Below are 57325 nucleotides of genomic sequence, written 5' to 3'. Positions count from 1 at the left end.
GCGGCCACCGTCGAACGGGCCGTCGTCGACCAGGTCCGGCCGGGCTCGATCGTGCTGCTGCACGCCATGTACGCCTCGCGCGAGCAGACGCGCCGGGCGATCGGGCCGATCCTCGACCAGCTGAAGCAGCGGGGCTACCGGTTCGTGACGGTGTCCCAGCTCATCGGTTCGGCAGGACGAGCCTGACCACCCACTCACCGTTCTGCGGGCCGTGCGTCACCGCTCCCCCGGCCGCCGCGGCCTGCTCCGCGAGCCCGGCCAGCCCGTGACCCGACCCCGGTTCAGCCGTCCCCCTCAGCGGGTTCCGCGCCGTGATCGTCACCCCCTCACCGGCGTCGACGCCGAGCCGAAGCCGGACGCCGGAACCGTTGTGCCGCAACGCGTTCACCGCCGTCTCGGCGACGAACCGCTCGGCCAGCTCCCGCACCGGACGCGGCAGGGCGGGCAGCACCGGGTCGCGGTCGAGGACCAGGCCCGCGGTGCGGAGCCGGGCCAGCACCTCGGCCAGGTCCGGGGCCCGTTCGGCGTCCTCGTGCAGGTCGTCCAGCGTGCGGCGGACGAGCGTCAGCGCTCCGCGCCCGGCGGCCAGCAGCGTGTCGAGGCGTTCGCGGTCGGCGTCGGTCAGGTCGCCGACCGCGCGCAGCGTCTCGGCCTGCACGAGCATCACGGCCGTGGTCTGGGCGAGCGTGTCGTGCAGCCGCCGGGCCGCGCGCTCGGCCCGGTCGGCCAGCGCGCGCCGGCGTTCGGCGCCGAGCAGCCACGCGACCGCGCAGATCGTGAGGGCGAGGACCGTGCCGTCGAGCGGGCCCTTCGCCGGGAACACGGCCGCGCCGACGGCCAGCGCCGCGGCGGCCGCGAGCCACCGCTGGGGTGTGCTGTACAGGGCGAGCAGCACCGGCACGTACATGGTGTTGCGCGGCTGGTCGAGCAGCAGGTGCCCGGCCGTCGCGAGGGTCACCAGGACCAGCACGGCGACCGGGGCGCGGCGGGACCACAGCAGCGGGACGAGCTGCACCGCGCTGAGCCCGGCCGCGAACCAGCCCTGGTGCGGCGTCCACGCCCCGCTCGCGAAGAACACCACGGCCACCGCCGCCGTCGTGACGAGGGACTGGCGCATGGGCCGACAGTAGAGTGCGGACATGATCCGGGTTCAGGTCGTCGACGACCACGCCCTGGTGCGCGAGGGCATCGCGCTGATCCTGGGCGCGCAGCCGGACCTCGACGTCGTCGCGCAGTACGCGAGCGGGCCGGAGCTGCTCGGCTCGTCCGTCGAGGCCGACGTCGTCCTGCTCGACCTCTACCTGCCGGACATGGACGGCCTCGAAGTCCTGCGCCGGCTGGGGCCCGGGGCGCCGCGGGTGCTGATCCTGACCACGGTCGGCCGGCCTCGGGAGATCCGCGAAGCCCTCAACGCGGGCGCGGCGGGGTTCGTCCTGAAGGACTCCTCCGGCGACGAGCTGGCGGCCGCCATCCGCGCCGCCCACCAGGGCGTGGCGGCGTTGAGCCCGGCGGCGGCGACCGCGTTGAGCGGCGGCGGGACGTTGACACCGCGGGAGCGGGACGTGCTGGAGCTGCTGGGCGAAGGACTGTCCAATCGCGACATCGCGGCCCGGCTGCGGCTGGCCGAGCGGACGGTGAAGGTGCACGTCGGCAACGTGCTGGCCAAGCTCGGGGTGACCAGCCGCACCCAGGCGGCGCTGGTGGCCAGGGACCGCTGAGCCGCCGAACGGCGCCACCGGCCGGCGTCTTGATCGGCTAACCTCGGGACAGGGGGGGGATCCGATATGACCTTTTTCGTCATCCGCGACGGCTCGGCCGTCCCGGCCGCGGTGGTCGAGGTGGACCACGACCGGGCCAGAGGGTTCACCCACGATCTGGTGTGGGTGCCGTTCGACCTGCCGGACGAAGCCGCCGAAGAGTGCAGCCACGACGAGTCCCGGCAGCACGTCCACACGATCGTCCGGCACGTCCGCGCGGAGCGGCAACGCACGCAGTGGCAAGGCGAGTACGAGTACTTCGTGCACCTCGCGTACCCCGACTTCGCCGACGAGCTGAAGGGCGCCAAAGCCCTCGTGCGCGGGCGTGACGGCGTCCGTGAGCGGCTCGGCGAAGACGGGACGTGGCGAGCGACGGGTGAAGACCCCGAGGGAACCGTTTCCCTGGCGATCACCGAGGCGGAACACGATCGGCTCCGCTGGGAGATCGCGCAGGCGCACTGGTTCGTCGCCCGGGACGAGCTGCCCTACCCCGTCGCCGTGGTGCGGCGCATCCCGGCCGTCGCCGAGGCCTATACGCGGAACCTCCGGTGGGAACCCGTTCCGCCGGGGCTGGAGCTCGAAGCGGTCGGCAGTGAGTACCAGGCGGAGGACCTTCGAGCCAAACTGGAGACCGGCGTGCGACTGGCCGCCCGCGCCGAGGGCACGGAGTACTTCGGTGTGAAGGAACGGGCGTCCGGAACCGTCCTCTCGGTGATCCGGCGGGTGAACGGCGTCGAAGAGGTGTTCGTGCGCGAGGGGTGGTGGGCCCGGTCCGATCGGCTCCTCCGCGACTTCGACCGCTGCCTGCCGCTCCTCGGCGCCGAGGAGGCCGAGCAGGTCATCGCGCGGCTCCCCCGCTCACGCTGCTTCCTCGTCGACGACGGGCGCACCGCCCCGCGCGCGGTGGTGCACCTCGACGGCGACACCGAACGGATCTTCGGGCGCGACCTCGAGTGGCGGACGGGCAGCCTGCGTGACGAGCTGGCCGGCCATCCGCACCGGACCGTCGAGGAGACCGGCCCGGACCAGGTGCTCATCCAGGCCTACCACCTGGCTCGGCAGGTCCGCCGGGTCAAGCAGCGCCACGAATGGGACGGCGATGCCTGGTACTTCGGCATCTACGGCACCTACCGGGAGACGTTCGACATCGCCGCCACGCGCCTGCTCGTCAGGACCGGGGTGGGTGACACCTGGTTCGGCGAGCGCTACGCCGGGCAGGGCCGGTGGGAGGAAACCCGCGAGCTGGACGACATCTGGCGCGGCCGCAGCTACGACAACGAACTCGCCCTCAGCCCGGCCGAAGCGGAAGCGATCGTGAAACGGCTCGGCTGACCCTCACCCCTTGACGTACCGGGTCAGCATCGCGACCATCTCGTCCTCCAGTTTCCCGGCGTCGATCGGGTCGGGCTCGGCCAGCAGGTCGTGCACGGCCAGCTCGACGGTCGCGATGACCAGGCGGGCCGCCGTCGCGGTGTCGGCGACGCGGACCTCCGGGTGCCCCTCCAGCAGGACGCGGGTGTGGCCGACCATGTCCCGCTTCACCCGGCCGATCCGCTCCAGCAGCTCGTCGGACCGCGGGGCCTGCTCCAGCAGCATGCGCAGCAGGTGCGGGTCGTCGAGGTGGGCTTCGACGGCGAGCCGGACGAAGACGCGGAAGATCTCCTCGATCGACTCGGGCAGCGGGCCGGTCAGCACCTTCGCCGCGGCCGCCGTGCCGTCGTCGAGGTGGCGGGTCAGCAGTTCGGCGAGGATCGCGTCCTTGTTCGGGAAGTACTGGTACAGCGACCCGATGGAGATCCCGGCGCGCTCGGCGATGCGGTTGGTGGTGCCCGCGGCGTAGCCGTGGTCAGCGAAAACGTGAGCAGCCGCGGTCAGGATCCGCTGCCGGGTCAGCTCGGCGCGGACCTGCCGCGGCTGTTTACGTGGCTGGATGCGGCGCTGGCCCGACGACACGGGAACCCTCCGGGAAAGCGAGTAGTCAAGATCTGAGTATTTGCTCATAATTGTGGCATGACCAGCACAAACACGCTGCACCGCGTCTCCGCGGCCGAGGTGCGGGCGCGGGTCGGCGAGCCCGAGGCGATGATCGAGGCCAAGATCGGCGACCGCATCGACACCCACGCCCGCCGCTTCATCGCGCACTCGCCGTTCCTCACCCTCGCGACGGCGGACGCGGCCGGCCGCGCCGACTGCTCGCCCCGCGGCGACTACCCCGGCTTCGTCAAGGTCCTCGACGAGCGCACCCTGGCCCTGCCCGACCGGCCCGGCAACAAGATCGCCGACTCCTTCCGCAACATCGGCGAGAACGACGGCGTCGGCCTGCTGTTCTTCGTCCCCGGCATGCGGGAGACGTTGCGCGTCAACGGAAGCGCGTACGTCACCGACGCCCCGGACGTGCTCGCCCGGATGCGCACCGAGGCGAAGGCGCCGATGCTGGCCATCGTCGTCGGCGTCGAGCAGGTGTACTTCCACTGCGGCCGGGCGCTGATCCGGTCGCGCTTGTGGGACCCGGCGAGCCAGGCGCTGGCGGCGGAGCTGCCCTCGGCCGGGGAAATCGCCGGCGAGAAGATGAACGTCGACCCGGCGCTGCTCGACCAGCTCCTCGAAGCCGGCTACCGGAAGCTGTACTGACGTGCAGAAAACCACCCTGGAGCGCATCGAGCGGGTGACCGACGACGTCGTCTCGCTGGTCCTGCGCGGCGACGAAGGCCCCCTGGCCCCGTGGGAACCGGGCGCGCACATCGACCTGGAGCTGCCGAACTGGCTGACCCGGCAGTATTCGCTGTGCGGGGACCCCGGCGACCTCTCGGCGTACCGGATCGCGGTCCGCTTCGACCCGCTGAGCCGCGGCGGCTCCGAGTACGTCCACCTGTTCCTGCAACCGGGCCGGACGCTGCCGGTTTCGGTGCCCCGCAACCACTTCCCGCTGCTCCCGGCGGAGGCGTACCTGTTCGTGGCGGGCGGGATCGGGATCACGCCGATCATGCCGATGCTGCGGGCCGCGGTCGCCTCCGGTGCCGCGGTGACGCTGGCGTACGCGGGCCGTGCGTTCGCCGCGGAACTCGCCGCGGAGTACGGAGAACGCGTGCGGCTCGGGCGCCCGGACCTCGCGGCGCTGGCGAAGGAGTTCCCGGCCGCGGAGGTCTACTGCTGCGGCCCGGCGTCCATGGTGGACGCGGCCGAGGCGGCGTTCCCCGCAGTGCACACCGAACGCTTCGAACCGACCCGGCGGACGTTCGGGCCCGGCACGGCGTTCGAGGTGGCCTGCGCCCGCTCCGGCGGCACGGTCGAGGTCCCGGCGGACGAGACGCTGCTGGACGCGCTGAACCACGCCGGGCGCCCGGTGCCCTCCGCGTGCCGGGAGGGTGTGTGCGGCAGCTGCGAGGTCGTGGTGCTGGCGGGCGAACCGGAACACCGCGACGACATCGGCGCCGCGCCCGGCCGGATGTACCCGTGCGTGTCGCGCTCGTCGTCACCCCGGCTCGTGCTGGACGTCTGACGGTCCCTCGGCGGCTCCGGCGTCCGTGCGCCGAAAACCCAGCTCAGAGCGGGTACCATCGCCGTCGAGGAGGCACGGTGGGCGAACTCGGGCTGGCCGACACCAATGGCATCCTCGCGCTGCCCTGGGTCCGCCCGGACCGGACCAGCGCCGGGCTCGGCTGGGACCGCGTCTACGTCTCCCGCCAGCGGGAACGCCCCTACCGCGCCGAGTTCGGCGCCGCCCGCAGCCACCAGCTGATCCTGCACCTCGACGGCCCGGTCACCGTCCGGCGCGCGGTCGGGACCCCGCGCGAGCAGAGCCGGCGGATGCCCGTCGGCGGGCTCTTCCTGCAGCCCTCGCACGCCGAGCTGTCCGTCGAGCTGGGCGGGGAGCTCGACTCCGTGCACGTCTACCTCGCCGACGACGCCGTGCAGGACGCCGCCGGGACGCACGCGCCGGTGCGGCTCGCCGAGGAGCTCGGCAGCCGCGATCCGCTGCTCGAACAGCTCGTGCTCGGCCTCGACGGCGTCGTCCGCGACTGGGAACCGGCCGCCCGCACCTACGCCGACCAGCTCGGCGCGCTGGTCGCTGCCCAGCTGGTCCGCCACCACCGCGCCGGGCGGGTCCCCGGGCCCGAGCCGGCCCGCGGCCTCTCCGACCGCCAGTTCGCGTCGGTCCGCGACCTGATGGCCGAACGGCTGGCCGAGCCGGTGCCGCTGGCCGACCTGGCGGCGCTGGCCGGGCTGAGCGTCAGCCAGTTCTCCCGCCGGTTCAAGGCCCGCACGGGCCTGCCGCCGCACCGGTACCTGCTGCGGCTGCGCGTCGAACAGGCCGGGCTGCTGCTGCGCACGGGCGACGACCCGATCGCGGAAATCGCCGTCCGCTGCGGGTTCTCCCACCAGGAGCACCTGACGCGGGTCCTGCGCGCCCAGCTCGGCACCACCCCGGCCGCCCTGCGCCGCGCGGGCTGACACACGCGCGTTTCGTGCCGTCGGGCAGCACGAACGTGCAGGACCGGGTCTCTTCGCGGCCGGATACTGCGTCGCATGACCTCGTTCAGCTACGCCGCGAACCCCGTCCGGGTGGTTTTCGGCTCGCTCGGCACCCTCGGCGCGGAGGTCGATCGCCTCGGGCTCGGCCGTGTGCTGCTGGTCGGCCGCCCACGCCACGGCGACCGGGCCGCCGAGGCGCTCGGCCCCCGGCTGGCCGCGCGGTTCGAAGACGCCACCGTGCACACGCCCGTCGACGTCACCGAACGCGCGCTCAAGGTCGTCGCCGAACACGACGTCGACGGCCTAGTCGCGATCGGCGGCGGCTCGGCGACCGGCCTGGCCAAGGCCCTCGCGCTGCGGACCGGCCTGCCGCAGCTGATCGTCCCGACGACGTACGCGGGTTCCGAGCTGACGTCGGTCCTCGGCGAAACGGCCGACGGCCGCAAGACCACCCGCCGCACCCCGGCGGTGCGGCCGTCGACCGTTCTCTACGACGTCTCGCTGACCCTTTCGCTACCGGTGCCCGTGTCGGCGGCGAGCGGGCTGAACGCGCTCGCCCACGCCGTCGAAGCGCGGCACGCCCCGGACGCCAACCCGATGACCGACCTGCTCGCCGCGGAAGCGATCGAGCTGCTCACCGGTGCCCTGCCGCGGATCGCGGCCGATCCGTCCGATGTGGACGCCCGCACCGACGCGCTGCGTGGCGCGTGGCTCGCGGGGACGTGCCTCGACGCCGTGCAGATGGGCCTGCACCACCGGCTCTGCCACCACCTCGGCGGCAAGTTCGGGCTGCCACACGCCGAAACTCACGCCGTCCTGCTCCCGTACGTCATGGCGCACCAGGGACTTGACGACGCGGCGGACGTGTTCGAGCTGGCCGCGTCGCTGCCGATCCCGCATTCGCTGGCCGAGCTGGGCCTCACCGAGGCGGACCTCGACGGCGAACCGGACTTCCTGCGCGCCGCGTGGCACGGCACCCGCCCGGCCGCGCGCCCGAGCCTGAAAGCGCTCACGAAACAGGTCGTCGACAGCTTCGCCGGGGCGCCGGACCGGGTGCGGTTCCTGCTGACCGACCTGGTCGAGACGCTGCACGGCTACGCGATCCGCACCGACCTCACCCAGGCCGAATGGGAGTACGCGATCGGCTTCCTGACCCGGGCCGGGCACATCACCACCGACACGCGCCAGGAGTTCATCCTGCTGTCGGACACCCTCGGCGTGTCGAGCGTCGTCGACGTCCTGACCAACTCGCGGACGCCGGACACGACGCCGTCGGCCGTCCTCGGTCCGTTCTATGTGGACGGACCACCGGAAACTCCCCAGGGGACGGACCTCGCCGCCGGGCTGCCGGGAACCCCGCTGCCGGTGGACGTCCGGGTGGTCGACACGGACGACCACCCGGTGGCGGACGCGGTCGTCGACGTCTGGCAATCCAATGAGGACGGCTTTTACGACGTCCAGCTGCCCGAAGTGGACGGACCGGTGCTGCGCGCCCGGTTCCGCACCGACGCCGGCGGACGGCTGCGGTTCCGGACGATCGTGCCGAGCGCGTACCCGATCCCGGCCGACGGACCGGTCGGGCAGCTGCTGGACGCCGTCGGGCGGCACCCCTACCGGGCGCCGCACCTGCACTTCATGATCGCCAAGCCCGGCTACCGGACGCTGATCACGCAGCTGTTCGTGGCCGGCGGGGAGTACCTCGGCTCGGACACCGTGTTCGGTGTCAAGGACGGCCTGATCGTCGACTTCACCGACGGGCTCGACTTCACCTTCCGGATCTCAGGGAGCAGTGCATGAGCTACGACACCGACGTCATCGTGGTCGGCAGCGGCCCGGCCGGCGGCTCCGCGGCCCTGCTGCTGGCCACCTACGGCGTACCCACCGTGCTGGCCACCAAGTACGGCTGGACGGCCAACACCCCGCGCGCCCACATCACCAACCAGCGGACCATGGAGGTGCTGCGCGACCTCGGCGTCGAGGACCGGGCCCTGGCCGCCGGGACGCCGCCGGAGCTGATGGGCGACACCGTGCTCTGCACGTCGCTGACCGGGCCGGAGATCGGCCGGATCGCCAGCTGGGGCACCGGCGACCGGTCGGCGTCCGAATACACGGCCGCGAGCCCGTGCCACATGATCGACCTGCCGCAGACCTACCTCGAGCCGATCCTGGTCAGCGAGGCCGCCGCGCGCGGCGCGAAACTGCGGCTGGACACGGAGTTCCTGTCCTTCACCCAGGACGAGTCCGGCGTCGACGTGCGGTTCCGCGACCGGGTGCGCGGCGACGAGTTCACGTTGCGCGCCAAGTACCTCGTCGGCGCGGACGGCGCCCGCAGCCGCGTCGCCGAGCAGGCCGGGCTGCCGATCGCCGGGCAGACCGGCAAGGCGGGCAGCATGAACATCACGTTCACCGCCGATCTCGCGCGGTACGTGGCGCACCGGCCGAGCGTGCTGTACTGGGTGATGCGGCCGGGCGCGCACCTCGGCGGGATCGGGATGGGCCTGGTGCGGATGGTGCGGCCGTGGAACGAATGGCTGCTGACCTGGGGGTACGACATCGCCCAGCCGCCGCCTTCGGTGGACGCCGAGGAGGCGACGCGGCTGGTGCGCGACCTGGTCGGCGACCCGGCGCTGGACGTCGAGATCACCTCGACGTCACTGTGGACGGTCAACCACAACTACGCGACCGAGTACCGCAGCGGCCGCGTGTTCTGCGCCGGGGACGCCGTGCACCGCCACCCGCCGTCGAACGGGCTGGGGTCCAACACGTCCGTTCAGGACGCCTACAACCTGGCGTGGAAGCTCGCGATGGTGCTGCGCGGCGAGGCGGGCGAAGGGCTGCTGGACAGCTACACGGCCGAGCGGGCGCCGGTGGGCAAGCAGATCGTCGACCGGGCGAACCTGAGCCGCGACCAGTTCGGGCCGATCTTCGCCGCGCTCGGCATCTCGGGCGACACCGACGCCGACGGCATCACCGCCGGCCTCGAGACGTGCCTCGCGCCGACGGCCGAGGGGGCCCGCAAACGGCGTGAGCTGGAGCGGGCGATCGAGCTGAAGCACTACGAGTTCAACGCGCACGGCGTGGAGCTGGACCAGCGGTACGTGTCGGGGGCGGTGCTGCCCGACGGCGTCCCGGCTCCTCCCGACCGCGATCCGGAACTGTTCCACCGGCCGAGCACCGAGCCGGGCGCGAAGCTGCCGCACGCGTGGCTGGTCGGGCCGCACGGACACCGGGTGTCCACTTTGGACCTCGTGGGCGGCGGCCGCTGGACGCTCCTGACCGGCCTCACCGGCAAGCCGTGGCTCGACGCGGCGGCCAAGGCCGGCGCCGAGCTGGGCCTGGACCTGCGCACGGTCCGCGTCGGCGACCCCGGCGCCCGCGACGCCTACGGCGACTGGTCCCGTCTCAGCGCCATCGCCGAAGACGGCTGCCTCCTCATCCGCCCCGACGCCTACATCGCCTTCCGCCACCCCACCCTCTCCCCCACCCCCGCACCAACCCTCCTCACCACCCTCCGCCACGTCCTGGACCGTGCTTGAAGAGGCATCACGCGTGTCCGGAGAGGCATCACGCGTGATTGGCGGGGCATCACGTCCGATGCCCCGCCAATCACGAGTGATGCCCCTTCAAGCACGCGTGATGCCTCTTGCCGCACGGTCAAGAAGTGACGTGGGTGAGGGTCACGGGGGTTTTCGGGGGGCCGCTGCCGTCGCCGATGCCCGGTTTGGCCGGGTCGATTCCGCGGCGGGCGATCGCGTCGAGGGTTTCGAGGCCGGTGTCGTCGATGCTGCCGAAGACCGTGTAGTCCGGCGGGATGTTCGTGTCGCCGAACACCAGGAAGAACTGGGAGCCGCCGGAGTCGGGGGAGGTCGTCTTCGCCATCGCGAGGACGCCGCGGCCGTACGTCAGCTCGGGGAACACCTCGTCGCGGATCGTGTAGCCCGGGCCGCCGGTGCCGTCGCCGGCCGGGTCGCCGCACTGGAGCATCTGCAGCCCGGTGATCACCGACAGCCGGTGGCACGACGTGCCGTCGTAGAACCCCTGCCGGGCCAGGCTCAGGAAGTTGACCACCGTGCACGGCGCCAGCGCGCGGTCCAGGGTCAGGCCGATGTCACCCGCGGTCGTCGCCAGCTGCACCCCGGCCGTCCCGGTCGACGGCGCCGGGCCGTCCGGTGGCAGCGCGGCCTTCTTCGGGGCCGGTGAGCTCGGGTCGGGGGTGAACGCGCACGTCACCGGGTCGGCCAGCGGCCTCGTCCGCTTCGGCGTCGGAGCTCGCCCGCCCGGGATCGCCGACAGGGTGCCGGGCGCGACCGGCGCCGAGCTCGACGACGGCGGCGCCGACCAGAACGCGCCGTCGGCCTGGGCGTCCGGCTTGCGCAGGAATCCCGGCGAGCCCCAGGCCAGGAAGGCCAGCACCATCACCACGACGACCGCGATCGACCCGGTGACCAGCACGATCGCCGTCGTCGAGGACGGCTTCGGCGGCGGCCACGGCGAATACTGGCCGGGTCTGCCGTCCGGCTCGCTCATCAACGCTCCCCTCGTCGGAGAGCACCATACTGCCGTGCGAACCGGCTTCCCGGGCGCGAACCCGGGAAGCCGGCTCAGCTCACGGCAGGCCCCACGGCGCGCTCGGACCGCCCGGCGCCACCGGCCGGACGCCGAAGTCGGGCCGATCCCCCTTCCGGTACACGAAGGCGTCCTCACCGCAGCCGAGTTCCACCTGGACGTCCCCCGTGGCCAGCCGCCGCCAGCGACGCGCCCGGCCGCGCGCGTCGGTCACCGCGAGCTCGCCGTCGATGCCCGGCCGCAGCACGCACGGCGCCCCGGCCTCGCTGTGCACCTTCAGCCAGCGCGTCTTCCCGCCGGTGCGGGACGCGCTGAGCAGGAACGCGCCCTCGGTGCGGAAGTCCCGCAGCGCGACGTCACCCCAGGCCGCCGGCACCGCCGGGAACAGCCGGACGACGCCGCCCCAGCTCTGCACCAGCATGTCCTGCAGGGACTTCGCCGCCGACAACGGCGTCTCGATGACCGGCCCGGACTCCTTGTACATCGTGTTCGGCTGGATGTACCGCCGCTGCAGCTCGCCGAGGTAGAACGCGGCCTGGTCGCCGCGCAGCATCTGCGCCGAGATCGACGCGGCCCCGGTGAACGTGTAGCCCTGCAGGGCGCCCTCGAAGCCGACCCAGTGGTTCAGCGACGTCTCGATGATCGCCCGGTGCTCCGGCTGCTCCCAGGTGACGTCGTAGAGCGGGTAGATCTGCAGGAGGTGCGAATAGTGCCGGTGCGACTTCGCGAACGGCACGCCGGCCCCGATCATGTACCCGTTGACGTCAGCCGGGTAGTCGACGAGGTTCGCGAGGACGTTCTGCCACTTCGACGCAAGGGGGTCGCCGGGCGCGGTCTGCAGCAGCGTCCGGCAGCCCCAGCGGATCAGCGACAGGTCGTAGTTGCAGTCCGGCGCGTTGACGCCGTACTCGGGCGAGAACGTCGGCGGCAGGTGCAGCCGGCCGTCCGGCCCGGGCGCGAGGAAGTGCAGGTAGTAGTTGATCGCTTTGCGCAGCAACGGGAACAACGTGTTCCGGAGCAACGCTCGGTCCATTGTGTGCCGATAGGACAGCCAGACGTTGTGCAGCGCCCAGGTCAGGTTGCCAACCTCCGGTGTCGGCGTGTCCTGCCCCGGGATCCCGACGGGGAACCCGCTGGTGGCGTTCGAGACGCCGTTGAGCAGCGTCATGTCGGTCGTCCGCGGGATGCCCGCCGAGTCGGCCTGGTAGGGCGAAGCGACCTGGCTGGACAGGTTAGCGCGGTACTTGTCCAGGGCACGGCTGACGGCGTCGAGCTCCAGGTGGTTCGAGCCGTGGATCAGCCAGTATTCGAGCTGGACGTTGAGGTTCCACCAGGTCGCCGGCCACGGCGTGTTCTCCAGCCACGGCCCGGACGTCGCCATCACCGGTGCCTCGCGCCGGGCCGCCGAAGCGACCTTGTACAGCTGGATCCAGTAGAAGCTCTGCAGCCGGGTGTCCGGAATGGACAGGAAGCTCTGCCGGTAGTAGTCGTGCCACCAGCGCCGGTGGTCCTGGGTCAGCGCGCCGAACTCCCCCGCCCGCCGGACCGTGCCCAGCGCCCGCGCCACCGACGTCTTTTCGGGGTGCGACCAGGCCACCGACGTGTACAGCGTGCGCGCGCCGCCGCGCGCGGCCTCACGCCACGCCGTCACGTGCTCACCACCGGCCAGCAGGGGCTGGACGGCCAGGTGCGCGTCACCACTGGTGGACAGCTGCACCGGCGGGTTCGCGGTGTACCCGGCGGGCGGCGGCTTGTTCCACACCGGATCGGCGCGCGGGCTGACCGCGACCGCCGGGTGGAACACCCACCTGAACCCGCGTTCCCCCTCGGACGGCCGGATTTCGACGGCCAGCAGCGACTGTCCGGTGTGGACTATCGCGCGCAGGCTCAGGCTGCCCGACGCGGTCGTGATCGTGCCGGTCAGCTCGGCGTTCCACAGGTCCATCCGCCAGTCGATCGCGGTGATCGCGCCGACCGGTTCGAGCGTGAAGTACCCGATCGGCAGCCGGGCCAGGCCGAAGAGGGAGCCGTACTCCGGGCGGTGGTCCTGGACCTGGCTGTGCTGGACGTTGAACCGGATCGCGTTCTGCCCCGGCTCGGCGTAGATGCCGGAGCCGAGGAACCCGTTGCCCAGGAACGGGCCTTCGTACCAGGTCTTCGGCAGCCGCCGCCAGTACAGGTCCGCGGTGCCCAGGAACCCGGCCCAGCCGAAGTCGTCGCCGCCGGGTGCCGCCGCAGCGAACCCCGGGGTCAAGCCGGTGGCAGCGATCCCGGCGAGCGCGCCGCCGAGCACGGTTCTGCGGGTGATGTCCATTCGACCTCCTCGTCGAAAACGCCAGTTCAGCTCGGCAGGCCCCACGCCGGCGCGGGGCCGAGCGCGGGGACGTCCCGAGGCGCGAAGCCGGGTCGCCCGCCCCGCGGGGTGACGACGGCGGTGCCGCCGCGGGGCAGCCCGATCGCGATCCGCCAGGGCCCGGCCGGGCGCCACGGCAGCCGCCGGCCGTGCTCGTCGCGGACGTCGACGTCCCCGGCGATGCCGTGCTGGAGCACCAGGGGCTCACCGGCTTCGCTGTGCACGCGGACGAATTCGGTCCGGCCGTCGCGGCGGGAGGCGTCCACGAGGAACGCGCCTTCCGCGCGCAGCCCGGCGATCGAGGCGTCCGGCCAGGTCGCCGAGACCGCCGGAAAGACCTTGAGCACCCCACCGGATCCCTGCATCAGCATGTCCACAACGGACTGCGCGGCGGTGATCGGGCTCTCGATGGCGAAGTTCGATCCCTCCCGGTACATCGTGTTGGCGGTGAGCTCGGTGTCGGCCACGATGTTCCGGTCGAGGAAGAACTTCAGGTACCGCAACGCTTCTTCGGGCGCGTCCATCACCGACTTCATCGACGACGCGGCCGCGTAGCTGTAGCCGTGCCAGGCGGATTGGTCGGCGGCCCAGTGGTCGAAGGTGCGCGTCATGAGGTCGCGGTCGCCCGGGGTGTCCCAGACCTTCTCCCGCAACGGGTACAGCCACAGCAGGTGCGAGAAGTGCCGGTGCGACGCGGCCAGCGGAACGCCGTCGCCGATCAGCACCCCGGCCGCAGGGTCCTCGTGGTACGGCACTAGTTTCGCACTGATCTCCCGCCAGATCGGCACGCGCGGCTCGTCCAGGCAAAGGATCCGGGCCGCCTCGACGAGCGTGCGGGCCGCCCACCGGATGAGCGAAAGGTCGTAGGTGCAGTCGGGCGCGTCGGCGTACTCCGGCGACCGGGTCAGCGGCAGGTGCAGCGCCCCGTCCGGGCCGGTGACCAGGAAGTGGCGGTAGAAGTTGAGCGCCTTCGCCAGCGTCGGGTACAGGACGTCACGCAGCACGCGCCGGTCCAGGTGGTGCCGGTAGGCGAGCCAGACGTTGTGCAGGCCCCACAACAGGTTCCCGGTCTGGTCGGTCTTGGACGTCGTCCCGGGGACGCCCACCGAGCGCGTGCCGCCGGGCCGCAGCCGCCAGTCGCCGGGGTGCGAGAGGGCGTAGGTGTCGCCGTCGCGGTACGCGGGCGGGACGGACACCTCGAGGTTCGCGTGGTCGCGCCGGAACGTCTCGGTCACGGCGTCGAGTTCGGGGTGGTTGGTGCTGTTGACGATCGGGTAGGTGACCTGGACGTTGAGGTTCCACCAGACGGCGGTCCAGCTGTTGCCCACCTCGGGGAACCACGGCCCCCATTCGGACACGACCGGCCCTTCGGCGCGGGTGGCGGCGGCGATCTTGTACAGCTGGATCCAGTAGAACCGCTGCACCTGCTTGTCGGGCACCGAAACGAAACTGCGCCGGTGGAAGTCGTTCCACCAGCGGCGGTGGCGGGCGAGCAGGACGTCCGGCCGCGCGGCAAGCGCTTTCCGGACGGCGTCGCGCGCGTCCGCGGTGTGCGTGGTGCCCGGGAAGCTGTAGGCGACCGCGGCGGCGAACAGCCGCCGTGTGCCGGTGGTGCGTTCCTGCCACGCCGTCGTGTACCCGCCGCCGGCGAGCATCGGCTGGGCGCAGTAGCCCTCGGCCTGCTCCGGCGCCGGGTTGGCGACGTACTCGGGCGGCTTGCGGACGGTCCGGGTGGTCGCGGATTCGAGGGGCCGGAACGCCCAGGCGGCGTTCGCTTCCCCCGCGCTCGGGGTCAGCGAGACGAGCAGCACGCTCGAGTCGTTGTGCACGACGGCGGAGAAGGCGACCGAGCCCTGCGTGGTGGTGATGGTGCCGCCGAGTTCGGCGTTGTAGAGGTCGAGCGTCCAGTCGACGGCGGTGATCGCGCCGGCCAGGGTGAGCGTGAGGTAGCCGATGGGCAGCCGCGACAGCCCGATGCCGGCTTCCCACTGGATGCGCTGGTCCTGCACCTGGGTGTGGCTGAGCATGATCTTGAGGACCTGCGGCGTCGCGCCGGCGTAGACCTGGGCACCGAGGTAGCCGTTGGCCAGGAACGGGCCTTCCTGCCAGTTCTTCGGCAGCCGCCGCCAAAGCATCCGCGCATCGGCGGCGACCCGCGCGTGCGGATTCCCGCCACCGGCGGCGAGCGCGGGCGGGGCCGCACGGGCCCAGAGACCCCCGAAGGCCGCCGCCCCGGCGAGGACCGAAGCCGAGCGGAGCACCGTCCGCCGGGACACTGCGTCCATGAAGCATCCTCCGAATTCATACAACGTTTCGGCAAGATCCAGCGGCGGCGTGCGGTCATACTTGCAGAGAGACGGCCAAAAGGCCAGAGGAGTTCACCCGGAAAGCGGCAGAGACATCCGATGAATCAGGGAAGCGGCGGCAGGGCCGGCGTCCACAGCCAGCGGGTGAAGAACGCGCTCAGCGACCGTCCCGCATGCCTCTCCGCGGCGGCCACGAACGCCTCCGTCGTCACCAGGCCGTGCCGGTGCTCCTCGGCCCACGACTTCAGCAGCGCGAAGAACGCCGGGTCGCCGATCTCCGCGCGCAGGGCGTGCAGCGTCAGCCCGCCGCGCTTGTACACCCGCTCGTCGAACATCCGGGCCACGCCCGGGTCGGCGATCCGGACGTCCGCCGGCTTGGCCTTGATGCGCGTGTACCACTCGCGGGCCAGGGCCGCGGCCGCCGGGCCGCCGGACTCCTCCGACCACAACCACTCGGCGTACGTCGCGAAGCCCTCGTTCAGCCAGATGTGGCGCCAGTCCGCCACCGTCAGGCTGTTGCCGAACCACTGGTGGGCCAGCTCGTGCAGCACCAGCCGCTCGTGGGTGCGGCGGCCGTCGACGTGGTTGGCGCCGAAGATCGCCATGCCCTGGGCCTCGATCGGGTCGTCGAGGTCGTCGTCGGTGACGACGATGACGTACTCGGCGAACGGGTACGCGCCGAACAACCGCTGCAGGAACTCCATCATCCGGCCCTGGCGCCCGAAATCGCGGTCGAACGCGCGGCGCAGGCGCGGGGGCACGGCCGCCCGCTGCGACACCGTCTCGAAGATCGACTCCACCTGGCCGGTCGCGCGCCCGATGCCGAGGCTCAGCCGGCGCAGCCCGACGCCGGTGTGCGGGAACCAGCCGCGGCCGGTCAGCTCGACCTCGTCGTAGCGGCCGATCTGCACGCTCATCAGGTACGTCGCCGTCGGCTCGCGCCGCTCGTGGACCCACTTCGTCGTGCTCGCCGACGTCGTCCGCTCGACCAGGGTGCCGGTGACCGCGACCAGGTACGGCGACGCCGTCGTCACGCTCACCCGGTAGGCCGCCTTGTCCGACGGGTGGTCGTTGCACGGGAACCACGACGGCGCCCCGACCGGCTGGCTCGCCACCAGCGCGCCGTCGGTCAGCTCGTCCCAGCCGACGTCACCCCAGCGGCTGCGCACCGGCCGCGGATTGCCGACGTAGTGCACCTCGACGGTGAACGCGGCACCCGCCGGGATCGACCTCGCCGGCTTGACGTGCAGCTTCGCGCCCCGCTTGAGGTACTTCGCGGCCTTCCCGTCGACGAGCACGCGATTGATCCGGAACTCGCCGAAGTCGAAGCTGACGCGCGACAGCGCCTGCGTCGCCTCCGCGGTGATCACCGCGGAGGCCGACAGCCGGTTGGGCGCGACCTTGTAGTCGAGGTTCAGGTCGTAGTGCCGGGTCCGGTAGCCGCCGTTGCCGTGGGCCGGGAGGTAGGGATCACCCGAGGTGTCCGCGCCGGGGGCCGGTGCCGGAGCCTTCGAAATCACCCGTCGCGAACCTTTCCTCGTGCGTGCTGGAACCAGGCTCGCACGGACGGGTGAGTCCGGCGCGCCCGGTCCTGCTTTCGTTACCTACCGGCTTACTTACCCGGCCACGCCGAGATCGGGTTGCCCAGCCAGCGGGTGTCGGCCGGCACCTCGTCGCCGCGGGTCACCAGCGAGCCTGGGCCGACCGTCGTCCGCGCGCCGATGCCCGCGCCCGGCAGCACGATGCCGTGCGGGCCGAGGGTGGCACCCTCGCCGAGCGTCACGCTCGACATGCTCATGATCCGGTCGTGGAACAGGTGCGTCTGCACGACGCAGCCGCGGTTGATCGTCGCGCCGTCGCCGAGTTCGACCAGGTCGGCCTCGGGCAGCCAGTACGTCTCCAGCCAGACGCCGCGGCCGATCTTGACGCCCATCGTGCGCAGCCACGCGGTCAGCAGCGGAGTGCCGCCGACCGAGCCGATCAGCCACGGCACCGCGAGGGCCTCGACGAAGGTGTCGGCCAGCTCGTTGCGCCAGACGAAGGAGCTCCACAGCGGGTGGTCGACCTCGCGGAACTTGCCGACCAGCAGCCACTTCATGACCGTGGCGGTCAGCGCCGCGACGATCCCGGCGGCCAGCAGGGCGGGCCCGGCCAGCAGCAGGGCGATGCCGAATCCGTACGCGGAAGCCACCCACAGCAGCGCGAAGGCGACCGTGACGGTCAGCGCGACCCCGCACATGACCGGGACGATCCGGCACAGCTCGACCAGCGCCCGCGCCGCCTTGAGGTGCAGCGCCGGGGTGTAGGTGCGGCTCGTGTCGGCCTCGCCGACCGCGCGGCGCACCGGCAGCGGCGGCATGCCGAGGTACGACGAGCCCTTCTTCGCCTTCAGCGGCGTCGAGGACAGCACGCCGACCAGGCCGCGCTTCGGCACCGAACGGCCCGGCGCGGTCATCCCCGAGTTGCCGAGGAACGCCTGCTTGCCGATCCGCGCCGGGGCGACGTGCAGCCAGCCGTGGCCGAGCTCGTAGGTGGCGACCATGGTGTCGTCGGCCAGGAACGCACCACTGTCGACCTTGGTCATCTTCGGCAGGGCGAGCACGGTCGACGCTTCGACGTTGCGGCCGACCTTCGCGCCGAGCAGCCGCAGCCAGACCGGCGTGAACAGGCTGGCGTACAGCGGGAACAGACCTTCGCGGGCCATGCTCATCAGCCGTTCGGTGGCCCAGACCTGCCAGGCGACACGGCCGTGCACCGGGTGGTACCCCTCGACCATGCCGATGCTCAGCGCCCGGACACCGACCAGCACCAGCAGCATGTACGCCAGGAAGTACGCGGCGGTCGCGGCCGGCACGAAGACCAGCGCGCGGGTGAACGCGTCGAGCAGCGTCGGCGCACCGGCGATGCCGTAGCCGAGGACGACGACCCCGGCCAGCGCGGCCACGCCGGGCAGGAAGCCCAGCGCCACCGACGTCACGCCGTAGAGGGCGGCCCAGAGGTGCGACCGCGGCGGACGGCTCGACGGCCACTTCAGCGCGTCCCGCTCGTCCTTGGCGACGCGCGCGGCGGGCGAACCGGCCCAGCGCTGCCCGGCCGGGACGGCGCCGCGGACGGTGGAGCCGGCCGCGATCTCCGCGCCCTTGCCGATGCGGGCGCCCGGGAACAGCGTGCTGCGGGCACCGACGCGGGCCTCCGCGCCCACGCGGACCTTGCCGATGTGCACGACGTCGCCGTCGACCCAGTGCCCGGTCAGGTCGACCTCGGGCTCGATCGCGGCGCCGCGGCCCAGCTTGAGGAAGCCGGTGACCGGCGGCGGCGAGTGCAGGTCGACGCCCTTGCCGATCCGCGCGCCGAGCGCCTTCGCGTACGTGGTCATCCAGGACGCCGCGGCGACGCTGTCCGCGCCGCTGAACTCGGCCAGCTTTTCGGCCGTCCACAGTCGCAAGTGGACGCTCCCACCGCGCGGGTAGGTGCCGGGGCGGACGCCGGAGAGGAGCACGCGCGCACCGCCGGCGGCGATCGCGATCCGGCCGAACGGGCTGAACAGCACCACCCAGGCCAGGCCGATCCAGGCCCAGCTCAGAGTCGGCGCCCAGGCGAACCCGAGCAGGGACAGGACGTTCGACAGCGCGGCGGCGAGCGTCGCCCAGCGCAGCCCGACCAGGCCCATCAGCGGGACCATCAGCACTGTCTGGATGACACCGGCACGGCGCTTGGTCGGCGCGATGTCGCGGCGTTCGGTGGCCTGGCCGCTCAGCGCGTCCAGCATCGCGGCCAGCGCGCCCAGCTTGGGGTGGGCGTAGATGTCGGCCACCGACACCTGCGGGTGCCGGGTGCGGATGCGGGCGACCACCTGGGCGGCGGTCAGGCTGCCGCCGCCGTGGGTGAAGAAGTCGGCCTTCGGGCTGTCGACCGACACGCCGAGGATTTCGGCCCAGCCTTCGGCGAGCCACGTCTCGGTCGGGGTCAGCCCGGAAGCCTCCACTGTGGACAGCGGCCACGGGAGGGCGTTGCGGTCGACCTTGCCGGAGGTGCGGGTCGGCAGGTCGTCGACGACGGCGAGCAGCGGGACCAGCGCGGCGGGCAGGTGCTCGCGCAGGCGGGTCGCCGCCTGGTCGAGGTCGAAGTCTTCGGCCGTGGGGACGACGTACCCGACGAGGACCTGGTTGCCGGCCTTGGTGCGGCGGATCGCGGCGGCCGCGCCCTGCACGCCCGGCAGGGCCTGCAGCGCGGCGTCGACCTCGCCCAGCTCGATGCGGCGGCCGCCGAGCTTGACCTGCTCGTCGAGCCGGCCGAGGAACAGCAGGCCCTCTTCTTCGGCGCGGACCATGTCGCCCGAGCGGTAGGCGCGCTGCCAGCCCAGCGACGGCAGCGGCGCGAACTTCCCGGCGTCCTTGGCCGCGTCGAGGTAGCGGGCCAGGCCGACGCCGCCGATGACGAGCTCACCGGTCTCGCCCATGGCGACCGGCTCACCTTCTTCGTTGACGACGGCGAGCTGCCAGCCGACGAGCGGCAGGCCGATGCGGACCGGGCCCTCGCCGGTCAGCTGCGCGGCGCAGGCGACGACGGTGGCCTCGGTCGGGCCGTAGGTGTTCCAGACTTCGCGGCCTTCGACGGCGACGCGCTCGGCCAGCTCGGGCGGGCACGCTTCGCCGCCGAAGATGAGCAGGCGGACGTCCTCGAGCGCGTCGGCGGGCCACAGGGCGGCCAGTGTCGGCACGGTCGAGACGACGGTGATGCGCTGCGCGACCAGCCACGGGCCGAGGTCGACGCCGGTGCGGACCAGCGCGCGCGGCGCCGGGACCAGGCAGGCGCCGTGGCGCCAGGCCAGCCACATCTCTTCGCAGGAGGCGTCGAAGGCGACGCTCAGGCCGGCCAGGACGCGGTCGCCGGGGCCGATCGGCTCGTCGGTGAGGAAGAGCTCGGCCTCGGCGTCGACGAACGCGGCCGCGCTCGCGTGGCTGACCGCGACGCCCTTGGGCTTGCCGGTGGAACCGGAGGTGAAGATGATCCAGGCGTCGTCGGCCGGACCCGGGACGCCTTCGCGGCCGCCCGGGGTGCTGTGGACCTCGATCCTGCCGTCGGTGGCGACGGCCGCGACCTGGGCTTCCTCGAAGACCAGCTCGGCTCGCTCGTCCGGGTCGTCCGCGTCGACCGGCACGTAGGCGGCGCCGACGGAGAGGGTGGCGAGGATGGCGGTGTACAGCTCCGCGGTGCCGGAGGAGATCCGGATGCCGACGCGGTCGCCGAGGCCGACGCCGTAGCCCTTGAGGCGGCGGCCGTAGGCGTCGATCTCGTCGAGCAGCCGCCGGTAGGTCAGCGTGGTGGTGCCGTCGTCGATCGCGGCGGCGTTCGGGTGCCGCTCGGCAGTCGCGGCGAGGACGTCGAGGAGCGTGCGCTCGCCGGCGCCGAGGCCGGACCAGAAGAGCGCCCGATCGGCGAGGATGACCTCGGGGGTGGTTCCGGTGGGCTCGATCGTGACGGTCATCGGGCGTTCACCTCGACCGTGCGGAAAACGTGCAGGGACAAACCATGGGCGCGCAAGCCCACCACTCACCTTTCGGGAGCCTCAATCGGGCTCGCTCTCCTGGTTGAGGCGCCCGCAACGACCATCCACTCTAACGCAAGATGAACGAAAGATATCTCCAGGATCACGCTTGCGTGTCGGACCTCACGATCAACGGGGCATCACGCGTGATCAGAGGGGCATCACGCGTGATGGGGCGGGCATCGAGAGTGATGCCCCGCCAATCACGAATGATGCCCGCTCAATCACATGTGATGCCCCTAACGTCACCGGGTTCGGGCGGCTTTTCCGCCGACCTTCGGCTTCGCCTTCTTTTCCCGGACGCGAACATTCACCCGAACGGGGCTGCCGGTGAAGCCGAACTGCTCGCGGAACTTGCGCTCGATGAACCGGCGGTAGCCCGCCTCGAGGAAGCCGGTGGTGAACAGCACCAGCGTCGGCGGGCGGATGCCGGCCTGGGTCGCGAACAGGACCTTCGGCTGCTTGCCCGAGCGGACCGGCGGCGGGGTGGCCGCGATTAGGTCGGACAGCCACGCGTTGAGCTGGCCGGTCGGCACCCGCTGGTCCCACGACTTCAGCGCGGTCCGCAGCGCCGGCGCCAGCTTGCGCACCGAACGGCCGGTCAGCGCCGAGATGTTGACCTTCTCCGCCCACGGCACGCGGACCAGGCCGCGGTCGAGCTCGCGGACCATCGCGTGGCGGCGGTCCTCGTCGACCAGGTCCCACTTGTTGAACGCCAGCACGCACGCCCGGCCGGCCTCGACGACCATGGTCAGCACGCGCAGGTCCTGCTCCGACAGCGGCTCGGCCGCGTCCAGCAGCACGATCGCGACCTCGGCCGCGTCGATCGCGGTCTTCGTGCGCAGCGACGCGTAGTACTCGGCGCCGGCGGCGAAGTTGACGCGCTTGCGCAGGCCCGCCGTGTCCACGAACCGCCAGGTCTCGCCGTCCAGCTCGACCAGCGAGTCGACCGGGTCGACCGTGGTGCCCGCGACCGAGTCGACGACCGAGCGCTCCTCGCCCGACAGCTTGTTGAGCAGGCTCGACTTGCCGACGTTCGGCTTCCCGACCAGCGCGACGCGCCGCGGCCCCGACGTCACGGCGCCGCCTTCGCGCGGCGACTCGGGCAGGGCCTCGAGGATGGCGTCGAGCAGGTCGCCGGAGCTGCGGCCGTGCAGCGCGCTGACCGGGTGCGGCTCGCCGAGGCCGAGCGACCACAGTGACGCGGTGTCCGCGAGCAGCCGGTCGTCGTCGACCTTGTTCGCGGCCAGCAGCACCGGCTTCTTCGAGCGGCGCAGCACCCTGGAGACGGCTTCGTCGGTCGCGGTCGCGCCGACGGTGGCGTCGATCACCAGCAGCACCGCGTCCGCGGTCTGCATGGCCAGCTCGGCCTGGGCGGCGACGGAGGCCTGCAGCCCGGTCGCGTCCGGCTCCCAGCCACCCGTGTCGACCAGGGTGAACCGGCGGCCACCCCAGTAGGCGTCGTAGGCGACGCGGTCGCGGGTCACGCCCGGCACGTCCTGCACGACGGCTTCACGCCGGCCGAGGATGCGGTTGACCAGCGTCGACTTGCCCACGTTGGGCCGGCCGACGACGGCGAGCACCGGCTGCCCGAGAGCGGCCTCCTCGGCCGCTTCCGCCGCCTCGATCTGCGCGTCGAGCGCGGCGAATTCGGTCTCGTCGGACCAGGTGCCGTCGATCTCGCCGACGCTGTCAAACTCTTCCATCGGAACCCAATTTCCCTTATACCGCGCCGAATCCGTGTTCGGCACGCCAGTCGTCCAAAGTCTTCACGAGCGCCGCGAGCTCACCGCGCAGCTCTTCGGTGCCCTGGTCGAGCCCGGTTTTCCCGGGACCGACCTTCGGCGTGAACGGCTCGCCCACGAGGATGTCCACCCGCGGCCGGAACCGTCGTTTGCCGTCGGCCGGCTTGAGCGTGCCCCGCGTCGCGACCGGGAGCACGGTCGCGCCGGAGGCCCGGACCAGCCAGGCCGCGCCGCGTTCGGCCGCGCCGACGTCCCCGGCACCGCGGGTGCCTTCGGGGAAGATCCCGACGACGCCGCCGCCCTTGAGCACGCCGACCGCGGTCAGCAGCGGTTTGCGGTCGATCTCGCCGCGCTTGAGCGGGATCTGCCCGATCGCCAGCAGGAACTTCCCGGCGATCCCGCCGAACATCTCGGCCTTGACCAGGAACGCCGAACGCCGCGGCAGCATTCCGAAGATCAGCTGCGGCTCGATCATGGAGCTGTGGTTGGCGATCACGAGCAGCGGCCCGGTGGCGGGGACGCGCTCGCGGCCGTGCACCCGGATGCGGAAGGCCGAGCGCAGATAGTACCGGGCGAAGAGCCGCCCGGCGTCGTGGAGTGCGCCGACGGATCCCTCGGGGAGTCCGTCAGCGCTCATCGAACGACTTCTTCTTTGCACGCCGCGAGCAGGCCGCGGTGGCTGGCCAGCTCGCTGAGGGCGACGATCACCTGGTCGATCGACAGCTCGGAGGTGTCGACGGGCACGGCGTCCTCGGCCGCGCGCAGCGGCGAGGCGGCGCGAGTCGAGTCGAGGTGGTCGCGGCGCTCGACGCTGGCCAGCGCGTCGGCCACGGACGACTGCCGCCCGGCCGCGGTGTCCTGGGTGCTGCGGCGCGACGCGCGGACGTCGGCCGAGGCGGTCAGGTAGACCTTGAGCGGCGAGTCCGGCGCGACGACCGTGCCGATGTCCCGGCCCTCGACGACGATCCCGCCGCGGTGGGAGACGACGTCCTCGATGATCCGCCGCTGCCGCGCGACCAGCAGCTCACGCACGTGCGGCACGGCCGAGACCGGCGAGACGGCCTTGGTGACCTCCGGCCCGCGGATGTCGGCGGCGACGTCCGCGCCGGCCAGGCGGATCTCCGGCCGGTCGGGGCTGGTGCCGATGGTGAACTCGGCGCGGTCGGCGACCCCGGCGACCGCGTCCGGGTCGGCCGGGTCGACGCCGGCGCGCAGCACGGCGAGGGTGACCATCCGGTACATCGCCCCGGTGTCGAGGTAACCGGCGCCGAGGCGCTGGGCGAGCTTGCGGGCGACGGTGGTTTTCCCGGTCCCCGACGGGCCGTCCAGCGCGACCACACCACGTAGGGCTCCCGTCACCGGCACTCTCCTCGCGTTCTCGTCTCGATAGCCGCCGGTGTCCATTCTGCCGGTCGGGGTGCGGAGGAGATCAGTCGCCCCGCGTGCCGAAGCGCGCCACCACGAGCGCGAGGCGCTCGTCACGGTGGGCCGGGGACAGCCGGTGGCCGCGATCCAGCGTCACCAGGCCGTGCAGCGTGCTCCAGAACACCTCGGTCAGCGGCCCGGCGTTCTGCGTCCCGGCCACCGGCTCGATGACCGCCAGGAGCTCGGCGAAGTTCGCCTTCATCACTTCGGGGGTGTCGTCTTCGGCGAACCGCAGCTCGGACGCCAGCGTGAACATCGCGTCGTAGAGCGCGGGTTTCGCATCGGCGAACTCGACGTACGCCGCCGCGACCCCCGCCAGGCCGTCCCGGCGGGCCGTTCCCAGCACCGAGACCAGCTCGGCGAACCCCTCCAGCGCGGCCGCCGCCATGATCGCGTCCTTGCCGCCCGGGAAGTGGCTGTAGAGCACCGGCTGGCTGTACTCGATCAGCGCCGCCAGCTTCCTGGTGGTGACCGCGTCCCAGCCCTCCGCTTCGGCGAGCTCCCTGGCCGCGCTGACGATCCGCTGCGCTCGCTCGGTCCGGTCGCGCACTCGCCGTTGTCGCTGGGTCATACGTCACATGCTAGCACCGCTAGACAAACTAGCGCCGCTAGGTTAGCGTTGCTAGCAATCCTAGCGATGCTAGAAAACACTGGAGGGAACACCATGGTCGTCACCGGTTACGTCCTCGCCGCGATCGTCGCGCTCGGCATCATCTTCATCGGCCTCAACTACGTCTTCGCACCGAACAAGATCGCCGCGGGCTTCGGCTTCGACGAGGTTCCCGAGCACGCGGAGACGTTCCTCAACGTCAAGGGCGGCCGCGACATCGGGGCCGGCCTGATCCCGCTGGCGCTGATGATCTACGGCGACGCGCACGCGCTCGGCTGGGTCATGCTCACCGCGGCGCTCTGGCCGGTCTTCGACATGCTGCTCATCCTGCGCCACCGGGGGAAGAAGGCCATCGCGTTCGGGGTGCACGGCGTGACCGCCGCCGTGATGGTCGTCGCCGCGCTGCTCCTGCTGCTCGGCTGAACACCGCGAATCGGACACGTGGGTTACGGTGGTTGGGTGAACGTCGAAGTAACTCCCCTGCCCGGCATCGGGGTCCGCAAGGACTTCGCCACCCGTACCGGCCGCCGCATCGGCGTCGTCACCCAGCGGGACGGCCACATCGAGCTGATCGTGTCCAAATCGGACGATCCCGATGCCTGCGCCGCCTCGATCCCGCTCACCGCGGACGAGGCCGGCGCGCTGGCCAACCTGCTCGGCGCCCCGCAGCTGGTCGCGCAGCTGACGGAGGAGCACCGGGACCTGCCGGGGATCAGCACGCGGCAGCTGCCGATCAAGCCGTCCGGCCCGTTCGACGGCCGGACGCTCGGCGACACCGCGATGCGCACCCGCACCGGCGTCTCGGTGGTCGCGGTGGCGCGGGCGGGGCAGGTGCACCCGTCGCCGACGCCGGACTTCACGTTCACCGGGGGCGACCTGCTGGTCGCGGTCGGCACGGGCGAAGGGCTCGAAGCCGCCGCCAAGATCCTCAAGTACGGCTGAGCGGCCGATGGACCACACCGCGCTGTCCCTGATCGAACTGGGGGCGGTCTTCTTCGGGCTGGGCGCGCTCGGGCGCCTGGCCGGCAAGATCGGCCTCTCCCCCATCCCGCTCTACCTGCTCGGCGGCCTCTGCTTCGGCCAGGGCGGCCTGATCCCGCTGGGCGACATCGGCGGCTTCACGCACCTGGCCGGCGAGATCGGCGTCGTGCTGCTGCTCCTGCTGCTCGGCCTCGAGTATTCGGCGGCCGAGCTGTTCACCGGGCTGCGCCGATCGTGGACGGCCGGCCTGCTCGACATCGTCCTCAACGCCGCCCCGGGCGCGGCGGTCGCGCTGCTGCTGGGCTGGGGCCCGGTCGGCGCGATGGTGATGGCGGGTGTCACCTACATCTCGTCGTCCGGCATCGTCGCGAAGGTCCTCGGCGACCTGGGCCGCCTCGGCAACCGCGAGACGCCGGTGGTGCTGTCGATCCTCGTGTTCGAGGACCTGGTGATGGCGCTCTACCTGCCGATCCTCACCGCGGTCCTGGGCGGGGTGTCGTTCCTCGGCGGTCTGGAGGCCGTCGGGATCTCGCTGCTGGTGATCACCGTGGTGCTGGTGATCGCGCTGAAGTTCGGCCGGTACGTCTCGGCGGCGGTGGACAGCCCCGACCGCGAGGTGTTCCTGCTCAAGGTCCTCGGCGCGGCCCTGCTGGTGGCCGGCCTGGCCTCGGCGATGCAGGTGTCGGCCGCGGTCGGCGCGTTCCTGCTGGGCATCGCGATCTCGGGTTCGACGGCGGAGAACGCGACGCACCTGCTGGAGCCGTTGCGCGACCTGTTCGCCGCGGTGTTCTTCGTGGTCTTCGGCCTCAACACGAACCCGGCGTCGATCCCGCCGGTGCTCGGCTGGGCGGTGGTGCTGGCGGTGGTGACGACCCTGACGAAGGTCGGCACGGGCTGGTGGGCGGCCCGCCGCCAGAGGATCGGCCGCCTGGGCCGCGCCCGCGCCGGGGCGGCCCTGGTGGCGCGCGGCGAGTTCTCGATCGTGATCGCCGGGCTGGCGGTGACGGCGGGCGCGGTCACCGGCGAGCTGGCGGCCCTGGCCACGGCGTACGTGCTGCTGATGGCCATCCTCGGCCCGACGGCGGCCCGGGTGGTGGAGCCGATCGCCCGCGCGCTGCAACGGAAGTCGGCGACGAAGACGGCCCCGGCCGAGGCGAACTGACGGCTACCGGGCGGCGCCGGATCCGAAGGTGAAGGTACAGCCGGTCGCGACCAGGTCCGTCCCGCCGGCGGAGTACGCGGTACACGTCGCCGTGACGTTGTGGAAGTACGTGTTGTACGGCTGCTGGTTCGAGATGGCGTTGAAGATGGCGATCTTGAAGACGTACGGCGAACCCGCGTCGGAGAACCCCGTGCACGACGTCCCCAGGTGGATCGTGGGCGCCGGGAGGTGCAGGACGCCGATCGAGTACCCCGACGCGCAGGAGGTCGTGGTCGCCGCCGAAGCGGCCGGCGCGGAAGCCAGCGACAGCACCCCGGCCGCCGTCACGACGACGGCGGCCGCCCACGCGGCGCTCGGCTTCATCCGGTCCGGCATGGCGTCTCCTCGTTACGGGGCAACGGAAAATCGAGCCTAACACCGGATTTCCCGGCCGGGATCGGCCTTCCGGGGCAACCGGTCAGCGCAGATCCGCCCGCCCCGCCGACGGCACGTGCGCGCCGCCGGGCGGGGCCGGGTGGGTCGTTGCCGCGGGCGGGATGCCCAGCAGGGGCACCGACAGCGAGGTGCGGGCCAGGTCCAGCGTCACGCGGCCCGGCTGGGCCGGTCCGCGGACGAAGCTGCCGTCCGTGCCGCCGATGATCAGCGCCAGTGCGTGGCCGCGCGGCACGATGTGGTCCGTGGACGCCAGGCGGAACGTCATCGTGTACGCCGTTCCCGGGGTCAACGGGCGTTCCTGCGAGAGGGACGCGTAGTTCGCCAGGTCCGCCCAGCCGCGGCTGATGATCGTGTAGTTCACCTTCTTCACGTCGGCGGAAGCGATCCGGTAGCAGGCGTCGTCACCGGCGGAGGACGAACCCCAGCAGTTCTCCGTGGTGCCCGTCTTGATCCCCTCGCCGCTGCCGGCGAAGTTGCGGATCGTCGCCGCGCCCAGGTCGACCAGCAGGGCCGACACGCGGGCCGACGACGTGCCCGGCGTCGCCGTCACGGTGACCGACGATGTCCCCGACACCTGCAGGTCGGAGGTCAGGGCCCCGGTCGAGTAGGTCAGCGCGGCGCCGCCCGGGCTGGTCACCCAGGTGTCCTCACCCAGGCTCGGGTTGTCGGTGAACGACGCCGTCCCGGACGCCGCCGTGGTGCCGAGCCTGCCGGACGCCCCCGGCCGCAGCGTCGTCGCCGCCACCCCGGCCACCGGGTAGCGGGTCTGGTCCACCCACTGGTCCGGCTGACGCTCGACGCTGGCCTGCGGGCCGTTCTGGACGCCGTTGTCGATGCCGAGCAGGTAGTGGTCGAACCACCGGTGCAGCAGGTCGACCCAGTCCGCGCGCCGGTAGTCGAACGGGTCGACGTGCCCGGTCTGCGACAGCCAGATCTTCTTCTCGACGTTCAGCGCGTCCCACCACTGTCCGAAGTGGATGGTCTTGACGTTGAGGTCGTTGACGCCGTGGGAAAGCAGCACGCTGGCGCGCACGTTCCGCGCGTCGACGACGTAGTCCCGCGCCGCCCACAGCGGCCCGTAGTCGCCGTTCGCGGTGGCTCCGGAAGCCAGGGCCTGGTTCTGCGCCGAGCAGTTCTGCCCGCTGTTGCGCGCTTCGACCGTGCGCGCGAGCCCGTCCGGGTTGAAGCCGAAGGTCGCGCCGTCGGAGCGGTAGTAGTCGTACCAGGAGCTGATCGCCGAGATCGGCACGATCGTCTTGAGCCCGGCGACCCCGGTCGCCGCGACGCCGTTGGCGATCGTGCCGTCGTAGGACTTGCCGATCATCCCGACGTTGCCGCTGGTCCAGCCCGCGGTCACCGCGCTGCCGCCGGTCTTCGCGCTGTAGCCGGTCGCGCGGCCGTTCAGCCAGTCGACGACCTTGCGCGCGGAGCCGACGTCCGACGGGCCGCCGACGTCCGCGCAGCCGGCCGAGCGGTTCGTCCCGGCCAGGTCGACTTGCACCACGGCGTAGCCGCGCGGCACGAAGTAGTTGTCGTAGAACAGCGGGAACTTCACCGGTTTCCCGGCGCTGTCGTAGGTCTTGAGCTCGCTCTCGTTGCCGCGCCCGCAGCACGAGTAGTACGGGCTCGCGTCCATGATCACCGGCACGCCCGCGGCGAGTTCGGCCGGCCGCACGATGTCGGCGGCGACGCGGTCGGAGCGGCCGTCGCCGTCCCCGTCGCGGCCGATGTCGACCCAGACGGTCTCCCGGATCGCCGACGCGTAGTCGTAGCCGGGTTCACTGCCCCGGGGCGCCGCGTGCGCCACCCCGGGGAGGAACGTCGTCAGGAGGATGAGCGCGAGCAGTGCCAGACCGGATCGCATGGCTCCACGCTGGCAGCGACGGCACGCTCCCGCCACGGCGGAAAGTCGGGACTGTGCCGACCGGGCCCCGGCAAGCAGGGGGTCAGAGTTCGACGTTCCGGTAGAGCGCGCCGACCTCGGTCTTCGTCAGGCGCCGGATCGAGCCGACGCGCTGGTTGCCGAGCTGGACGTCACCGACCGCGGTGCGGACCAGCTTCAGCACCGGGTGGCCGGTGTCCTTGAGCAGGCGGCGCACGATGTGCTTCTTGCCCTCGTGGATCACCAGCTCCACCAGCGACTTGCCGGAGTGCATGTCCTTGACGCGGAACTGGTCGACCTTGACGATCCCGTCCGGCAGCTCCCAGCCCTGGCGCAGCTCCTTGCCGAGCCCGCGCGGCACCAGGCCGTCGACCTCGGCGAGGTAGGTCTTGAGCACCCGGTAGGACGGGTGCATCAGCCGGTGCCCGAGGTCGCCGTCGTTGGTCAGCAGCAGCAGGCCCTCGGTGTTCTCGTCGAGCCGGCCGACGTGCACGACCCCGGGCGTCTCCTCGTAGCGGCCGCGCAGGTAGTCGCCGACGCAGGGACGGCCGCGGTCGTCCGACATCGTCGAGTGCACGCCCTTGGGCTTGTTGAGGGCGAGGTAGATGAGGTCGTCGCGCAGGTTCACGCGGGTGCCGTCGACGTGGATGATCGCCGCGTCGGGGTCGACGCGGCGGCCCAGCTCGGTGACGACCTCGCCGTCCACCTCGACCCGGCCGGCGACGATCAGGTCCTCCGCCGCGCGCCGGGAGGCGACCCCGGCCTGCGACAGCACCTTCTGCAGCCGGACGCCGTCGGGGTGTTCACTGGATGTCATCGATGGTGTCCACTTCGGGTAGCAACGGAGCGATCGGGGGCAGGTCGTTCAGTGACGAAAGCCCCAGTCGCTCCAGGAACAGCTCGGTCGTCACGTACAGCGTGCCGGTCGTCTCGGGATCGGTCCCCATCTCCTCGATGAGGCCGCGCGCGAGCAGCGTCCGGATCACGCCGTCCACGTTCACGCCGCGCACCGCGGCGACCCGTGCACGGGTCACCGGCTGCCGGTACGCGATCACGGCGAGGCTCTCCAGCGCGGCCCGGGTCAGCTTCGACCGCTGGCCGTCCAGCAGGAGCTTCTCCACGAACGGGGCATAGACGTCCCTAGTGTAGAACCGCCACCCTTCGCCGACGCGCCGCAGGTCGATCCCGGACGAGCGATCGGTGAACTTCTGCGCCATGGTCCGCAGGGCGACGACGATCCGCGCCTTCGGCTGGCCGAGGGTGTCGGCCAGGAGCTCTTCGCCGGCCGGCGAGTCGACGATGAGCAGCAGCGCCTCGAGGGCGGCTTCGAGGGCCTCGTCGGAGGTGACGTCCGGCATGGCGTCGGCGTCACCGGCGGCGACCAGGCCGGACTCGGGATCGGCGGGCTCGGGCTCGGGTTCGGGCTCGGCAGCAGCTGCCTCGGCGATCGGTTCGACCGGCTCGCCCTCCTCGGTCACGGGCTCGCCCGACAGTGCCTCGTCGAGCGCCATTTCGACCGCGGCCGGTTCCGGCTCGCCCGCCGGCGGCACCGGGGCCTCGGCGACTTCGTTGTTCTCCGGGCTCACCCGTACTCCTCTTCGTCTCCGAACGCGCGGTCGAGCTCGGCCGCCGCGGAGGCTTCTTCCTTCGAGCCGCCCGTCCAGCGGACGTGCAGCTCGGCCAGTGCCTCGCTCTGCTCGAACTGGACCGTCGCCTCGCGGTAGAGCTCCAGCAGCGCCAGGAAGCGCGCCACGATCTCCACCGTGTGCTCGCAGTCGTCGACCAGCTCGCCGAAGGTCGCCTGGCCGCGTTCGGCCAGCATCACCCGCAGCACCGCCGCGTGCTCGCGCACCGAAATGCGGCCCATGTGGATGTGCGCGATCGACACCGTCGGCGGCGGCTTCGGGCGGAACACCGCCACCGCGATGTCCGCGAACTTCTGCGGCGTCACGCCCAGCATCACCTCGGGCAGCAGCCCGACGAACCGCTCCTCCAGCGCCACCGAGCGCGGGTACCGCCGCAGCGCGTTCTGCTCCAGCTCGCCGAACAACGCCGCCACCTGCTTGTACGCGCGGTACTGCAGGATCCGGGCGAACAGCAGGTCGCGGGCTTCGAGCAGCGCGAGGTCGTCCTCGCTCTCCACCTCGGCCGACGGCAGCAGCCGCGCCGCCTTCAGGTCCAGCAGCGTGGCCGCGATGACCAGGAACTCCGTCGTCTCGTCGAGGTTCCAGTCGGTGCCCAGCGCGCGCGTGTACGCGATGAAGTCGTCGGTGACCCGGTGCAACGCCACCTCGGTGACGTCGAGCTGGTGCTGCGAGATCAGCTGCAGCAGCAGGTCGAACGGCCCCTCGAAGTTGGCCAGCCGCACCTTGAACTTCGACGTGCTCAGCTCTTCGGTGTTCGCGCCTTCGGGGATCATCCCGCCGTGCACGGTCTGGTGCTCTTCGGGGACCTCCGGAGCCGGTTCCGGCTCGTCCATCAGCCCTCGGTTTCGCCGCCGTCTGAGCCGACCACCCGCAGCCGCTGGACCAGCACCGATTCCTCGCCGTGCTGGTCGAAGTCGGCCAGCAGCACCGCCACGGCCTCGCGGACCAGCCGGCCGCGGTCGACGACCAGGTCGTGCTTCGCGCGCAGCGTCAGCCGGGCCTGTTCCATGGCCAGGAGCTCGTCGCCGGAGACGTACACGGTGATCTTCGCGTCGTGCTTGGTCCGGCCGGACCCGTGCGGCGCCGCGCTGCGGGCGAGCTGGTCGGAACGGCCGTCACCCGAAGGCTTGGGCTGCTCGACGGGCTCGGGCGGGGCCTGGGGAGGGAGATCGAGGGCGGGACTGGAGGTGATCCTGAAGAGTTCCGACGCTCCGGGCAGGGAAGCGCGCCTGCTCACCGAGCGATCACCTCGCGGGCCAGCTGGCGGTACGCCGCCGCGCCGGCCGACTTGGGCGCCCAGGTCGTGATCGGCTCACCCGCGACCGTCGTCTCGGGGAACCGCACGGTGCGGTTGATGACCGTGTCGAACACGGTCTCGCCGAATGCCTCCACCACGCGAGCCATGACCTCCTTCGAATGCAGGGTTCTCGGGTCGTACATGGTGGCGAGAATCCCCACGATGTCCAGTTTGGGGTTGAGGCGTTCCTGGACCTTCTCGATGGTGTCGATCAGGAGAGCTACGCCTCGCAGACTGAAGAACTCGCACTCCAGCGGGATGATCACGCCGTCCGCGGCGGTCAGCGCGTTCACCGTGAGCAGGCCGAGCGAGGGCTGGCAGTCGACAAGAACATAGTCGTAGTCGTTCATGACCGGACGAAGGACCCGTAACAACGTGTGCTCGCGCCCTACCTCAGCGACGAGCTGGACCTCCGCCGCGGACAGGTCGATGTTGCTCGGCAGCAGGTCAACGCCGTCGACGCGGGTTTTCATCAGCACGTCGGTGGCGCTGACCGACCGCTCCATGATGGCGTTGTAGACCGTCTGGTCCAGCTCGTGCGGCTGGATGCCGAGGCCGACGGCGAGCGCGCCCTGCGGGTCGAAGTCGACGAGCAGCACCTTGCGCCCGTACTCGGCGAGCGCGGCCCCCAGGTTGATGGTCGACGTCGTCTTGCCGACGCCGCCCTTCTGGTTGCACATGGCCATGATCTTGGCCGGGCCGTGCCGGTCCAGCGGCGCCGGATCGGGGTGCTCGCGGATCGGGCGGCCGGTCGGGCCGATGCCCTCCAGCTTCACCTTCTTGCCGTTGCGCTCCTGCGGCTCGTCGCCGTCGTGGAGTTCCGGCGTCGCGATCTTGACGTCGTTGAGGTTCGCCGCCGCCGACCCGGCGGACTCGGCCGGGGTGGCCGGCTGGTTCGGTGTCGACATGGCGAGAAGGCTCCTTGTTCGTCGCGTCCGCCGCAGCCTATGCGCGGAGTCGGAGCCCCGGCAAAGCAACGCGCCGGACTCGACGGGGCAATGTCACTCGACCGTCGGTGCAGGCTACGAAGGCCCTTCGCCGTTTATAGGGCCGTCTAGCCCAGTGCCCGCGGGTGCGCCGTCGCGTACACCTCGCGCAGGGTGTTGACCGTGACCAGCGTGTACACCTGGGTCGTCGTCACCGAGGCGTGGCCGAGGAGTTCCTGGACGACACGGACGTCCGCGCCGCCCTCGAGCAGGTGCGTGGCGAAGGAGTGGCGGAGCGTGTGCGGCGACACGGCGGCGGTGATGCCCGCCCGTCCGGCGGTGTCCTTCAGGACCTGCCACGCGCTCTGCCGCGACAGCCGGCTGCCGCGGGCGTTGAGGAACAGGGCCGCCGTGCCGCGGCCGTGGGCGGCGAGCGCCGGGCGGGCGCGGACGGTGTAGGCGTGCAGCGCGGCGAGCGCGGGACGGCCGATCGGCACCAGCCGCTGCTTGCCGCCCTTGCCGTCGAGCAGCACCGTGCGCTCGGCGTCGTCGACGTCGTCGACGTCCAGGCCGACCGCCTCGGAGATCCGGGCCCCGGTGGAGTAGAGCACCTCGAGCAGCGCCCGGTCGCGCAGCGGGCGCTCGCCGTCCGGCGGCGGGGTCTCGAGCAACCGCAGGACGTCGTCGACGGGCAGCGCCTTGGGCAGCCGCTTCGCCGGGGTCGGCGGCCGGACCTCGCGGGCCGGGTTGTGCTCGGTGAGCCCCTCGGCGTGCGCGAACTTGTGCAGGCCCCGCACGGCGACCAGCGCCCGGGCGGCCGACGACGCGGCGAGCGGCTGGTGCTCGTCGTCGCCCTCGCGCAGGGCGGCGCCGAAGGCCGTGACGTGCGCGGAGGTGACGTCGGCGACCTTCGCGACGCCCAGCCCGTCCAGGTGCGCGGCGTACCGGCGCAGGTCACGGGCGTAGCTGTCCAGGGTGTTGCGCGCGGTCCCGCGTTCGACGGCCAGGTGGTCGAGGTACGCGGCGATCACGCCGTCCGTGCTGCCCGGGCCTGCCACGCCGTCACCTTAGGCCGCCCGGGGCTCGTGACCCGGCAGAAACCCCGTTCCCGGCGCCACGCGGTTACCGTGGATCCATGGAGTCCGACCAGCTCCGCATCGGCACCGCCGAGCGCGAGGAAGCGGCGAGGCTGCTCGCCGACCACTTCGGCATGGGCCGCATCACCCCGGACGAGTACGAGATCCGGGTGACCGACGCCTACGCGGCGGCCACCCTGGGCGACCTGCGGCCGCTGTTCCGCGACCTGCCGCACCCGCACCCGGGGTTCTTCGGGCCGCCGCCGTCCCCGATGCCGCTGACGGCACCGCTGCCGATGCCGGTGTTCCCGCCGCCCTCGATGCCCGTGCCGATGCCGTACGGGCCGCCGCCCGTGGTGTATTCGCACCGGTCGAAGACGGTGGCCGGGGTGCTGCAGATCGTGCTGCCCTTCGGCATCGGCCGGTTCTACACCGGGCAGACCGGCCTGGGCCTGGCCCAGCTCTTCGCCACCTGCTGCACCGGCGTCGGCATCCTGTGGCCGATCATCGACGGCATCCTGCTGCTGGTCAACGGCGGTTCCGACGCCGAAGGCCGCCCGCTGCGCCCCTGATCCGGGGCGCAGCGGAGCCGGCTCAGGCTTCCCTGCGCTTGGCGAACGCCGTCGGGCGGTCGGCCCACGGGGCGTCCGCCGGGCGGGCCGAACCCGCGCCGGTGAGCACCGCGTGCGTGGCCAGCACCCCCGACACCGTGGCGCCGTTGAGCAGCTCGCCCGCCAGCGCCATCCGGACCGCCTCGGCGAGCGGGAACTTGCGGATCACCAGGTCCGCCTCCTCCTCGCCGAGCACCTCGCGGTCCACTTCGGACAGTCCGCGGGCCAGGAAGACCCGGACCACCTCGTCGGTGAACCCGGGCGACGCGGCGACGTCGACCAGGGTCACCCAGTCGTCGGCGGCCAGGCCGACCTCTTCGACGAGCTCGCGCCCGGCCGTGCCGACCGGGTCCTCGCCGAGGTGGTCGATCAGGCCGGCCGGCAGCTCCCACAGCCGGTGCCCGATCGGGTGCCGGTACTGGTGGATCAGCGTGACCTGCTGGTCCTCGTCCAGCGCGACGATCGCCACCGCGCCCAGGTGCTCGATCACCTCGCGGGTCGCCGTGCCGCCGCCCGGCATCACCACCTCGTCGATGCGCAGGCCGACGACGCGTCCGATGTGGACGTCCCGGCTGGCCGCGACGCTGAACTCGTGCTCGCCCGGCGCGGTCACCGGGCCGCCACCGAAGCCTCGGGCAGCTCGACCGGCAGCCGCTCGGCGACCTTGCGGTCCACGACGGCCTTGACGAACGCGCTGAACAGCGGGTGCGGCCGGGTCGGGCGGCTCTTGAGCTCGGGGTGTGCTTGCGTGCCGACGAAGAACGGGTGCTTGTCGGCGGGCAGCTCGACGAACTCGACCAGGCGGTCGTCCGGCGAGGTGCCGGAGAAGACCAGGCCCGCGTCGGTGAGCTGCTTGCGGTAGGCGTTGTTGACCTCGTAGCGGTGCCGATGGCGCTCGGACACCTCGGTGGTGCCGTACGCCTTCGCGACCTGCGAGCCCGCCTTGAGCTTCGCCGGGTACGCGCCGAGCCGCATGGTGCCGCCCATGTCCCGCTCCCCCGCGACGACGTCACGCTGGTCGGCCATGGTCGAGATCACCGGGTGCTTGGTGTTCTCGTCGAACTCCGACGAGCCCGCGTCCTCGATGCCGGCCAGGTGCCGCGCGGCCTCGATGACCATGCACTGCAGGCCGAGGCACAGCCCGAGCAGCGGGACGCCGCGGGTGCGCGCGTACTCGATCGCGCCGACCTTGCCCTCGATGCCGCGGATGCCGAACCCGCCCGGGATCAGCACACCGTCCACATCGGACAGCACGGAGGCCGCGCCGGACGCGGTCTGGGCGTCGTCGGAGGCGACCCAGACGATCTCGACCTTGGCGCGGTGGGCGAACCCGCCCGCACGCAGGGCCTCGGTGACCGACAGGTAGGCGTCCGGCAGGTCGATGTACTTGCCGACGACGGCGATCCGGACGATCTCGCTCGGGTTGTGCACCCGGTCGAGCAGGTCGCCCCACACCGTCCAGTCGACGTCGCGGAACGGCAGCCCGAGGCGGCGGACGACGTAGGCGTCGAGCGCCTCGCCGTGCAGCACCTTCGGGATGTCGTAGATGGACCGCGCGTCCGGGCAGGCGATGACGGCCTCGGTGTCGACGTCGCACATCAGGCCGATCTTGCGCTTGAGGTCCTCCGGGATCTCCCGGTCGGCCCGGCAGACCAGCGCGTCGGGCTGGATGCCGATGTTGCGCAGCGCGGCGACCGAGTGCTGGGTCGGCTTCGTCTTGAGCTCGCCCGACGGCGCCAGGTACGGCACCAGCGAGACGTGCAGGAAGAAGCAGTGGTCGCGGCCGACGTCGTGGCGGACCTGGCGGCAGGCCTCCAGGAACGGCAGGGACTCGATGTCGCCGACCGTGCCGCCGACCTCGGTGATCACGACGTCCGGCGCCTGGCCGTTCTCGTCCGGCTCGGCCGCGGCGGTGATCCGGGCCTTGATCTCGTCGGTGATGTGCGGGATGACCTGCACGGTGTCGCCGAGGTACTCGCCGCGGCGCTCCTTGGCGATCACCTCGGAGTAGACCTGGCCGGTGGTGACGTTGGCCTTGCCGTCGAGATCGCGGTCGAGGAACCGCTCGTAGTGCCCGATGTCGAGGTCGGTCTCCGCACCGTCGTCGGTGACGAACACCTCACCGTGCTGGAACGGGTTCATCGTCCCGGGGTCGACGTTGAGGTAGGGGTCGAGCTTCTGCATCGTGACGCGAAGCCCGCGCGCGGTAAGGAGCTGACCCAGGCTGGAAGCCGTGAGTCCCTTACCCAGAGAGGAGGCGACGCCTCCGGTGACAAAAACGTACTTGGTTGCCCGTGACTGAAGTCCCACGGGCCGCCAGCATATCCCACCGCTGCGGATCCGCGCGCTGTGACATGCCCGGGACGCCGGATATGACCGCCGCCACCCGTGCGGGTGACGTCAGGCCGCGACCTTCGCCGGGCGCAGCCGCGGCCGTCCGGTGAGCGCGCGGCTGCCCGGCAGCCGCCGCAGGACCTCGACCATGACGACCGTCAGGGCGATCGTCGCGACGTAGATGATCACGCTCAGCCACGGCGCCCCGAAGCGCTCGGCCACGTGCGGGATCGCCGGCCCGAGCAGGGCCAGCGCCAGCGGGTGGACGAGGAAGACGCTGAACGACCGGTTCGCCGCCCACGACACCAGGCGGGCCCCGCGGCTGCCTTCGCGCCGGCGCGCCGCCCACCACGTGCTGAACGCGTAGATCGCCGCGATCACGGTGACGAACCACGGGATCAGGTACGGCTGGAACGGGTCGCTGGCCACCTGCGGGAAGGTTCCACTGTGGACAGTGCGGAGGTAGTACCACTCGGTGCCGGCCAGCACGGCGACGAGCGCGGCGCCGAGCAGCCGCCGGTGCCGGCCCGCCCAGGCGTGCACGGTCTCGAAGTGCATGGCCACCACGGCGCCGAACAGCGTGTAGAACTGGTACGGCACGATCGTGGCGTACAGGTGGGTGATCGTCTCGTAGCTCACGCCCAGCGGCTGGTAGGTCATGAACAGCGTCACGCCGACCTGGACCAGCCCGCTGCCGAGCAGCAGCCACTTGTGCCTGCCTTCGGTGGCCCGCAACAGCTTCATCAGCAGCGGGAAGAGCAGGTAGACCTGCATCGTCACGAGCAGGAAGTACAGGTGGTACCAGGCGCCGCCGGTGACCAGGTCCTTGAGCAGCAGGCGCATCGACGCCTCGAGCGAGCCCGGCTGCTGTTCGCCGGTCACCAGCGAATACGCCCAGAAGAACATCGACCAGGCCAGGTAGGGCGTCGCGACCAGCGGCAGCCGCTTGCGCCAGAAGTCGCCCGGGGTGATCTCGCGGCCGCGGTTCTGGAACACCAGCACGAACCCGGTGAGCGCGAAGAACGCCTCGCGGGTGAAGTGCAGCGGCGTCTCGACCGCGTTGGCGCCGACGTCCTGCGCGAAGTTCGTCGCGCCCACCACGTGGATGAGGATGACGCAGGCGAACGTGACCAACCGGAACAGGTCGATCTGGTGCAGGTAGGGCGCTTTGCCGCCCGGTCTCGTGCTGCGGGCGGGGGCTTCGAGCGTGGCCTGGGCAGTCGTCATCGTGCCGCCGATCCGGCACCGTCGTCGGCGTGGTTCACGTTCTCAGACTTGCCACCCATTCTGTGAATTTCCCATGAAGCCGCTGGGAAGCGCCTGTTGGCCGGGGCTTTGCGGGCTGTTGGATATGCCACTTCCGCTCAAGGAGCGAACGCCCCGCGATCATGTTAACGCGTGAGTGTGCTGGTACGCAGCGTGACCTTCGTCATCAAGCTGTGACCTGCGGAAAGAGCGACCGCAGGGTGACGTCCCGGTTGACGCGTACGTGCTCCACCGCGGACGCCTTCGCCCGCTCCGCGTCCCCCGACGCGATGGCCTCGTACAGCCGGCGGTGCTCGTCGAGCAGTTCGGTCCAGTGCTCGTTCTGGCTCGTGAGCCAGCGCAGCCGGCCCTCGAGAGGCTGGAGCATGGTGGACAGCAGCGCGTTGCCCGCGATGGCAACGATCTCGTCGTGGAAGCGCGAGTTCAGCACGGTGATCCGGGCCGCGTCGCCGCGCGCCGTCGCCCGGGCGGCGTCGGCGAGGACACGCTCGAGGCGCTTCAGCTCCGCCGCGCCCGCGCGGGCGGCCGCCAGCCCGGCGGCCAGCCCTTCGAGGGCCTCGCGGACGTCGAACAGCTCCTCGACGTCGACGCGCGCCAGCTGCCGGACGACGACCCGCCGCGGCGACTGGACGACGAGGAACCCCTCGGCCTCCAGGCTGCGGATGGCCTCGCGGACCGGCACCCGCGACACGCCGAGGTCTTCGGCCAGCTCGCGCTCGACCAGCCGGTCGCCCGGGCGGAGCCGGCCGGTCAGGATCCGTTCGCGCAGCTGCTCGCGGACCCGCTGCCGGGTGGCCGCGAGGGGTTGCCGCTCGTTCACCGCGCCCCCTCCCTCAACATCGCCGTAACCGGCCGTTACACGAGTTTATCGGCCGGAGGGTTGACTCGGGCGGACACCGGGGTGATATTTGGGATTCCAAAGTTTGGTATCCCAAATCGCCGTCCCTGCACGTCGATCGGAGGGCCCGCATGACCGCCGCCCCACTCACCGATGCCTCGCACGAGACGACCACCCCGCCCGATCCCCGGCTGTGGAACGAGGACCTCGCCCCCGCGAAGGAACGCCGGTGGAAGGTCTACGACATCTTCGCGCTGTGGATGTCCGACGTGCACAACCTCGGCAACTACACCTTCGCGGCCGGCCTGTTCGTGCTCGGCCTGTCGGCCTGGCAGGTCTTCACCGCCCTGCTGTTCGGGTTCGTCGTCATCTACGCCGGCATGAACCTGATGGGCCGGATCGGCCAGCGCACCGGCGTCCCCTTCCCGGTCGTGGCGCGGATCAGCTTCGGCACCTTCGGTGCCAACCTGCCCGCCCTGATCCGCGCGGTCATCGCGATCTTCTGGTACGGCATCCAGACCTACCTCGCCAGCGTCGCCATCACGCTGCTCGCGCTGGCCATCGACCCGGGCCTGAAACCGCTGACCGAGCACGGGTTCCTCGGCCTGCACGCGCTCGGCTGGATCTGCTTCGTCGCACTGTGGGCGGCCCAGGCGCTCATCCTGACCCGCGGCATGGAGTCGGTGCGCAAGTTCCAGGACTGGTGCGGCCCGGCGATCTGGGTGGTGATGATCGCCCTCGCCGTCTGGATCCTCGCCGCGGGCCACTGGAACATCTCCTTCACCAGCAGCCCGAAACAGCTGTCCACCGGGGAGCAGATCCGGCAGTGGTTCGGCGCGGCCGGCCTCATCCTGGCCACCTACGGCACGCTCATGCTCAACTTCTGCGACTTCTCCCGCTTCGCCCCCGACCAGAAGACGGTGAAGCGCGGCAACTTCTGGGGCCTGCCGATCAACTCGACGGCGTTCGCGCTGCTGTCGGTGATCGTCACCGCGGGCAGCATGCAGGTGTTCGGCGAGGCCATCACCGATCCGGCCGAGCTGCTGGCCAAGGTGCACAACACGCCGGTGCTCATCGTCGGCGCGCTGACGTTCGCCATCGCCACGATGGGCGTCAACATCGTCGCCAACTTCGTCTCCCCCGCCTACGACCTGGCCAACATCTGGCCGAAGCGGATCACCTTCACCATCGGCGGGATGATCAGCGCGGTCGCGGCCCTGTGCGTGCTGCCGTGGAAGCTGTACTCCTCGCCGGCGGTGGTCAACTACTTCCTCGGCGGCCTCGGCGCGTTCCTCGGCCCGCTGTTCGGCATCATGATCGTCGACTACTACCTGATCCGGCGCGGCAAGGTCGACGTCGCCCAGCTGTTCGTCGACGGCGGGCTCTACCCGCGGGTGAACCCGCGCGCCCTGGTGACGTTCTTCCCGACCGCGGCGCTGTCCGCCGTCATCGCTCTGGTGCCGTTCTTCGCGCCGGCCGCGCCGTACTCGTGGTTCATCGGGACGGCGTCCTCGGCGGCAATGTACTACGCGGTGTCGAGGAAGCATCGATGAGAATCGTCGTGACCAACTGCAACACCACCGAGGCGATGACGAAGGAGATCGAAGCCGGGGCCCGCGCGGCCGCGAGCCCCGGCACCGAGATCCTCGCGCGCACGCCGAAGTGGGGCCCGGAATCGGCGGAAGGCTGGCTGGACAGCTTCCTGTCCGCGGCGGCCGTGCTGGACCTGCTGCGGGGCCTGGCCGAACCGTTCGACGCCGTCGTGCTCGCCGGGTTCGGCGAACACGGCCGCGAGGGCGCGCGCGAACTGCTGGACGTCCCGGTCGTCGACATCACCGAGGCCGCCGCGCACCTGGCCTGCCTGCTCGGCCGCCGCTACGGCGTGGTGACCACTTTGGACCGGACGTGCGGGCTGATCGAGGACAGCCTGCACGCCGCCGGCGTCGCGCAGAACTGCGTCACGGTCACCGGGGCCGGGCTCGGCGTGCTGGAGCTGACCGACGAACGCCGGACGGAGTCGGCGTTGCTCACCGCGGGCCGCCGCGCCCGGGACGCGGGCGCGGAGGTGCTCGTGCTCGGCTGCGCCGGGATGACGGGCCTGGACCGGAAGATCGCGACGATGCTGGACATTCCCGTCATCGACGGCGTCGCGGCCGCGGTCCGGCTCGCGGAGTCCCTCGTGGCGCTGGGGCTGAAGACGAGCCGCGCGGGCTCGTACGCACGGCCGATCGACAAGCGCCGCACCTGGCCCACGGATTGACACCCGCCGCACGAGGACGTCAGAATCCCTGCAGCCGTACCGCCGCCCGGTGACGACGTGGGGATTCCGACATCCCCGGAAGGCGGTCGACGTGCGCAGAGTTCTCGGCGTGCTGGCGGTTTCCGTCAGCGTGCTCCTGGTCCCGATCAGCGGGACGGCGGTCGCCGCGCCGCCACCGCACACGATCGTCACCGACGGCGCCAAGCTCGCGAAGGTCAAGCAGGCCATCCGTAGCGGCCACGCCACCAAGGCCCAGCAGGACGCGCTGAACGCCGTGCTGGCCAAGGCGAACACCGCGCTGACGGCCGGGCCGTGGTCGGTCATGGACAAGCCGTCCGCCCCGCCGAGCGGTGACAAGCACGACTACACGAGCCAGGCGCCGTACTGGTGGGCGAGCCAGCCGAAGACGCCGGAGAACCCGCAGGGCTGCCCGTACGTCAGCAAGGACGGCCAGCGCAACCCGGAGGCCGACGCGATCACCGACCACACCTACCGGATGTGGGCGTGGGACGCGATGTACTACCTCTCGCTGGCCTGGTACTACACCGGCGACGCGAAGTACGCGAAGCGGGCGGCGCTGGACATCCGGACCTGGTTCCTCGACCCGGCCACCAAGATGAACCCGAACATGACCTACAGCCAGATCATCCCGTGCAGGACCGCGATCAGCGGCACCGGGATCATCGACTCGACGCAGTCGTTCAGCCAGCTGATGGACGCGTTCGCGCTGCTCGACGGCGGCGCGCCGGGCTGGACCGGGAAGGACCGCTCCGGGATCAAGGCGTGGCTCACGCAGTACCTGAACTGGATGCAGACCAGCCCGCAGGCGAAGCTGGAACTGGCCGCCACCAACAACCACGGCACGTTCCTCGACATGCAGAACGCGACCATCTCGGCGTACCTGGGCCACCGCGACGCCGCCCGGAAGATCGTGCTGGACACCGAGCAGAAGCGGTTCCCCGTGCAGTTCGCCGCCGACGGCAGCCAGCCGCTCGAGCTGTCGCGCACGATGTCGTGGCACTACGTCAACTTCAACCTCACCGCGTGGGGCCGGCTCGCGGAGGTCGGGAAGAACCTCGGCGTCGACGTCTGGAAGTACCGGGCGCCGAACGGGGTGACGCTGCGGAAGGTCGTCGACCAGCTGATCCCGGGTGCGCTGCAGGGCGCGGCGGGCTGGCCGCACCAGCAGATCGGCGTGTTCGACCAGTCGATCGCGGCGGACATCTTCCACGCGGCCGCCGAAGAGGCGCACGACGCCGACGCGGCGTCCGCCCTGAAGCAGATGCCGTTGCCGGCCGGTGGCGACACGTGGCCGGTGCGCGTGTCGTGCTTCCCGCTGGACCCCCCACTGAAGTAGGGCGGTGTCCCCGAAAATCCGGACACCGCGTCCCATAGCGCACGCCCACGGTAATTGGTCTAGTCCAAAGTATTGACACCGGGTGTCCGCGCGCGCACATTCGTGAACGGGGCCGGACCCGCTCGTGAACGACCATCGCGTACGCCCTCTCCCGCGCCGTCGCGGCCCGGGAGAGGGCCGTCCGCCTGCGCGAGGAGACGCCATGCAGCGAAGATTCGCCCTGGTCGCCGCCGCGGCCGCCGCCGTCGTGATCGGCGGGCTGACCGTCGCCGGTCCGGCCGCACCGGGAGCGGCCGCCGCGACCTCCGGCGGGGTCCGGATCGCCTACTACGACCAGTGGAGCATCTACCAGAACGCCTACTACCTGAAGAACGTCGACGCCATCGCGGGCAACATCGACTACCTGCTCTACGACTTCGAGAACATCGATCCGGGCAATCTCACGTGCTTCGAAGCCACGAAGGCGACGACGCCGGACCCGGGCGGGGAAACCGATCCGAACGCCGGCGACGGCGGCGAGGACCAGTTCGCCGACTACCAGAAGACGTTCGGCTCCGACATCAGCGTCGACGGCACCGCCGACACGTGGAACCAGCCCATCGTCGGCAACTTCCACCAGCTGCAGGAGCTCAAGGCGAAGCACCCGAACCTCAAGGTGCTGCTGTCGATCGGCGGCTGGACGTACTCGAAGTACTTCTCCGACGCCGCCGCGACCGACGCCTCCCGCAAGAAGTTCGTCAGCTCCTGCCTCGACATGTTCATCAAGGGCAACATCCCGGCGTCCGGCGGCTACGGCGGCCCGGGCACGGCGGCCGGGATCTTCGACGGCATCGACATCGACTGGGAGTACCCGGGTTCGCCCACCGGGCACGTCGGCAACCACTACAGCGCCGCCGACACCGCCAACTACACCGCGCTGCTGGCGGAGTTCCGCAGCGAGCTGGACGCGTTGGGCGGCAAGCACTACGCGCTCTCGGCCGCGTTGCCGGGCGGGCAGGACAAGATCGCGAAGCTCCAGACCGACAAGATCGGCCAGTACCTGGACTTCGGCAACGCGATGACCTACGACATGCACGGCGCGTGGGACGCGACCGGGCCGACGAACTTCCAGGACCCGCTGTACTCGTCGCCGAACGACCCGTCGGGCACGATCCCACCGGGCACCGAGAAGTACACGACCGACTCGGTGATCAAGGACTACCTGCACGGCAACAGCGCCTACGGCATCGCGGGCGGCTTCCCGGCGGGCAAGCTGACGCTGGGCATCCCGTTCTACTACCGCGGCTGGACCGGCGTGCCGGCCGGCTCGAACCACGGCCTCTACCAGTCGGCTTCGGGCCCGTCGCCGGGCCACGCCCTGAGCGGCAACGTCCCCGGCGTCGCGATGTACAAGGAACTGACCGGCGTCGTCGACAACCCGGCGGACACGTACTGGGACCCGGTCACGCAGTCGGCCTGGTTCTACGACGGGACGAACTTCTACGGCGGCTCGTCGGCGCAGTCGATCAAGGCCCGCACCGACTACATCCACTGCACGGGGCTCGGCGGCGCGATGATGTTCTCGCTCTACGACCTCGACCCGGGCTCGACGTTGTTCCACGCGGTGGTCAACGGCCTCGCGGCCTCGACGCCGAACTGCTCGGCGCCGCCGACCACGACACCCACCACCCCGCCGACAACTCCGACCACGCCCACCACTCCGACGACCCCGACCACACCGCCGACGACCACCACGACTCCGCCGTCGATTCCCGCGTGGGCCCCGAACACGGCCTACGCGACGGGAGCGAAGGTGACCTACAACGGCATCACGTACACGTGCCGCCAGGGCCACACCTCGCTGGTGGGCTGGGAACCGCCGAACGTCCCGGCGCTCTGGCTGGCCGGCTGAAAGACCTCGTGAGTGGGAAACAGTGTTAGAACACTGTTTCCCACTCACGACGTTCACACGACGAAACCGCAGCTCAACAGCCAGCACCCTACCCAAGATCAGGGATCTTGAGCCAAAGTCAGGTAAGGTGACGGAATGGTCATGCGGGTGGCGATTCCCGTGCTGCCGTGCCGAGATGTGCAGGCAGCGCGGTCGTACTTCACGGACGTGCTCGGATTCGACACCATATTCACCTGGGAGACCCCACCCAGCTACGCGGCCGTGATCCGCGACACCGCCGAGTTCCACCTGTACGCCGAAAGCAGCGTCGGCCCGGCCAGGGTGACGGTTATCGTCGACGACGTCGATTCCTGCCACGACGAGCTGCGCGCCCGCGGCGCCGACATCGTCGAGCCACTGGCTGACCGGCCCTACGGGATGCGCGACTTCAACGTACGGACACCCGATGGGCACTTGCTGATCTTCAGCCAGCCGCTTACCGAGTAACGGGTGACCATCAGCGGACCAGCCGGAAGAATCACCGGACCGCACCGGTGAGGTCGTCCGACGTGGCCGGATCGGGCGGTGCGAGCGGCGGCATGAGATGGATGCCGGCGACCCGATCGGGTTGCCGTTGACCGATGCTCGTGCCCCAGCGCTGCCCTGGACGCCGAACCGCCGGTAGCCAGGCCATCAGCTCGCAACGCGTCGGATATCCGCTCGATCCCCCACCCCGGCGCGGCCGGCTTGTCGCTGAAGCCGTAACCGGGAAGCGATGGGCAGCCCCCTTCGCCGTTCACCCGACGAAACCGCAGCTCAACAGCCAGCACCCTACCCAAGATCAGCGATCTTGAGCCAAGTCAGCTAACACTGTTTCCCACTCACGACGTCAGTTGCCGTTGGGGGCGCCGATCCCCGGGGCGGGGGCCTGGGCGTTGCCGGCGATGCCGTAGCGCCCGGCGCCCCCGTCGAGCTGTTCCTTCAGCGCCAGGATCGCGCTCACCCGGCCCGCCGACGTGTCCACGTTGTCCACAGTGGACAGGATCGACGTGGCCGAGGTGTCCGCGCGGACCACGCCCAGCGCGCCGGTGCCGTCGGCCGAACCGGCGTCACCGGCGAGCACCGTCCCGGCGCCGCTGCGGTCGAGCTGGGTGGCGAACCGGGCGATCGTCGCCGCGCGGTCGCCCGCGCCGTCGCCGGTCGCCTCGGCGCCGGTCAGCACGATCGCCAGCTGCGCGGGCTTGACGTCCTGGCCCGCCTTGACGAACCCGCCGTCGGTGAGCCCGCCGAGCGCGGCCGCCAGTTCCTCCGGCGAGGACTGCGGTTTCGCCGTGGTCTTGTCCAGCAGCAGCACCGAACCGAGCAGGGCGCCGGCGAGCGTGCCGGAGTCCCCCGCCGTCGGGAACTTCGAGCCGGCCGGCTGCAGCCGCGTGACGACGTCGCGGAGCTGGTCGGCCTTCTCGGGGTTCGCGAAGGCGGACGTCAGCTGGACCTCGCCGGTCACCGAAGCCCCGGCCTGGCCGACCAGCTGCTTGAGCACGTCCCGGTCGGCCGGGCGCGCGTCTTCGGTGGTCACCAGCACCACCGACCGCTTGTCGAGCGCGCCGGCGACGACCTTCGGGCCCATCGAGCCGGCGAACGCGTCCGCGTCGGCCAGCCGGGCGTTGAGCGCGTTGCGCTGCGCCTCCAGGTCGGCGACCTGCGTGCCGAGGTCCTTCTTCTCCCCCGCCAGCCCGGACAGCAGCGTGCCGTTGAGCGCCGTCGAGCCGAGCACGACCCCGACGGCCAGCGCGAGGAAGCAGGCGGCGATGGAAACGACGTGGTAGCGCAGCGAAATCACGTGAACAGTCCCTTGGCCCAGGCGAAGAAGGTATTCCAGGTGTGCTTGAGCCAGTCGAGGTAGACCGAGCCCACGTCGGACACCAGCAGGGCCGCGGCGACCACCACCACCGCGGCGAGGACGAGCAGGACGACCGCGCCGATCGACACCCGGTTGCGGTGCAGCGTCGCCACGGCCTTGCCGTCGACGAGCTTCGTGCCGAGCTTCAGCCGCGTGAGGAACGTCGACGGGTTCGAGCCGGACCGGCCGTGGTCGAGGAACTCGCGCAGGGTGGCCTGGAAGCCGACGGTGACGACCAGGCTCGCGCCGTGCGCGTCGGCCAGCAGCAGCGCGAGGTCTTCGGCGTTGCCCGACGCCGGGAACGTCACCGCGCCGATGCCGAGGTCCTGGATCCGCTCGACGCCGGGCGCGTGCCCGTCGGGCTGGGCGGGCACCACGACCTCGCCGCCGCCGCGCAGGGTGGCGGTGCCGATGCCGGTGGGGTCGCCGACCACGACGTCCGGCCGGTAGCCCTGCACGCGCAGGGTGTCGGCGCCGGCGTCGACACCGATCAGCACCGGGCGGTGCTCGGCGACGTACTTCTTCAGCTTCTTGAGGTCCTCGGCGTGCCCGTTGCCGCCCGCGACGACCAGCACGTGCCGGTCGCGGATGGCGACCTTCAGCTCCGGCACGCCGACGCCGTCGAGGATCAGCGTGCGCTCGCGGCGCAGGAACTCGATGGTGTTCGCCGAGAACGCCTCCAGCTGCGTCGACATCCCGGCCTTGGCCTCGATCATCTGGTCGGCCACGCTCTCGGTGGTCTGCTCGATGCCCGAGGCGATCTGCCGCTCGCCGACGTACACGACGCCGTCGTGCAGCCGCAGCTTCGTGCCGTCCTTGACCGAGCGCAGCAGCTCGCCGCCCACCGAGTCGACGAGCGGGATGCCGGCCGCGACCAGGATCTCCGGGCCCATGTTCGGGAACCGGCCGGAGATCGACGGCGACGCGTTGACCACGCCGGCGACCTCGGCGTCGACGAGCGCGTCGGCCGTCGCGCGGTCGAGGTCCAGCTGGTCGAGCACGACGATGTCGCCGGGACTGATCCGGCGCAGCAGCTCCCGGGTGCGGCGGTCGACCCGCGCCACCCCGGTGATCCCCGGAAGCGGTTCTTGGTTCCGCGTGAGCAACCCGGTGAGCTTCATGTGGCCGATGGTGACAAATTTGCTCGTGGGACGTTGTACGCCACGCCGTAGCCGCCGTGACTCGTTGTGGTGAGCCCGGTCGCCTCCCCCGCGCGGGTCAGGCCTCCGACTCCTCCGACAGCGAGCCGAAGCCGAGGTTCAGCCAGGGGCTCGCCGGGTCTTGAAGGAGCTGGTGGTGGACCCGCACGGCCGCGGGGTACCACTCGCCGAAGTCGTCGCCGTCGGCCTGCAGCACCCGGCCCATGACGTACCCCGCCGAAAGGTCGGCCCATGACTGGTGGTAGCGGCGCGCGAGGGAACCGGCCTCGAGCACCATCAGCTCGGCGGTCAGCGCGTCGCAGAACCCGGCCGCCAGCCCGGCCCGGGCGATCGCGACGGCCCGGCCGACGTCCCACGACAGCGCCGTGGTGACGAACCCGTCCGCGTCGACCAGCCCGTCGGCGCGGAACCGCTGCTCGTAGCGGGACACGCGGCGGACCGTGTGGCGCAGTTCGTCGGCCTGGTCGGCGGCGTCGTTCTCCGCGCACCACCGGTCCACCAGCCCGGCCCAGGTCCGCGGGTCGAACTCGCCGCCCGGCAGCCCGTATTCGGCGGCGAAGCGCAGGCGCAGCATGAGCACGAGGTTGCCGGGCGTCAGCGCGTACCCGTCGCCGATCAGCCGGGTCATCGTCGCGCGCCAGTCCGGCGGGTCGGGCACGCCCCACCAGTCCCGCAGGTTCCGGACCTCGGCGACGTAGTCGTGGTAGCGCGCGTCGAGGACGTTCCACGGCGTCGCTTCGAGCACCGCGAGGTGCGCGCCGCACGCGAGCGCGTGCGCGATGGGCCCTTCGAGATGGCCGTACGGCGCGGTGATCAGCCGCTCGACCTGCTCCTCCAGCGGCGTGACGTCGTCGAGGTGCGCGTCGAGCCACGGCTGCAGCGTCGCGCCCGGCAGCCGCCACTCGCCGCGGGTACCGCGGTTGAACACGACCCGCTCGTGCCGCCCGACGCCGTCGACCGCCCAGTCGAGCGAGCCGCTCATCGCCACGACGTCCGGGCCGAGGTCGGGCAGCGCGCCGCGGGTGAAGACCTGCAGGAACTCGTCGCCGCCGGTCTCGAAGTAGACGTTGGGGAAGGTTTCCGCCCGTTCGTCGAGGATGCTCCGGGCGTCCACGCGCCGGATCGGCACGAACAGCTCCTCCCCGGCGAGGAGGCCGAGGTAGCGGTCGAGGTCGCCGTCCCGCCGCGCGGCGGCGAGCTGGGCTTCGAGGTCCGCGGGCGGCGGCAGGATCACGGGGCGGCTCCCTCCGCTCGGCCGGTCAGCACGACGAGCTTGCCCGCCGTCCGGTTGTGCTCCAGGTCGTCGTGCGCCTGCCGGATCTCGTCCATCGCGTACACCTCGGCCGGGCCGAGGCTGATGCTGCCGTCGGCGATCCGGTCGAGGTACCGCTGGAGAACGGGGGCGGGCAGGTCGTCCGCCTCACCACCATAAGCGGTCAACCGGACCCCGTCGGGAAGGTAGCCGATCGGATAGAAGTTCGAGATCGTCCATTCGTTGGACAACATGCCGGCGAAGCAGACGGTGCCGTGCACGCGGGTGGCGTTCAGGGTGTCCGGCAGGGTCGGCGTCCCGACGAGTTCGAGCGCGGCGTCGACGCCTCCGGGGGCGATTTTCCGGACCAGCCCGGCGACGGTCCCGTCGTCCAGCAGGGGGTGGTCGACGCCGTGTCCGCGCAGGATTTCGATCCTTTCCGGCTGCCGGGTGGTCGCGAAGACGGTGGCGCCGAGGTCTTTCGCGAGGGTCGCGGTGGCGAAGCCGAGGGCGGACGTGCCGCCGCGGATCAGCAGCGTCTGGCCTTCCTTCAGGTCGAGGCCGGTGGTGAGCGAGCCGTACGCGGTCTGCAGCGTCTCCGGGACCTGGCCGAGCACCTCCCACGGCAGGTCGCTGCGGAACGGGATGACCTGGCTTTCCGGGACCAGCGTGTATTCGGCGTACCCGCCGTCGAAGGTGCGGCCCATCCCGCCCATCATGGTGGCGACCTGCTGCCCGGGCGCGAAGGCACCGCCGGCGTCGACGATCCCGACGGCTTCGATGCCGGGCACGCGCGGGAAGGTGACGCCCTCGGCCAAGCCGAGCCGGGTGTGCAGCTCCGAGCGGTTGAGGCCGAACGCCTTGACGGCGATCCGGACCCAGCCGGGTTTCACCGCCGGCCGCGGGAGCTCGGTGAGCTCGAGGTTCTCGACGGGACCGGGTTCACGGAGCACCACCGCGCGCATCGGGGTCCTTTCTTCGCCTGCAGTCGTCACGACAACTGCCGGGCGGCGAAGACCATTCCCGCCGGCGGCTACTTCTTCTTCGCCGCGCGCTTCTTCTTCGGCTCGAACTCCGTCTTGTCCTTCTCGGCCGTCGCGAGCAGTTCCTCCGCGTGCGCCCGCCCGGTCTCGTTGTCCATGCCCGCGAGCATCCGGGCCAGCTCGCTGACCCGCTCGGTCTGGCTCAGGTTCTTCACCCCGCTGCGCGTGACGCCGCCGGTGTGGCCCTTGTCCACCACCAGGTGCTGGTCCGCGAACGCCGCGACCTGCGGCAGGTGCGTCACCACCAGGACCTGGTGGGTGCGCGCCAGCCGGGCCAGCCGCCGGCCGATCTCGACCGCCGCGCGACCGCCGACCCCGGCGTCGACCTCGTCGAACACCAGCGTCTGGACCGTGTCCGCGTGCGCCAGGACCACCTCGATGGCCAGCATCACCCGCGACAGCTCACCGCCGGAGGCGGCCTTGTGCACCGGCAGCGGCGGCGCGCCGTCGTGCGCGCGCAGCAGCAGTTCGACGTCGTCGACGCCGTCCGGGCCCGCGTGCACCGCGCGGCCGTCGAGGGTCAGGGCGTGCGTGTCACCGTGCTCGGCCGGGCGCTGCTCGACCGTCACGTCGATCGCCGCCTGGCCCATCGCCAGCCCGGACAGCTCGCGGGTGATCTCCGCGGCGAGCTCGGCCGCCGCCTTCTCCCGCGCCGCCGACACCTCGGCCGCGTGCGTGGAGAGCTGGATCGCGAGCTGGTCACGCCGCATCGCGAGCTCGGCCAGCGCCTCTTCCGAGGTGTCCATGGTTTCCAGTCGCCGCCGGGCGTCGTCGGCCCAGGCGAGGACGCCGTCGACGTCCGCGGCGTACTTGCGGGTCAGCCGCTTGAGGTCGGCCTGGCGGGCGAGGACCTTCTCCAGCAGCGCCGGGTCGGCGTCCAGCGTCTCGACGTAGCTGCCGAGCTCGGCCCCCACGTCGGACAGCAGCACCGACGCTTCTTCCAGCCGCGGCGCCAGCTCGCGCAGCACGCCGTCTTCGGACGTCGAAAGCCGCCGCAGCGCCTCCCCGACCAGCCCCAGCGCACCCGGCCCGTCCGGGTCGCCGTCCGGGGAGCCGGACACGGCGATGTGGGCCTCGGTCGCGGCCGCGCGCAGCTCGTCGACCGCCGCGAGCCGCTTGATCTGCGCGGTGAGCTCGTCGTCCTCGCCCGGTTCCGGCGCGACGGCGTCGATCTCGGTCAGGCCGTGCTTGAGCAGGTCGGCCTGCTGGGCCATCTCCCGCGAGCGCGTCGACCGCTCGGTCAGCTCGGCGATCACCGCCAGCCACTCGGACCGGATCTCCTGGTACACCCGCAGCGGCTTCGCCACCGCGTCCCCGGCGAACCGGTCGATGACCGCACGCTGCTCGGCCGGCCGCAGCAGCCGCAGCTGGTCGTTCTGCCCGTGCACCGCGATCAGCTGCTCGGACAGCTCCGCGAGCACGCCGACCGGCACGGACCGGCCGCCGAGGTGGGCGCGGGACCGCCCGTCGACGGCGACCGCGCGCAGCGCGATCACGCTGCCGTCCTCGTCCACGTCCGCGCCCGAATCGGTGACGATCCGCTCGGCGCCTTCGACGCCCGAGTAGGTGAACCGCCCTTCGACGAACGCCTTGAGCATCCCCGTCCGGACCTTGGACACCTCGGCGCGGCCACCGGAGAGCAGGTGCAGCCCGGTGACGACCATGGTCTTGCCCGCACCCGTCTCACCGGTCACGACGGTGAAGCCCGCGTGCAGTTCCAGCAGGGCGTCCTCGATGACTCCGAGGCCCTGGATGCGCATCTCGGCCAGCACGCCGCCTACGGTAGCGGCCACCACCGACACTCTGCGCGCCCGGGCACCCGGCGCGTCGCCGATATGTTCGAACGAATCGCCGAAAGGTCGATTGAGGGTGGTGGCGGGGAGGAAGGCGGAGGGGTTACTCGCAGGGGCGCGCGTGGCGCTCGCGCCAGCTCTTCACCGGCAGCGAGAACTTCTGGACCAGGCGGTCGGTGAAGGGGCCGTCCCACAGGCGGACCAGCCGCACCGGCGTCGTACCGCAGGTCACGCGCACCCGCGCGCCCGGCGGCAGGTCGATCGGCCGGGTGCCGTCGCAGGTCAGCACGGCCGACGAGCCGTCCGGGTCGATCCCGACGGTGATCACCGAGTCGCGGGAGACGACCAGCGGCCGCGCGAACATCGCGTGCGCGTTGCTCGGCACCACCAGCAGCGCCTGGACGTCCGGCCAGATGATCGGGCCGCCCGCCGAGAACGCGTACGCGGTCGAGCCGGTCGGTGTGGCGCACAACACACCGTCGCAGCCGAAGGCGGACACCGGACGGCCGTCGACCTCGATCAGCGCGTCCAGCACCCGCTCCCGGGTGCTCTTCTCCACGCTGGCCTCGTTGAGCGCCCAGGTGCGGGCGACTTCTTCACCGTCGTGGGTGACGGTGACGTCGATGGTCATCCGCTCTTCGACCTGGTAGTCGCCGTCGACGACCCGCTGGACGGTGTCGGCGAGCGCGTCGGAGTCGGCCTCGGCGAGGAAGCCGACGCGGCCCAGGTTCACGCCGAGCACCGGCACCCCGGCCGGGCGGGCGACCTCGGCCGCGCGCAGCAGCGTGCCGTCGCCGCCGAGGACGAACACCAGCTCGACGCCTTCGGCGGGGTTGTCGTCCGGGTCCACGACGGTGCAGCTCGCGCCGACGCCGTGCTCCTCGGGGTTGATCAGCGCACAGACGTCGTGCTCGATCACGCGGATCCGGATGCCGGCCTTCGCGAACCGCGCCGACACCTCGCGCGCGGCTTCGCCGGTCGCGTCGCGATCGGGGTGCACCATCAGGAGTACTTCGCGTTCGGTGGTCATGCGGGCCCTTCCTCGACGGCGGTCCGGACGAGCCGCTCGGCCTCAGTCCTGTCTACCGCGTCCACAGTGGACTCGGCCAGGTGTTCTTTCTTGAGCCACACGAAGTATTCGACGTTCCCGGACGGCCCGGGCAGCGGGCTGGCGGTCACCCCGCGCAGCGCGAGCCCGAGCTTCGCGGCCTCGTCGATGACGGTGAGCACGGACTCGGCGCGCAGGTCCGGGTCGCGGACGACCCCGCCGCTGCCGAGGCGGTCCTTGCCCACCTCGAACTGCGGCTTGACCATCGGGACCAGGTCGGCGCCTTCGCGCGCGCACGCCGCGAGCGCGGGCAGCACGAGCTTGAGGGAGATGAAGCTCAGGTCCCCGACGACGAGGTCGACCGGGCCGCCGAGGTCTTCGGGGGTGAGGGAGCGGACGTTCGTGCGATCCATGACCTGGACACGTTCGTCGGTGCGGATCCGCCAGTCGAGCAGGCCGCGGCCGACGTCCGCGGCGATCACGGTGGCGGCGCCGGTGCGGAGCAGGACGTCGGTGAAGCCGCCGGTGGACGCGCCGGCGTCGAGGCAGCGTTTGCCTTCGACGGTCAGGTCCGTGAACGCTTCGAGGGCGCCGAGCAGCTTGTGCGCGCCCCGGGAGGCCCAGCCGGGGTCGTCTTCGTCCTTGACGACGATGGGCGCGTCGGTTTCCACGCCGGTGGCCGGTTTGGTCGCGACCATCCCGCGGACGGTGACCTTGCCGCCGGTGATCAGCGCCGAGGCTTGGTCCCGCGAGCGCGCGAGACCGCGCCGGACGAGTTCCGCGTCGAGGCGGGCCCGCTTGGGCACGCCGATCAGACCTTGTCGATGCTGGACAGCGCGACCGTCAGCTCGGTGTGCACGGCGTCGAAGCGCTCGACGTGCTCCGCGAGCGGCAGCGCGTCCAGGTCGTCCAGCCCGGCGACGGCTTCGTCGATGCCGGCGCGCGGGTCGGTCTGCGGCGAGAACGAACCGGGCGGCGGGCCCGGGACGGGGAAGGGGTGGTCCTGCACGGTGCAAACGGTATCAGTCAGGACAGTTTCGCCTTGGTGTGCTCGCCGAGTTCGGTGACGCCCGTCTCCCAGGCCACGTGGCACAGCGCGCGGAGCAGGTCCAGGTCGTCGCCGTCACCCTCCGCCACCAGGGTCCGGTTCTCGACCGTGACGGTCCAGCCCGGCCGTGGCCCGATCCTGAGGTCTTCGGCGCGTTCGGTGAGCGCGGTGAGGTCCTTCGCCAGGTAGGTGCCGCGCTCGGCCGGGATGGCCTCGATCAGCTGTTTCGGCGTCGCGACACCCGACAGGACGACCAGGGAGTCGATGCCCGCGGCGACCGCCCCGGCGATGTCGGTGTCGAGCCGGTCGCCGACGACCAGCGGGTTCCGGGCGCCCGCGGACCGGGCGGCGGTCTCGAACAGCAGCGGCTGCGGCTTCCCGGCGACCAGCGGTTCGACGTCGGTGGCGGTGCGCAGCGCGGCGACCATCGAGCCGTTGCCGGGCAGCAGGCCGCGCTCGCTGGGGAGGGTGGCGTCGACGTTGCAGGCCACCCAGAGCGCGCCGGCCCGGATGGCCAGGCAGGCCTCGGCCAGCGCGGCCCAGGTGTTGTCGGGCGAGTGCCCCTGCACGACGGCCTGGACGCTCGGGGCGTTCTCCCGCACCGGCGCGAGCCCCGCCTGCGTCACCTCGGCGGCGAGCGACTCGGTGCCGACGACGAGCACCTCGGCGCCGGGGTCCAGGCGTTCCTTGAGCAGCTGCACGCCGGCCTGGGCGCTGGTGTGCACCTCGTCGGTCCCGGCGGGCATGCCAAGACCGGTGAGGTGCGCGACGACCTCGTCCGGGGCCTTGGAGGCGTTGTTGGTGACGAACCGGACGGGGGTGCCGTGCTCCCGCGCGGCCCGGACCGTCTCCGGGGCACCCGGGATGACCCGGGTGCCGTGGTAGACGGTCCCGTCGAGGTCGAAGAGGACCGCGTCGTAGGCCGCGAGGAGGGCGTCACTCATCGGTGGCTTCGGCGTCCTTTTCTTCGGTGGCCTTGTCTTTGGTGTCCTTGCCTTCGTTGGAGAGGTCGGCGGCCCGCTCGGCGGCGTCGGTCTCGTCCTCGGCGTCGGCCTCGGCGGCGTTGAGGAACCACCGGATGGCGTCGTCCTTGCGCCCGGCCGCTTCGAGGTTGTCGGCGTAGGCGTAGAAGAGACGAGCGCTCCACGGGTCGCGCTTCTCGGGCTTGAGGTCGTCACCCTGCAGCGAGACGACGGCGGCATCGAGCTGCCCGAGGTCCCGCCGCGCCCCGGCCGCGACGATGGCCAGCTCGACCTGCGTGGCCTTGTTCAGCTTCACGGTGTCGGTTTCCTTCGCGAGGTCGAGGGCCCGCTCGGGCCGCCCGAGCGCGCGTTCGGCGTCGGCGATGATGGCGATGTGCTCGTCGCTGCGCGTCATCCGCCGGACGGCCCGCAGCTCGGAGAGCGCCTCGGACCAGTTGCCGGCGTGGTAGGCGACCAGTCCGAGGGCCTCCCGCACGATGGGGACGCGCGAGGCCTTGGCCTTGGCGTACTTGGCGTGCTCGAGCGCGGCCTCGGGATCGCTGTCGATCAGCCCCCCGGCGGCGACGAGGTGCTTCCCGACGGTCTCGGCCAGGCCCTTCGGAAGCGTCCGCAGCTCGCGGCGGACGTCCTCGTCGAGGTCGGAGAACTCGATGTCTTCGGGGAGCTCGGGGGCTTCGAGGAGCTCCTTGGCGAGGGCCTCGTCGTCGAGCGGACCGCCGACCTTGGGCCGCGGGTCACGCCGGGGGCGGTCGCCTTGGGTGCGGCTGTCGCGGTCGTAGGGCTTGCGGGCGCCGGGGCGCTCGCCGCGGTCCTGCCGGTTGTCACGGCTGTCGCGGTTGTCGCGGCTGTCGTCGCGGCGCTGGTAGCTGCTGCGCTCACCACGCGAGTCGTCGCGGCGGTCGCCGTCGCGGCGCTGGTAGCCGCCGCGGTCGTCGGAGCGGGAACCACCCGGGCGGGAACCACGGTCGTCGTCGCGGCGCTGGTAGCCGCCACGGGAGTCTTCGCGGCGGTCGCTGCCGCCGCGGCTCCGGTCATCCGAGCGGAACCCCCCGGTCCGGCCGCCGCGGTCATCGCGGTCATCGCGACGCTGGTAGCCGCCACGGGAGTCCTCGCGGCGGTCGCTGCCGCCACGCCCCCGGTCGTCGGACCGGAAACCGCCGGTGCGGGAGCCGCGGTCGTCGTCGCGGCGCTGGTAGCTGCCGCGGTCGCCACGCGAGTCATCACGGCGGTCGCGGTCGCCGGAGCGGAAACCACCCGAACGGGTACCGCGGTCATCGTCGCGACGGTCCTGCCCGCCACGGCCCCGGTCGTCCGGACGGAAACCGCCCGGCCGCGAACCGCGGTCGTCACGACGGTCGTATCCACCGCGGCCGCGGTCGTCCGAGCGGGAACCACCCGGGCGGGAACCGCGGTCGTCGTCGCGGCGGTCGTACCCGCCGCGGGGGCGGTCGTCCGAGCGGAAGCCGCCGGTGCGGGAGCCACGCTCGTCGTCGCGGCGGTTGCTGTCCCAGCGGGGCTTGCGGTCGCCGTAGGAGGACTTGCCCTGGGGCCGGCCGCCGCGGTCGTCGAAGCTGCGGCCCGGCTTGTCGTCGCGCGTCCCGGCGCGGCTGTTGCCCCGGTCCTCGAAGCGGCTGCCCGAACGGCCGGCGCCCCGGTCCTCGTACCGCCCACCGCCGGAGCGGCTCGGACCGTCCGAGTAGCGGCCACCGCCCGGCCGGCCGCCGGTGTCACGGCTGCCGGCGCCGCCTCGGCGGTCGTCGCGGTCGCCGAAGGTGCGGCTCTGACCTGCGTATCCTCCGCGCTGGTCGCGGTCGCGGGGACCGTCGCCGCCGCGGAAGGGCTTGCCACCGCCGCGGACGCCGCGGTCGTCACGGCGCGGGCGGCCCTGGTGCCCGCCGTCGCGGCCGCCGCGGTCCTGCCGCGCGCCGCCCTGGTTCTTCCGGGGTCCGTCCGACCGGCCCCGGGAGCCTTCGTCCCGGCGTGCCGACCGGCCCGACCCATCATCCGCTGAGTCTCGTCGACCGAACTCGGACACCTGGCCTCCTGCCGTGGAAAAAAATCTTGTCTGGACATACGCGTACGGCCCGCTAGGGCAGCCAACTGGCTATCCTAACGGGCCGTACGGAAGGTAAGTTCGGCGGTGTCCTACTCTCCCACAACCCTTCGGTTGCAGTACCATCGGCGCTGTCAGGCTTAGCTTCCGGGTTCGGAATGGGACCGGGCGTTTCCCTGACGCTAAAACCACCGAAACACTCCGAAACAACACACACCGTCCAACCGGCGTGGTGTTTCAGAACCGTAGAGTGGATGCGTAACATCTTTGTAGGCAAGTCCTCGGCCTATTAGTACCAGTCAACTCGACAACACATTACTG

Annotated in this window: 50 protein-coding genes and 1 rRNA gene (1 of these 51 cut by a window edge); 17 read left to right on the top strand and 34 right to left on the bottom strand. The window is 71.7% G+C overall.

Features of this window, described 5'->3' with window-relative positions; all coding sequences use genetic code 11:
* Positions 1 to 186 carry the final stretch of a polysaccharide deacetylase family protein gene (locus ABZW17_RS18995; protein ID WP_354815245.1) on the top strand. Its footprint begins 552 nt before the window's first position, so only the last 186 of its 738 coding nucleotides appear in the window; the start codon falls outside the window, past its left edge; its stop codon occupies positions 184 to 186.
* Here ABZW17_RS18995 and ABZW17_RS18990 read toward each other — a convergent pair.
* The gene (locus ABZW17_RS18990; protein WP_354815242.1) at positions 161 to 1117 is read right to left on the bottom strand and encodes a histidine kinase; all 957 of its coding nucleotides are present in this window, start codon (positions 1115 to 1117) and stop codon (positions 161 to 163) included. The two genes, ABZW17_RS18995 and ABZW17_RS18990, sit on opposite strands and share 26 nt — an antisense overlap.
* 22 nt (positions 1118 to 1139) lie before the next feature.
* Here ABZW17_RS18990 and ABZW17_RS18985 point away from each other — a divergent pair, with 22 nt between their 5' ends.
* Positions 1140 to 1718: a response regulator transcription factor gene (locus ABZW17_RS18985; protein ID WP_354815240.1), complete on the top strand. Its 579-nt coding sequence runs from the start codon at positions 1140 to 1142 to the stop codon at positions 1716 to 1718.
* A 66-nt stretch (positions 1719 to 1784) separates the two neighbouring features.
* Positions 1785 to 3089 carry a hypothetical protein gene (locus tag ABZW17_RS18980; RefSeq protein ID WP_354815237.1) on the top strand — a complete coding sequence of 435 codons (1305 nt, stop codon included), beginning with the start codon at positions 1785 to 1787 and terminating at the stop codon, positions 3087 to 3089.
* Positions 3090 to 3092: 3 nt separating this feature from the next.
* Here ABZW17_RS18980 and ABZW17_RS18975 read toward each other — a convergent pair whose 3' ends face one another.
* On the bottom strand, positions 3093 to 3710 hold the full coding sequence (locus ABZW17_RS18975) for a TetR/AcrR family transcriptional regulator (RefSeq protein ID WP_354815234.1): 618 nt from the start codon (positions 3708 to 3710) through the stop codon (positions 3093 to 3095).
* Between the two features lie 57 nt (positions 3711 to 3767).
* Between ABZW17_RS18975 and ABZW17_RS18970 the strand changes: the two genes are divergently transcribed.
* The 5 genes from ABZW17_RS18970 (at position 3768) to ABZW17_RS18950 (ending at position 9766) form a co-directional block, all read left to right on the top strand.
* Positions 3768 to 4388 carry an MSMEG_1061 family FMN-dependent PPOX-type flavoprotein gene (locus ABZW17_RS18970; RefSeq protein WP_354815231.1) on the top strand — a complete coding sequence of 207 codons (621 nt, stop codon included), beginning with the start codon at positions 3768 to 3770 and terminating at the stop codon, positions 4386 to 4388.
* A 1-nt stretch (position 4389) separates the two neighbouring features.
* A complete protein-coding gene (locus tag ABZW17_RS18965) occupies positions 4390 to 5256 on the top strand; it encodes a PDR/VanB family oxidoreductase (RefSeq protein WP_354815228.1) in 867 nt (288 codons plus the stop codon).
* 77 nt (positions 5257 to 5333) lie between these two features.
* Positions 5334 to 6209 (top strand): AraC family transcriptional regulator, encoded by an 876-nt coding sequence (locus ABZW17_RS18960; protein WP_354815225.1) that lies wholly within the window; start codon positions 5334 to 5336, stop codon positions 6207 to 6209.
* Between the two features lie 75 nt (positions 6210 to 6284).
* Entirely contained in the window at positions 6285 to 8027 is a 1743-nt protein-coding gene (locus tag ABZW17_RS18955) for a maleylacetate reductase and hydroxyquinol 1,2-dioxygenase domain-containing protein (RefSeq protein WP_354815222.1), read from the top strand.
* A complete protein-coding gene (locus ABZW17_RS18950; protein ID WP_354815219.1) occupies positions 8024 to 9766 on the top strand; it encodes an FAD-dependent monooxygenase in 1743 nt (580 codons plus the stop codon). Before ABZW17_RS18955 ends, ABZW17_RS18950 begins: the two co-directional genes overlap by 4 nt.
* Before the next feature lie 118 nt (positions 9767 to 9884).
* Here the strand turns inward: ABZW17_RS18950 and ABZW17_RS18945 are convergent, their stop codons facing one another.
* From ABZW17_RS18945 to ABZW17_RS18905, 9 genes are all read right to left on the bottom strand, one after another.
* Positions 9885 to 10757 (bottom strand): peptidylprolyl isomerase, encoded by an 873-nt coding sequence (locus ABZW17_RS18945; RefSeq protein ID WP_354815216.1) that lies wholly within the window; start codon positions 10755 to 10757, stop codon positions 9885 to 9887.
* 79 nt (positions 10758 to 10836) lie between these two features.
* Positions 10837 to 13110: a Tat pathway signal sequence domain protein gene (locus tag ABZW17_RS18940; RefSeq protein WP_354815213.1), complete on the bottom strand. Its 2274-nt coding sequence runs from the start codon at positions 13108 to 13110 to the stop codon at positions 10837 to 10839.
* 26 nt (positions 13111 to 13136) lie between these two features.
* Positions 13137 to 15434, bottom strand: coding sequence for a glycoside hydrolase family 95-like protein (locus tag ABZW17_RS18935; RefSeq protein WP_354815210.1), 2298 nt, complete (start codon positions 15432 to 15434; stop codon positions 13137 to 13139).
* A 125-nt stretch (positions 15435 to 15559) separates the two neighbouring features.
* A complete protein-coding gene (locus tag ABZW17_RS18930; protein ID WP_354815207.1) occupies positions 15560 to 16975 on the bottom strand; it encodes a M1 family metallopeptidase in 1416 nt (471 codons plus the stop codon).
* A gap of 92 nt (positions 16976 to 17067) precedes the next feature.
* A complete protein-coding gene (locus ABZW17_RS18925) occupies positions 17068 to 20943 on the bottom strand; it encodes a Pls/PosA family non-ribosomal peptide synthetase (RefSeq protein ID WP_354815204.1) in 3876 nt (1291 codons plus the stop codon).
* A gap of 305 nt (positions 20944 to 21248) precedes the next feature.
* The gene (gene der, locus ABZW17_RS18920) at positions 21249 to 22709 is read right to left on the bottom strand and encodes a ribosome biogenesis GTPase Der (RefSeq protein ID WP_354815201.1); all 1461 of its coding nucleotides are present in this window, start codon (positions 22707 to 22709) and stop codon (positions 21249 to 21251) included.
* 16 nt (positions 22710 to 22725) lie between these two features.
* The gene (locus ABZW17_RS18915; protein WP_354815199.1) at positions 22726 to 23385 is read right to left on the bottom strand and encodes a lysophospholipid acyltransferase family protein; all 660 of its coding nucleotides are present in this window, start codon (positions 23383 to 23385) and stop codon (positions 22726 to 22728) included.
* Entirely contained in the window at positions 23382 to 24086 is a 705-nt protein-coding gene (gene cmk, locus ABZW17_RS18910; RefSeq protein WP_354815679.1) for a (d)CMP kinase, read from the bottom strand. Before cmk ends, ABZW17_RS18915 begins: the two co-directional genes overlap by 4 nt.
* Positions 24087 to 24177: 91 nt before the next feature.
* On the bottom strand, positions 24178 to 24723 hold the full coding sequence (locus ABZW17_RS18905) for a TetR/AcrR family transcriptional regulator (protein WP_354815676.1): 546 nt from the start codon (positions 24721 to 24723) through the stop codon (positions 24178 to 24180).
* 114 nt (positions 24724 to 24837) lie between these two features.
* Between ABZW17_RS18905 and ABZW17_RS18900 the strand changes: the two genes are divergently transcribed.
* The 3 genes from ABZW17_RS18900 to ABZW17_RS18890 are packed head-to-tail and all read left to right on the top strand — an operon-like array spanning position 24838 to position 26926.
* A complete protein-coding gene (locus tag ABZW17_RS18900) occupies positions 24838 to 25206 on the top strand; it encodes a DUF4267 domain-containing protein (protein WP_354815196.1) in 369 nt (122 codons plus the stop codon).
* Between the two features lie 36 nt (positions 25207 to 25242).
* Positions 25243 to 25725: a cation:proton antiporter regulatory subunit gene (locus ABZW17_RS18895; protein WP_206796708.1), complete on the top strand. Its 483-nt coding sequence runs from the start codon at positions 25243 to 25245 to the stop codon at positions 25723 to 25725.
* A 7-nt stretch (positions 25726 to 25732) separates the two neighbouring features.
* Complete coding sequence (locus tag ABZW17_RS18890) at positions 25733 to 26926, top strand: cation:proton antiporter (protein WP_354815192.1); 1194 nt, start codon at positions 25733 to 25735, stop codon at positions 26924 to 26926.
* A gap of 3 nt (positions 26927 to 26929) precedes the next feature.
* Here the strand turns inward: ABZW17_RS18890 and ABZW17_RS18885 are convergent, their stop codons facing one another.
* The 8 genes from ABZW17_RS18885 to xerD form a co-directional block, all read right to left on the bottom strand.
* The gene (locus ABZW17_RS18885; protein ID WP_354815189.1) at positions 26930 to 27301 is read right to left on the bottom strand and encodes a hypothetical protein; all 372 of its coding nucleotides are present in this window, start codon (positions 27299 to 27301) and stop codon (positions 26930 to 26932) included.
* 82 nt (positions 27302 to 27383) lie between these two features.
* A complete protein-coding gene (locus ABZW17_RS18880; protein ID WP_354815186.1) occupies positions 27384 to 29225 on the bottom strand; it encodes a Xaa-Pro dipeptidyl-peptidase in 1842 nt (613 codons plus the stop codon).
* An 82-nt stretch (positions 29226 to 29307) separates the two neighbouring features.
* Positions 29308 to 30060 carry a pseudouridine synthase gene (locus ABZW17_RS18875; protein WP_354815183.1) on the bottom strand — a complete coding sequence of 251 codons (753 nt, stop codon included), beginning with the start codon at positions 30058 to 30060 and terminating at the stop codon, positions 29308 to 29310.
* Entirely contained in the window at positions 30047 to 30829 is a 783-nt protein-coding gene (scpB, locus tag ABZW17_RS18870) for an SMC-Scp complex subunit ScpB (RefSeq protein ID WP_354815180.1), read from the bottom strand. Before scpB ends, ABZW17_RS18875 begins: the two co-directional genes overlap by 14 nt.
* Positions 30826 to 31722: a segregation/condensation protein A gene (locus tag ABZW17_RS18865; RefSeq protein WP_354815177.1), complete on the bottom strand. Its 897-nt coding sequence runs from the start codon at positions 31720 to 31722 to the stop codon at positions 30826 to 30828. Before ABZW17_RS18865 ends, scpB begins: the two co-directional genes overlap by 4 nt.
* On the bottom strand, positions 31722 to 32126 hold the full coding sequence (locus tag ABZW17_RS18860) for a cobyrinic acid a,c-diamide synthase (RefSeq protein ID WP_354815174.1): 405 nt from the start codon (positions 32124 to 32126) through the stop codon (positions 31722 to 31724). The genes ABZW17_RS18865 and ABZW17_RS18860 overlap by 1 nt, the downstream gene beginning before the upstream one ends.
* Complete coding sequence (locus ABZW17_RS18855) at positions 32123 to 33094, bottom strand: ParA family protein (protein WP_354815171.1); 972 nt, start codon at positions 33092 to 33094, stop codon at positions 32123 to 32125. The genes ABZW17_RS18860 and ABZW17_RS18855 overlap by 4 nt, the downstream gene beginning before the upstream one ends.
* Before the next feature lie 146 nt (positions 33095 to 33240).
* Positions 33241 to 34143, bottom strand: coding sequence for a site-specific tyrosine recombinase XerD (xerD, locus tag ABZW17_RS18850; RefSeq protein ID WP_354815673.1), 903 nt, complete (start codon positions 34141 to 34143; stop codon positions 33241 to 33243).
* 104 nt (positions 34144 to 34247) lie between these two features.
* Here xerD and ABZW17_RS18845 point away from each other — a divergent pair, with 104 nt between their 5' ends.
* On the top strand, positions 34248 to 34760 hold the full coding sequence (locus ABZW17_RS18845; RefSeq protein ID WP_354815168.1) for a DUF1707 domain-containing protein: 513 nt from the start codon (positions 34248 to 34250) through the stop codon (positions 34758 to 34760).
* A 22-nt stretch (positions 34761 to 34782) separates the two neighbouring features.
* On the opposite strand, the gene ABZW17_RS18840 is transcribed toward ABZW17_RS18845, so the two are convergent.
* The 4 genes from ABZW17_RS18840 to ABZW17_RS18825 all read right to left on the bottom strand — a co-directional run bounded on the left by ABZW17_RS18840 (position 34783) and on the right by ABZW17_RS18825 (position 39219).
* Positions 34783 to 35412 carry an NUDIX hydrolase gene (locus ABZW17_RS18840; protein WP_354815165.1) on the bottom strand — a complete coding sequence of 210 codons (630 nt, stop codon included), beginning with the start codon at positions 35410 to 35412 and terminating at the stop codon, positions 34783 to 34785.
* Positions 35409 to 37109, bottom strand: a complete 1701-nt coding sequence (locus ABZW17_RS18835) for a CTP synthase (protein ID WP_354815162.1) — start codon at positions 37107 to 37109, stop codon at positions 35409 to 35411. The genes ABZW17_RS18840 and ABZW17_RS18835 overlap by 4 nt, the downstream gene beginning before the upstream one ends.
* 90 nt (positions 37110 to 37199) lie before the next feature.
* Entirely contained in the window at positions 37200 to 38360 is a 1161-nt protein-coding gene (locus tag ABZW17_RS18830; protein WP_354815159.1) for an acyltransferase, read from the bottom strand.
* 205 nt (positions 38361 to 38565) lie between these two features.
* Positions 38566 to 39219, bottom strand: a complete 654-nt coding sequence (locus ABZW17_RS18825) for a GntR family transcriptional regulator (protein WP_354815156.1) — start codon at positions 39217 to 39219, stop codon at positions 38566 to 38568.
* A gap of 149 nt (positions 39220 to 39368) precedes the next feature.
* Between ABZW17_RS18825 and ABZW17_RS18820 the strand changes: the two genes are divergently transcribed.
* From ABZW17_RS18820 to ABZW17_RS18800, 5 genes are all read left to right on the top strand, one after another.
* The gene (locus tag ABZW17_RS18820) at positions 39369 to 40790 is read left to right on the top strand and encodes an NCS1 family nucleobase:cation symporter-1 (RefSeq protein WP_354815153.1); all 1422 of its coding nucleotides are present in this window, start codon (positions 39369 to 39371) and stop codon (positions 40788 to 40790) included.
* Positions 40787 to 41497, top strand: a complete 711-nt coding sequence (locus tag ABZW17_RS18815; RefSeq protein WP_354815150.1) for an aspartate/glutamate racemase family protein — start codon at positions 40787 to 40789, stop codon at positions 41495 to 41497. Before ABZW17_RS18820 ends, ABZW17_RS18815 begins: the two co-directional genes overlap by 4 nt.
* Positions 41498 to 41588: 91 nt before the next feature.
* Positions 41589 to 42854, top strand: coding sequence for an alginate lyase family protein (locus tag ABZW17_RS18810; RefSeq protein WP_354815147.1), 1266 nt, complete (start codon positions 41589 to 41591; stop codon positions 42852 to 42854).
* 202 nt (positions 42855 to 43056) lie between these two features.
* The gene (locus tag ABZW17_RS18805) at positions 43057 to 44745 is read left to right on the top strand and encodes a glycosyl hydrolase family 18 protein (RefSeq protein WP_354815144.1); all 1689 of its coding nucleotides are present in this window, start codon (positions 43057 to 43059) and stop codon (positions 44743 to 44745) included.
* A gap of 135 nt (positions 44746 to 44880) precedes the next feature.
* Entirely contained in the window at positions 44881 to 45231 is a 351-nt protein-coding gene (locus tag ABZW17_RS18800; protein WP_354815141.1) for a VOC family protein, read from the top strand.
* A 382-nt stretch (positions 45232 to 45613) separates the two neighbouring features.
* On the opposite strand, the gene ABZW17_RS18795 is transcribed toward ABZW17_RS18800, so the two are convergent.
* The 11 genes from ABZW17_RS18795 to rrf form a co-directional block, all read right to left on the bottom strand.
* Positions 45614 to 46564 (bottom strand): copper transporter, encoded by a 951-nt coding sequence (locus tag ABZW17_RS18795; protein ID WP_354815138.1) that lies wholly within the window; start codon positions 46562 to 46564, stop codon positions 45614 to 45616.
* Positions 46561 to 47745 carry a putative cytokinetic ring protein SteA gene (gene steA, locus ABZW17_RS18790; protein WP_354815135.1) on the bottom strand — a complete coding sequence of 395 codons (1185 nt, stop codon included), beginning with the start codon at positions 47743 to 47745 and terminating at the stop codon, positions 46561 to 46563. Before steA ends, ABZW17_RS18795 begins: the two co-directional genes overlap by 4 nt.
* Before the next feature lie 97 nt (positions 47746 to 47842).
* Positions 47843 to 49018: a DUF1266 domain-containing protein gene (locus ABZW17_RS18785; RefSeq protein WP_354815132.1), complete on the bottom strand. Its 1176-nt coding sequence runs from the start codon at positions 49016 to 49018 to the stop codon at positions 47843 to 47845.
* Complete coding sequence (locus ABZW17_RS18780) at positions 49015 to 50001, bottom strand: zinc-binding alcohol dehydrogenase family protein (protein WP_354815129.1); 987 nt, start codon at positions 49999 to 50001, stop codon at positions 49015 to 49017. Before ABZW17_RS18780 ends, ABZW17_RS18785 begins: the two co-directional genes overlap by 4 nt.
* 68 nt (positions 50002 to 50069) lie before the next feature.
* Positions 50070 to 51851, bottom strand: a complete 1782-nt coding sequence (gene recN, locus ABZW17_RS18775; protein ID WP_354815670.1) for a DNA repair protein RecN — start codon at positions 51849 to 51851, stop codon at positions 50070 to 50072.
* Between the two features lie 124 nt (positions 51852 to 51975).
* Positions 51976 to 52902, bottom strand: coding sequence for an NAD kinase (locus tag ABZW17_RS18770; RefSeq protein ID WP_354815126.1), 927 nt, complete (start codon positions 52900 to 52902; stop codon positions 51976 to 51978).
* Complete coding sequence (locus tag ABZW17_RS18765) at positions 52899 to 53726, bottom strand: TlyA family RNA methyltransferase (RefSeq protein ID WP_354815123.1); 828 nt, start codon at positions 53724 to 53726, stop codon at positions 52899 to 52901. Before ABZW17_RS18765 ends, ABZW17_RS18770 begins: the two co-directional genes overlap by 4 nt.
* 5 nt (positions 53727 to 53731) lie before the next feature.
* Entirely contained in the window at positions 53732 to 53929 is a 198-nt protein-coding gene (locus ABZW17_RS18760) for a hypothetical protein (RefSeq protein ID WP_354815120.1), read from the bottom strand.
* 17 nt (positions 53930 to 53946) lie between these two features.
* Positions 53947 to 54912: an HAD-IIA family hydrolase gene (locus ABZW17_RS18755; protein ID WP_354815117.1), complete on the bottom strand. Its 966-nt coding sequence runs from the start codon at positions 54910 to 54912 to the stop codon at positions 53947 to 53949.
* A complete protein-coding gene (locus tag ABZW17_RS18750; RefSeq protein WP_354815114.1) occupies positions 54905 to 56986 on the bottom strand; it encodes a hypothetical protein in 2082 nt (693 codons plus the stop codon). The genes ABZW17_RS18755 and ABZW17_RS18750 overlap by 8 nt, the downstream gene beginning before the upstream one ends.
* A gap of 97 nt (positions 56987 to 57083) precedes the next feature.
* Positions 57084 to 57200 (bottom strand): 5S ribosomal RNA (rrf, locus tag ABZW17_RS18745).
* Positions 57201 to 57325: the final 125 nt, after the last annotated feature.

Source organism: Amycolatopsis sp. NPDC004625 (assembly GCF_040609695.1).
In the GTDB taxonomy this organism is placed as follows: Bacteria; Actinomycetota; Actinomycetes; order Mycobacteriales; family Pseudonocardiaceae; genus Amycolatopsis.
Note: the sequence above shows the minus strand (reverse complement) of the source record. Positions and strands in the feature narration are given on the sequence as shown.

What these genes read in the sequence shown, in the direction of transcription:
- ABZW17_RS18820 (WP_354815153.1), top strand. Translation starts at nt 39,369, where the DNA reads ATGACCGCCGCCCCACTCACCGATGCCTCGCACGAGACGACCACCCCG.
- ABZW17_RS18865 (WP_354815177.1), bottom strand. Translation starts at nt 31,722, where the DNA reads ATGGACGAGCCGGAACCGGCTCCGGAGGTCCCCGAAGAGCACCAGACC.
- ABZW17_RS18845 (WP_354815168.1), top strand. Translation starts at nt 34,248, where the DNA reads ATGGAGTCCGACCAGCTCCGCATCGGCACCGCCGAGCGCGAGGAAGCG.
- ABZW17_RS18990 (WP_354815242.1), bottom strand. Translation starts at nt 1,117, where the DNA reads ATGCGCCAGTCCCTCGTCACGACGGCGGCGGTGGCCGTGGTGTTCTTC.
- ABZW17_RS18955 (WP_354815222.1), top strand. Translation starts at nt 6,285, where the DNA reads ATGACCTCGTTCAGCTACGCCGCGAACCCCGTCCGGGTGGTTTTCGGC.
- ABZW17_RS18940 (WP_354815213.1), bottom strand. Translation starts at nt 13,110, where the DNA reads ATGGACATCACCCGCAGAACCGTGCTCGGCGGCGCGCTCGCCGGGATC.
- ABZW17_RS18800 (WP_354815141.1), top strand. Translation starts at nt 44,881, where the DNA reads ATGGTCATGCGGGTGGCGATTCCCGTGCTGCCGTGCCGAGATGTGCAG.
- ABZW17_RS18915 (WP_354815199.1), bottom strand. Translation starts at nt 23,385, where the DNA reads ATGAGCGCTGACGGACTCCCCGAGGGATCCGTCGGCGCACTCCACGAC.
- ABZW17_RS18875 (WP_354815183.1), bottom strand. Translation starts at nt 30,060, where the DNA reads ATGACATCCAGTGAACACCCCGACGGCGTCCGGCTGCAGAAGGTGCTG.
- ABZW17_RS18925 (WP_354815204.1), bottom strand. Translation starts at nt 20,943, where the DNA reads ATGACCGTCACGATCGAGCCCACCGGAACCACCCCCGAGGTCATCCTC.
- steA (WP_354815135.1), bottom strand. Translation starts at nt 47,745, where the DNA reads ATGAAGCTCACCGGGTTGCTCACGCGGAACCAAGAACCGCTTCCGGGG.
- ABZW17_RS18755 (WP_354815117.1), bottom strand. Translation starts at nt 54,912, where the DNA reads ATGAGTGACGCCCTCCTCGCGGCCTACGACGCGGTCCTCTTCGACCTC.
- ABZW17_RS18815 (WP_354815150.1), top strand. Translation starts at nt 40,787, where the DNA reads ATGAGAATCGTCGTGACCAACTGCAACACCACCGAGGCGATGACGAAG.
- ABZW17_RS18780 (WP_354815129.1), bottom strand. Translation starts at nt 50,001, where the DNA reads ATGCGCGCGGTGGTGCTCCGTGAACCCGGTCCCGTCGAGAACCTCGAG.
- ABZW17_RS18945 (WP_354815216.1), bottom strand. Translation starts at nt 10,757, where the DNA reads ATGAGCGAGCCGGACGGCAGACCCGGCCAGTATTCGCCGTGGCCGCCG.
- ABZW17_RS18830 (WP_354815159.1), bottom strand. Translation starts at nt 38,360, where the DNA reads ATGACGACTGCCCAGGCCACGCTCGAAGCCCCCGCCCGCAGCACGAGA.
- ABZW17_RS18950 (WP_354815219.1), top strand. Translation starts at nt 8,024, where the DNA reads ATGAGCTACGACACCGACGTCATCGTGGTCGGCAGCGGCCCGGCCGGC.
- der (WP_354815201.1), bottom strand. Translation starts at nt 22,709, where the DNA reads ATGGAAGAGTTTGACAGCGTCGGCGAGATCGACGGCACCTGGTCCGAC.
- ABZW17_RS18970 (WP_354815231.1), top strand. Translation starts at nt 3,768, where the DNA reads ATGACCAGCACAAACACGCTGCACCGCGTCTCCGCGGCCGAGGTGCGG.
- ABZW17_RS18805 (WP_354815144.1), top strand. Translation starts at nt 43,057, where the DNA reads ATGCAGCGAAGATTCGCCCTGGTCGCCGCCGCGGCCGCCGCCGTCGTG.
- ABZW17_RS18980 (WP_354815237.1), top strand. Translation starts at nt 1,785, where the DNA reads ATGACCTTTTTCGTCATCCGCGACGGCTCGGCCGTCCCGGCCGCGGTG.
- ABZW17_RS18855 (WP_354815171.1), bottom strand. Translation starts at nt 33,094, where the DNA reads ATGTCGACACCGAACCAGCCGGCCACCCCGGCCGAGTCCGCCGGGTCG.
- ABZW17_RS18880 (WP_354815186.1), bottom strand. Translation starts at nt 29,225, where the DNA reads ATGCGATCCGGTCTGGCACTGCTCGCGCTCATCCTCCTGACGACGTTC.
- ABZW17_RS18885 (WP_354815189.1), bottom strand. Translation starts at nt 27,301, where the DNA reads ATGCCGGACCGGATGAAGCCGAGCGCCGCGTGGGCGGCCGCCGTCGTC.
- ABZW17_RS18890 (WP_354815192.1), top strand. Translation starts at nt 25,733, where the DNA reads ATGGACCACACCGCGCTGTCCCTGATCGAACTGGGGGCGGTCTTCTTC.
- ABZW17_RS18985 (WP_354815240.1), top strand. Translation starts at nt 1,140, where the DNA reads ATGATCCGGGTTCAGGTCGTCGACGACCACGCCCTGGTGCGCGAGGGC.
- ABZW17_RS18770 (WP_354815126.1), bottom strand. Translation starts at nt 52,902, where the DNA reads ATGACCACCGAACGCGAAGTACTCCTGATGGTGCACCCCGATCGCGAC.
- ABZW17_RS18935 (WP_354815210.1), bottom strand. Translation starts at nt 15,434, where the DNA reads ATGGACGCAGTGTCCCGGCGGACGGTGCTCCGCTCGGCTTCGGTCCTC.
- ABZW17_RS18900 (WP_354815196.1), top strand. Translation starts at nt 24,838, where the DNA reads ATGGTCGTCACCGGTTACGTCCTCGCCGCGATCGTCGCGCTCGGCATC.